At 70.9% G+C, this 54712-nt stretch carries 50 protein-coding genes and 1 pseudogene; 19 read left to right on the top strand and 32 right to left on the bottom strand.

The genetic code is table 11. The features are described 5' to 3' along the window. Positions 1–180: 180 nt before the first annotated feature. The 7 genes from ACXJMZ_RS17745 to ACXJMZ_RS17715 form a co-directional block, all read right to left on the bottom strand. Positions 181–1155, bottom strand: coding sequence for a Gfo/Idh/MocA family oxidoreductase (locus ACXJMZ_RS17745; RefSeq protein WP_457031011.1), 975 nt, complete (start codon positions 1153–1155; stop codon positions 181–183). Between the two features lies 1 nt (position 1156). Next, entirely contained in the window at positions 1157–2464 is a 1308-nt protein-coding gene (ligA, locus tag ACXJMZ_RS17740) for a protocatechuate 4,5-dioxygenase subunit alpha (protein ID WP_457031010.1), read from the bottom strand. A gap of 24 nt (positions 2465–2488) precedes the next feature. Continuing rightward, the gene (locus ACXJMZ_RS17735) at positions 2489–3403 is read right to left on the bottom strand and encodes an amidohydrolase family protein (protein ID WP_457031009.1); all 915 of its coding nucleotides are present in this window, start codon (positions 3401–3403) and stop codon (positions 2489–2491) included. Next, entirely contained in the window at positions 3400–4095 is a 696-nt protein-coding gene (ligK, locus tag ACXJMZ_RS17730) for a 4-carboxy-4-hydroxy-2-oxoadipate aldolase/oxaloacetate decarboxylase (protein WP_457031008.1), read from the bottom strand. Before ligK ends, ACXJMZ_RS17735 begins: the two co-directional genes overlap by 4 nt. A gap of 17 nt (positions 4096–4112) precedes the next feature. Continuing rightward, positions 4113–5138: an amidohydrolase family protein gene (locus tag ACXJMZ_RS17725; protein WP_457031007.1), complete on the bottom strand. Its 1026-nt coding sequence runs from the start codon at positions 5136–5138 to the stop codon at positions 4113–4115. Between the two features lie 28 nt (positions 5139–5166). Then, positions 5167–6378 carry a 4-hydroxybenzoate 3-monooxygenase gene (locus ACXJMZ_RS17720; protein ID WP_457031006.1) on the bottom strand — a complete coding sequence of 404 codons (1212 nt, stop codon included), beginning with the start codon at positions 6376–6378 and terminating at the stop codon, positions 5167–5169. Between the two features lie 101 nt (positions 6379–6479). Further along, positions 6480–7247, bottom strand: coding sequence for an IclR family transcriptional regulator (locus ACXJMZ_RS17715; protein WP_457031005.1), 768 nt, complete (start codon positions 7245–7247; stop codon positions 6480–6482). A 74-nt stretch (positions 7248–7321) separates the two neighbouring features. Between ACXJMZ_RS17715 and ACXJMZ_RS17710 the strand changes: the two are divergent. Further along, positions 7322–7942 (top strand): annotated as a pseudogene (locus tag ACXJMZ_RS17710) (substrate-binding domain-containing protein); the annotation flags it as partial. 104 nt (positions 7943–8046) lie between these two features. Here ACXJMZ_RS17710 and ACXJMZ_RS17705 read toward each other — a convergent pair. Then, positions 8047–8787, bottom strand: coding sequence for a class I SAM-dependent methyltransferase (locus ACXJMZ_RS17705; protein ID WP_457031004.1), 741 nt, complete (start codon positions 8785–8787; stop codon positions 8047–8049). 237 nt (positions 8788–9024) lie between these two features. Between ACXJMZ_RS17705 and ACXJMZ_RS17700 the strand changes: the two genes are divergently transcribed. After that, the gene (locus tag ACXJMZ_RS17700) at positions 9025–9744 is read left to right on the top strand and encodes a leucine-rich repeat domain-containing protein (RefSeq protein ID WP_457031003.1); all 720 of its coding nucleotides are present in this window, start codon (positions 9025–9027) and stop codon (positions 9742–9744) included. A gap of 91 nt (positions 9745–9835) precedes the next feature. Here ACXJMZ_RS17700 and ACXJMZ_RS17695 read toward each other — a convergent pair whose 3' ends face one another. Then, the gene (locus tag ACXJMZ_RS17695; protein ID WP_457031002.1) at positions 9836–11254 is read right to left on the bottom strand and encodes a lamin tail domain-containing protein; all 1419 of its coding nucleotides are present in this window, start codon (positions 11252–11254) and stop codon (positions 9836–9838) included. A 287-nt stretch (positions 11255–11541) separates the two neighbouring features. Between ACXJMZ_RS17695 and ACXJMZ_RS17690 the strand changes: the two genes are divergently transcribed. Further along, a complete protein-coding gene (locus ACXJMZ_RS17690; protein WP_457031001.1) occupies positions 11542–13023 on the top strand; it encodes an FAD-binding oxidoreductase in 1482 nt (493 codons plus the stop codon). Here the strand turns inward: ACXJMZ_RS17690 and ACXJMZ_RS17685 are convergent. Further along, positions 13020–13799, bottom strand: coding sequence for an NAD(P)H-dependent oxidoreductase (locus ACXJMZ_RS17685; protein WP_457031000.1), 780 nt, complete (start codon positions 13797–13799; stop codon positions 13020–13022). The genes ACXJMZ_RS17690 and ACXJMZ_RS17685 overlap by 4 nt on opposite strands. Before the next feature lie 152 nt (positions 13800–13951). On the opposite strand from ACXJMZ_RS17685, the gene ACXJMZ_RS17680 reads away from it, so the two are divergent. Beyond that, positions 13952–14800, top strand: a complete 849-nt coding sequence (locus tag ACXJMZ_RS17680) for a helix-turn-helix transcriptional regulator (RefSeq protein WP_457030999.1) — start codon at positions 13952–13954, stop codon at positions 14798–14800. Positions 14801–14859: 59 nt separating this feature from the next. On the opposite strand, the gene ACXJMZ_RS17675 is transcribed toward ACXJMZ_RS17680, so the two are convergent. Both ACXJMZ_RS17675 and ACXJMZ_RS17670 read right to left on the bottom strand, forming a co-directional pair. Then, a complete protein-coding gene (locus ACXJMZ_RS17675; protein WP_457031014.1) occupies positions 14860–15561 on the bottom strand; it encodes a FadR/GntR family transcriptional regulator in 702 nt (233 codons plus the stop codon). A gap of 79 nt (positions 15562–15640) precedes the next feature. Continuing rightward, a complete protein-coding gene (locus ACXJMZ_RS17670; protein WP_457030998.1) occupies positions 15641–18496 on the bottom strand; it encodes a glycosyl hydrolase family 95 catalytic domain-containing protein in 2856 nt (951 codons plus the stop codon). Positions 18497–18853: 357 nt separating this feature from the next. Here ACXJMZ_RS17670 and ACXJMZ_RS17665 point away from each other — a divergent pair, with 357 nt between their 5' ends. Continuing rightward, positions 18854–21238: a ricin-type beta-trefoil lectin domain protein gene (locus ACXJMZ_RS17665; protein ID WP_457030997.1), complete on the top strand. Its 2385-nt coding sequence runs from the start codon at positions 18854–18856 to the stop codon at positions 21236–21238. A 24-nt stretch (positions 21239–21262) separates the two neighbouring features. Here the strand turns inward: ACXJMZ_RS17665 and ACXJMZ_RS17660 are convergent, their stop codons facing one another. Then, on the bottom strand, positions 21263–22159 hold the full coding sequence (locus tag ACXJMZ_RS17660) for a LysR family transcriptional regulator (protein WP_457030996.1): 897 nt from the start codon (positions 22157–22159) through the stop codon (positions 21263–21265). A gap of 132 nt (positions 22160–22291) precedes the next feature. On the opposite strand from ACXJMZ_RS17660, the gene ACXJMZ_RS17655 reads away from it, so the two are divergent. Continuing rightward, the gene (locus ACXJMZ_RS17655; protein ID WP_457030995.1) at positions 22292–22777 is read left to right on the top strand and encodes a cupin domain-containing protein; all 486 of its coding nucleotides are present in this window, start codon (positions 22292–22294) and stop codon (positions 22775–22777) included. A 16-nt stretch (positions 22778–22793) separates the two neighbouring features. Here the strand turns inward: ACXJMZ_RS17655 and ACXJMZ_RS17650 are convergent, their stop codons facing one another. The 3 genes from ACXJMZ_RS17650 to ACXJMZ_RS17640 form a co-directional block, all read right to left on the bottom strand. Beyond that, positions 22794–23552, bottom strand: coding sequence for a hypothetical protein (locus ACXJMZ_RS17650; protein WP_457030994.1), 759 nt, complete (start codon positions 23550–23552; stop codon positions 22794–22796). Positions 23553–23751: 199 nt separating this feature from the next. Then, positions 23752–27846 (bottom strand): molybdopterin-dependent oxidoreductase, encoded by a 4095-nt coding sequence (locus tag ACXJMZ_RS17645; RefSeq protein WP_457031013.1) that lies wholly within the window; start codon positions 27844–27846, stop codon positions 23752–23754. A 207-nt stretch (positions 27847–28053) separates the two neighbouring features. After that, entirely contained in the window at positions 28054–28869 is an 816-nt protein-coding gene (locus ACXJMZ_RS17640; protein WP_457030993.1) for a hypothetical protein, read from the bottom strand. A gap of 239 nt (positions 28870–29108) precedes the next feature. Here ACXJMZ_RS17640 and ACXJMZ_RS17635 point away from each other — a divergent pair, with 239 nt between their 5' ends. Further along, on the top strand, positions 29109–29627 hold the full coding sequence (locus ACXJMZ_RS17635) for a hypothetical protein (protein WP_457030992.1): 519 nt from the start codon (positions 29109–29111) through the stop codon (positions 29625–29627). Between the two features lie 30 nt (positions 29628–29657). Here the strand turns inward: ACXJMZ_RS17635 and ACXJMZ_RS17630 are convergent, their stop codons facing one another. Both ACXJMZ_RS17630 and ACXJMZ_RS17625 read right to left on the bottom strand, forming a co-directional pair. Then, a complete protein-coding gene (locus ACXJMZ_RS17630) occupies positions 29658–30536 on the bottom strand; it encodes a GNAT family N-acetyltransferase (protein ID WP_457030991.1) in 879 nt (292 codons plus the stop codon). Between the two features lie 56 nt (positions 30537–30592). After that, positions 30593–31177, bottom strand: a complete 585-nt coding sequence (locus tag ACXJMZ_RS17625) for a dihydrofolate reductase family protein (protein WP_457030990.1) — start codon at positions 31175–31177, stop codon at positions 30593–30595. Between the two features lie 100 nt (positions 31178–31277). Here ACXJMZ_RS17625 and ACXJMZ_RS17620 point away from each other — a divergent pair, with 100 nt between their 5' ends. After that, positions 31278–31922, top strand: coding sequence for a TetR/AcrR family transcriptional regulator (locus ACXJMZ_RS17620; protein ID WP_457030989.1), 645 nt, complete (start codon positions 31278–31280; stop codon positions 31920–31922). 40 nt (positions 31923–31962) lie between these two features. On the opposite strand, the gene ACXJMZ_RS17615 is transcribed toward ACXJMZ_RS17620, so the two are convergent. Then, positions 31963–32538, bottom strand: coding sequence for an ArsR/SmtB family transcription factor (locus tag ACXJMZ_RS17615; protein ID WP_457030988.1), 576 nt, complete (start codon positions 32536–32538; stop codon positions 31963–31965). Positions 32539–32610: 72 nt separating this feature from the next. Here ACXJMZ_RS17615 and ACXJMZ_RS17610 point away from each other — a divergent pair, with 72 nt between their 5' ends. Then, on the top strand, positions 32611–33201 hold the full coding sequence (locus tag ACXJMZ_RS17610; RefSeq protein ID WP_457030987.1) for a dienelactone hydrolase family protein: 591 nt from the start codon (positions 32611–32613) through the stop codon (positions 33199–33201). Between the two features lie 38 nt (positions 33202–33239). On the opposite strand, the gene ACXJMZ_RS17605 is transcribed toward ACXJMZ_RS17610, so the two are convergent. Beyond that, positions 33240–33809 (bottom strand): DinB family protein, encoded by a 570-nt coding sequence (locus tag ACXJMZ_RS17605; protein ID WP_457030986.1) that lies wholly within the window; start codon positions 33807–33809, stop codon positions 33240–33242. Positions 33810–33884: 75 nt separating this feature from the next. On the opposite strand from ACXJMZ_RS17605, the gene ACXJMZ_RS17600 reads away from it, so the two are divergent. The 3 genes from ACXJMZ_RS17600 to ACXJMZ_RS17590 all read left to right on the top strand — a co-directional run bounded on the left by ACXJMZ_RS17600 (position 33885) and on the right by ACXJMZ_RS17590 (position 35486). Continuing rightward, entirely contained in the window at positions 33885–34337 is a 453-nt protein-coding gene (locus ACXJMZ_RS17600; RefSeq protein ID WP_457030985.1) for a class I SAM-dependent methyltransferase, read from the top strand. After that, positions 34334–34843 (top strand): hypothetical protein, encoded by a 510-nt coding sequence (locus tag ACXJMZ_RS17595; protein ID WP_457030984.1) that lies wholly within the window; start codon positions 34334–34336, stop codon positions 34841–34843. The genes ACXJMZ_RS17600 and ACXJMZ_RS17595 overlap by 4 nt, the downstream gene beginning before the upstream one ends. 112 nt (positions 34844–34955) lie before the next feature. After that, the gene (locus tag ACXJMZ_RS17590; protein ID WP_457030983.1) at positions 34956–35486 is read left to right on the top strand and encodes a MepB family protein; all 531 of its coding nucleotides are present in this window, start codon (positions 34956–34958) and stop codon (positions 35484–35486) included. Between the two features lie 44 nt (positions 35487–35530). Here the strand turns inward: ACXJMZ_RS17590 and ACXJMZ_RS17585 are convergent, their stop codons facing one another. Then, entirely contained in the window at positions 35531–36052 is a 522-nt protein-coding gene (locus tag ACXJMZ_RS17585; protein ID WP_457030982.1) for a carboxymuconolactone decarboxylase family protein, read from the bottom strand. A gap of 196 nt (positions 36053–36248) precedes the next feature. Between ACXJMZ_RS17585 and ACXJMZ_RS17580 the strand changes: the two genes are divergently transcribed. Further along, complete coding sequence (locus ACXJMZ_RS17580) at positions 36249–37643, top strand: glutamate decarboxylase (protein WP_457030981.1); 1395 nt, start codon at positions 36249–36251, stop codon at positions 37641–37643. Between the two features lie 32 nt (positions 37644–37675). Here the strand turns inward: ACXJMZ_RS17580 and ACXJMZ_RS17575 are convergent, their stop codons facing one another. Next, the gene (locus ACXJMZ_RS17575; RefSeq protein ID WP_457030980.1) at positions 37676–38125 is read right to left on the bottom strand and encodes a MarR family winged helix-turn-helix transcriptional regulator; all 450 of its coding nucleotides are present in this window, start codon (positions 38123–38125) and stop codon (positions 37676–37678) included. 117 nt (positions 38126–38242) lie between these two features. Between ACXJMZ_RS17575 and ACXJMZ_RS17570 the strand changes: the two genes are divergently transcribed. Beyond that, on the top strand, positions 38243–39190 hold the full coding sequence (locus ACXJMZ_RS17570) for a quinone oxidoreductase family protein (protein WP_457030979.1): 948 nt from the start codon (positions 38243–38245) through the stop codon (positions 39188–39190). 41 nt (positions 39191–39231) lie between these two features. Here the strand turns inward: ACXJMZ_RS17570 and ACXJMZ_RS17565 are convergent, their stop codons facing one another. The 5 genes from ACXJMZ_RS17565 to ACXJMZ_RS17545 all read right to left on the bottom strand — a co-directional run bounded on the left by ACXJMZ_RS17565 (position 39232) and on the right by ACXJMZ_RS17545 (position 44549). Then, positions 39232–39516, bottom strand: coding sequence for a hypothetical protein (locus ACXJMZ_RS17565; protein WP_457030978.1), 285 nt, complete (start codon positions 39514–39516; stop codon positions 39232–39234). A 129-nt stretch (positions 39517–39645) separates the two neighbouring features. Beyond that, a complete protein-coding gene (locus tag ACXJMZ_RS17560; protein ID WP_457030977.1) occupies positions 39646–40809 on the bottom strand; it encodes a L,D-transpeptidase in 1164 nt (387 codons plus the stop codon). Positions 40810–41031: 222 nt separating this feature from the next. Further along, the gene (locus ACXJMZ_RS17555; protein WP_457030976.1) at positions 41032–41949 is read right to left on the bottom strand and encodes a DUF6891 domain-containing protein; all 918 of its coding nucleotides are present in this window, start codon (positions 41947–41949) and stop codon (positions 41032–41034) included. 89 nt (positions 41950–42038) lie between these two features. Beyond that, on the bottom strand, positions 42039–43298 hold the full coding sequence (locus ACXJMZ_RS17550) for a hypothetical protein (RefSeq protein ID WP_457030975.1): 1260 nt from the start codon (positions 43296–43298) through the stop codon (positions 42039–42041). 78 nt (positions 43299–43376) lie between these two features. Beyond that, entirely contained in the window at positions 43377–44549 is a 1173-nt protein-coding gene (locus ACXJMZ_RS17545; protein WP_457030974.1) for an FAD-dependent monooxygenase, read from the bottom strand. A 69-nt stretch (positions 44550–44618) separates the two neighbouring features. Here ACXJMZ_RS17545 and ACXJMZ_RS17540 point away from each other — a divergent pair, with 69 nt between their 5' ends. Further along, a complete protein-coding gene (locus ACXJMZ_RS17540; protein ID WP_457030973.1) occupies positions 44619–45191 on the top strand; it encodes a TetR/AcrR family transcriptional regulator in 573 nt (190 codons plus the stop codon). 92 nt (positions 45192–45283) lie between these two features. Here ACXJMZ_RS17540 and ACXJMZ_RS17535 read toward each other — a convergent pair whose 3' ends face one another. Beyond that, positions 45284–46090 carry a class I SAM-dependent methyltransferase gene (locus tag ACXJMZ_RS17535; RefSeq protein ID WP_457031012.1) on the bottom strand — a complete coding sequence of 269 codons (807 nt, stop codon included), beginning with the start codon at positions 46088–46090 and terminating at the stop codon, positions 45284–45286. 192 nt (positions 46091–46282) lie between these two features. Here ACXJMZ_RS17535 and ACXJMZ_RS17530 point away from each other — a divergent pair, with 192 nt between their 5' ends. From ACXJMZ_RS17530 to ACXJMZ_RS17520, 3 genes are all read left to right on the top strand, one after another. Then, entirely contained in the window at positions 46283–46924 is a 642-nt protein-coding gene (locus ACXJMZ_RS17530; RefSeq protein ID WP_457030972.1) for a TetR/AcrR family transcriptional regulator, read from the top strand. Between the two features lie 130 nt (positions 46925–47054). Continuing rightward, positions 47055–47810, top strand: coding sequence for a serine/threonine protein kinase (locus tag ACXJMZ_RS17525; protein ID WP_457030971.1), 756 nt, complete (start codon positions 47055–47057; stop codon positions 47808–47810). After that, on the top strand, positions 47807–49258 hold the full coding sequence (locus ACXJMZ_RS17520; RefSeq protein WP_457030970.1) for a serine/threonine-protein kinase: 1452 nt from the start codon (positions 47807–47809) through the stop codon (positions 49256–49258). Before ACXJMZ_RS17525 ends, ACXJMZ_RS17520 begins: the two co-directional genes overlap by 4 nt. 167 nt (positions 49259–49425) lie before the next feature. Here the strand turns inward: ACXJMZ_RS17520 and ACXJMZ_RS17515 are convergent, their stop codons facing one another. Continuing rightward, on the bottom strand, positions 49426–50460 hold the full coding sequence (locus ACXJMZ_RS17515) for a helix-turn-helix domain-containing protein (RefSeq protein ID WP_457030969.1): 1035 nt from the start codon (positions 50458–50460) through the stop codon (positions 49426–49428). 95 nt (positions 50461–50555) lie between these two features. Here ACXJMZ_RS17515 and ACXJMZ_RS17510 point away from each other — a divergent pair, with 95 nt between their 5' ends. Next, positions 50556–51452, top strand: a complete 897-nt coding sequence (locus ACXJMZ_RS17510; protein ID WP_457030968.1) for an alpha/beta hydrolase — start codon at positions 50556–50558, stop codon at positions 51450–51452. Between the two features lie 34 nt (positions 51453–51486). Here ACXJMZ_RS17510 and ACXJMZ_RS17505 read toward each other — a convergent pair whose 3' ends face one another. The 3 genes from ACXJMZ_RS17505 to ACXJMZ_RS17495 form a co-directional block, all read right to left on the bottom strand. Next, positions 51487–53163: a penicillin-binding transpeptidase domain-containing protein gene (locus ACXJMZ_RS17505; protein WP_457030967.1), complete on the bottom strand. Its 1677-nt coding sequence runs from the start codon at positions 53161–53163 to the stop codon at positions 51487–51489. 139 nt (positions 53164–53302) lie between these two features. Beyond that, complete coding sequence (locus tag ACXJMZ_RS17500) at positions 53303–54121, bottom strand: hypothetical protein (RefSeq protein WP_457030966.1); 819 nt, start codon at positions 54119–54121, stop codon at positions 53303–53305. Further along, positions 54118–54618, bottom strand: coding sequence for a SigE family RNA polymerase sigma factor (locus ACXJMZ_RS17495; protein WP_457030965.1), 501 nt, complete (start codon positions 54616–54618; stop codon positions 54118–54120). Before ACXJMZ_RS17495 ends, ACXJMZ_RS17500 begins: the two co-directional genes overlap by 4 nt. Between the last annotated feature and the right edge of the window lie 94 nt (positions 54619–54712).

The following is a 54712-nucleotide window of genomic DNA, read 5'->3' as shown; positions in this document are numbered from 1 at the left end:
GGCGGGCGTGGACAGACCGGACATGAGTCCCCCTCGGTGGTCGACAGGCGTGCGGAAGCCACCCTGCGGGCAGTCCGCCGAAGGCGCAGATCAGCGCCTCGACGGGCTCGACTCTAGAGCATTCTGAACAGGTTCAAATACACCTGGGCCCGGTTGTTCGCAGATTTGTGACCTGCACCGTCACGCGCCCGATGCGGCGGCGAGCTGCTCCTCGAGGGACGCCAGCACCCGGTAGCAGGGCAGCACCTGCGCGAGGGAGGCGTTCGGCTCGCGGCCCTCGCGGATCGCGGCGACGAACTCGCGGTCCTGCAGTTCGATGCCGTCCATCGAGACGTCGACCCCGCTCACGTCGATCGGCTCGTCCCGGCCGGTGGCCAGGTCGTCGTAGCGCGCGACGTAGGTGCCGGTGTCGCCGATGTAGCGGAAGAACGTGCCGAGCGGCCCGTCGTTGTTGAACGACAGCGACAGGGTGCAGATGGCGCCGTTCGCCGCACGCAGCTGGATCGACATGTCCATCGCGATGCCGAGCCCGGGGTGGATCGGGCCCTGGAGCGCGTTGGCCTGCACGATCGGCGACCCGGTCTGGTAGGCGAACAGGTCGGCGGTGTGCGCGGCGTGGTGCCACAGCAGGTGATCGGTCCAGGTGCGCGGCCGGCCGAGGGCGTTGACGTTCGTGCGACGGAGGAAGTACGTCTGCACGTCCAGCTGCTGGATGCCGTACTCCCCCGCCTGGATCCGCTGCCGCACCCACTGGTGGCTGGGGTTGAACCGCCGGGTGTGTCCCACCATCGCGACGAGTCCGGTGCGCTGCTGTGCCGCCAGGCACGCCTCGGCGTCGGCGAGCGAGGTGGCCAGCGGGATCTCGACCTGGACGTGCTTGCCCGCCTCCAGGCAGGCCAGCGTCTGGGCGGCGTGCATCGGCGTGGGCGTGGCGAGGATGACGGCGTCGACGTCGTCCATCGCCAGCACCTCCTCCAGGCTCGCGACGGCGCGGCCCACGCCCTGCTCCTCGGCGAACTCCCGGGCGCTCTCCAGGGTGCCGCTCACGACGGCGGTCACCTCGACGCCCTCGATCCGCCGGAGCGCGGCCGCGTGCTTGGCACCGAAGGCACCGCCCCCGGCCAGGGCGATCCGGACGGTCTGCTGGTCGGTCATGTCACTCCTTCACGGCGGGCGCCTCGGCCCGCGGGTGGTTGTCCAGGATCAGGTGGCCGACGGCGGTGTTGGAGGCCGGCACGTGGTGGAAGCGGTGCCTGACCTCGATCTCCCCGGCCCCGTCGATGTCGCTCATCGCCCCACGGGCGATCAGCCACATGACCAGCTCGATGCCCTCCGAGCCGGCCTCCTCGACGTACTCCAGGTGCGGCACCCGGGACAGGCCGGCCGGGTCGTCGACCAGCATGTCCAGGAAGGCGTTGTCCCACTCCTGGTTGATCAGGCCGGCCCGGGGGCCGTGCAGTTGGTGGCTCATGCCGCCGGTGCCCCACACCTGGACCTTCAACGGCCGGTCGTAGGACTCGATCGCCCTGCGCAGCGACCGGCCGAGAGCGAAGCACCTGGCGCCCGAGGGCACGGGGTACTGCACCACGTTGACGTGGAACGGGATCACCTTGCACGGCCACTTCTCGACGTCCCCGAACATCAGCGACAGCGGGACGGTCAGACCGTGGTCGACGGTCATCTCGTTGACGAGGGTGAGGTCGAAGTCGTCCGTGATGAGCGAGTGCGCGATGTGCGCGGCCAGGTCGGGGTCGCCCTCGATGCCCGGGACCGGCCGGGGCCCGTAGCCCTCGTCGGCGGTGGGGTACGCCGCGCCGGTGCCGAGCGCGAAGGTCGGGATCAGCGACAGGTCGAACGCGGTGGCGTGGTCGTTGTAGACCAGGAAGACCACGTCGGGGAGGTTCTCCCGCTCCCACCGTCTGGAGAACTCGTAGCCCTCGAAGACCGGCTGCCAGTAGGGCTCGTCGGTCCGGTGGTGATCCATCGCCGCGCCGATCGCCGGCACGTGCGAGGTGAAGACCGCGCCGGTGATCGTGGCGTGCCCGGCCGGCGGCGTCGGGTCGGGGTACGCCGCCTCGAGGACCGCGTGGTCGATCCGGTTGCCCTCGACGGAGCGACCACCCTTGACCATCATGGCGCGGTACTCCTGCTCGGTCATACCGGTCATCGAGCCCGCCATCTGCTGGAACGAGAGTCCCAGCGCCGCGCCCCACTTGGCGAGGAAGTAGATGTTGCCGCCCGCACCGACCGCGGCGTTCAGGTCGCGGTCCAGCAGCGCCCGCCGCTGCTCCTCCCGCAGCGGCCACCCGTCCAGGTAGGCGTGTTCGTCGGCGAGGAAGCGCTCGCGGTTCGCCGCCGTCATCAGCGACATGCAGAACTGGTTGAGGTGGTATCCCTTGGCGGACTGCTCGGCGTCGAAGACGGTCGTCCCCGGCACCAGCTTGTAGGTCTTGTCCAGCGGCATGGTGGTGCTCCGATCGTGCGGGGGTCAGCCCGCGTCCGGCCAGTACAGGCGCATCGGGTTGTCGACCAGGAGCTTGTGCTGCAGCTCCGGCGTCGGCGCGATCTGCGGGACGAAGTCGACGAGCAGGCCGTCGTCGGGCATGTGGTCGGTGAGGTTCGGGTGCGGCCAGTCGGTGCCCCACAGCACGCGGTCGGGGAACTCCTCGACCACCCGCCGGGCGAACGGGACGACGTCGCGGTAGGTCTCGGGCCGTCCGTCGAGGGCGGGCGGGCCGCTCACCGACAGCCGCTCCGGGCAGGTGACCTTGCACCAGATGTCGGACCTCGCCCGTAGGAAGTCCAGGAACGCCTCGAACTCCGGGCCGTACGGGTCCTTCGCGACGTCGGGCCGGCCCATGTGGTCGATGACCAGCGGCGCCGGGATCGACAGCAGGAAGTCGCGCAGGCCGGCCAGGTCGGCGGCCTCGAAGTAGAGGACGACGTGCCAGCCGTACGGCGTGATCCGCTCGACGACGTCCAGCAGGTCCTGCTGCGGCGCCGCGTCGGCGAGCCGCTTGACGAAGGTGAACCGCACCCCGCGGACACCTGCCTCGTGCAGCTCGCGCAACTCCGCGTCCGAGGTCCCGGGCCGCACCGTCGCCACGCCCCTGGCCAGGCCGCCGGAGGCCCGCAGGGCGTCGACCATGGCACTGTTGTCGGCGCCGTGGCAGGTCGCCTGCACCACGACGTTGCGGGTGAAGCCCAAGTGGTCGCGCAGTTCGAGGAGTTGGTCCTTGGACGCGTCGCAGGGGGTGTACCTGCGCTCGGCGGCGTACGGGAACTCCGCCCCGGGGCCGAAGACGTGGCAGTGCGCGTCGACGGCACCCTCGGGCAGCCGGAACTGCGGCCGGCTGGGACCGGTGTACCAGTCCAGCCAGCCAGGGGTCTTCTCGAAGCTCATCCCCGCTCCTCGTAGCGCAGCCCGAGCTCGGCCAGCGGGCCGCGCATGCCGTACATGTCCAGGCCGAGCTCGCCCGCGCGCAACCGCGCGCGCTTGCTCTCCTCGTTCGCCTCGCGCTCGGCCGAGGCCGCGGCGACCTCGGCGGCCCGCTCGCGCGGCACCACGACGACACCGTCGCCGTCCGCCACGACGACGTCCCCGGGCCGGACCAGGGCGTTGGCGCAGACCACCGGCACGTTGACCGAGCCGAGCGTGGCCTTGACCGTGCCCTTGGCGTTGACCGCCCGTGCGAAGACGGGGAAGTCCATCTCCGCCAGGTCGGCCACGTCGCGCACGCCGCCGTCGATGACCAGGCCCTGGCAGCCCTGGGCGCGGAACGAGGTGGCGAGCAGCTCGCCGAAGAAGCCGTCCTCGCTCTCGGTCGTGCAGGCTGCGACCACGACGTCGCCGGGCCGGATCTGTTCGGCGGCGACGTGCAGCATCCAGTTGTCGCCGGGCTGCAGCAGGACGGTCACCGCAGTTCCGCACAGCCGGGCCTTCGGGTAGACCGGGCGCAGGTACGGCCGCATCAGCCCCACCCGGCCCATCGCCTCGTGGATCGTCGCAACGCCGAACTCCGACAGCGCGGCGACGGCCTTCGGATCGGCCCGGGTGATGGAGGGTCGGACGATGCCGATCCCGCTGTGCTCCATGCGTTCTGCTCCTGGGGTCAGTGGCCGGCTGCGGCGAGCCGGGCGGCGAGTCGGGGGTAAACGCGCAGGGCGTTGCCGGAGTGGACGGCGGCCCGCTCCTGGTCGGTGAGGTCCGGGGCGGCCTCGACGTACCGCTTCGTGTCGTCGAAGTGGTGACCGGTGCGCGGGTCGATGTCGCGGACCGCGCCGATCATTTCGCTGGCGAAGAGCACGGCCCGGCTGGGGATCACCCGGGTGAGCAGGTCGATGCCGGGCTGGTGATAGACGCAGGTGTCGAAGAGGACGTTGTCCAGCAGCGTCTCGGGGTCCGGCCTGCCCAGCGCCATCGCCAGGCCGCGGAACCGGCCCCAGTGGTAGGGCACCGCACCGCCGCCGTGCGGGATCACGAACCGCAGCGTCGGGAAGTCGGCGAACAGGTCGCCCTGGAGCAGCTGCATGAACGCCGTGGTGTCGGCGTTCAGGTAGTGGGCGCCGGTGGTGTGGAAGGCCGGGTTGCACGAGGTGCTGACGTGGATCATGGCGGGGATGTCGTACTCGGCCATCGCCTCGTAGACCGGGTACCAGCTGCGGTCGGTCAGCGGTGGCGCGGTCCAACTGCCGCCCGACGGATCGGGGTTGAGGTTGATCGTCACCGCGCCGAGCTCCTCGACCGCGCGGCGCAGTTCGGGCAGGCAGGTCGCGGGGTCGACGCCCGGCGACTGCGGCAGCATCGCGCCCATCGCGAAGCGGTCGGGGTAGAGCGTGCTGACCCGGTGCACCAGGTCGTTGCAGATCCGTGCCCACACCGAGGAGACCGCGAAGTCGCCGACGTGGTGGGCCATGAAGCTGGCCCGCGGCGAGAAGATCGTCAGGTCGATGCCGCGCTCGTCCATCAACCGCAGTTGGTGGCCCTCGACCGCCCGGCGCAGGTCGTCGTCGGTGATGACCATGTCGTCGGGGTCGGGTGCGCGGTCGGGGGTGCCGAACGCCGCCGTCTGCCGGTCCCGCCACTGCGCCAACTGCGGTGGTGCGGTGGTGAAGTGGCCGTGACAGTCGATGATCATGTGTTCTCCCTCTGGTGGCTCACCGGGGTCAGTCCTGGCTGCCGGTGGGCCAGCCGGTGTACTGCTCGGCGAGGTAGCTGCGGCCGGCCCGCGTGCCCACCACGTTGTCGAGCTCGCCGAGTTGGCGCCGCAGGTCGAACGGCGTGCCACCGGGCGCGGTGTGCAGCAGCCGGGTCATCCAGGAGGAGAAGTTCTGCGCCCGCCAGACCCGTTGGAGGGCGCGCGGCTGGTAGTCGTCCAACGCCCCCTCGTCTCCACTGCCGATGGCCCGCAGCAGGACCTCGGCGAGGATCTTCACGTCGTGCAGCGCGAGGTTCAGCCCGCGCGCGCCGGTCGGCGGCACGGTGTGCGCGGCGTCGCCCGCGAGTGCCATCGAGCCCCAGCGCATCGGCTCCTGCACGAAGGAGCGGAACCGCAGCACCGTCTTGTCGAGGATCGGCCCCTCCGCGAGGCGGAAGCCGTCCTGGCCGGCCACCCGGGCCTGGAGCGTCTCCCAGATGCGGTCGTCCGGCCAGGCGTCGACGGACTCGTCCGGGGCGCACTGGAAGTACATCCGCTGCACGCTCTCGGTCCGCTGGCTGATCAGCGCGAAGCCGAACTCGGAGTGGGCGTAGACCAGTTCGGGCGCGCTCGTCGGCGCCTGGGCCATGATGCCGAACCACGCGAAGGGGTACTCCTTGCCGTAGCGCACCCGCCGGTCCTCGGGCACCAGGTCGCGGCACCTGCCGCGTGACCCGTCCGCACCGACCACGTAGCGCGCCCGGATCTCGTGCCGGGACCCGTCGGGCGCGGTGTAGCGGACCCGGGGCGTGTCGGTCGCGAGGTCGAGGACCTCGGTGTCCCTGACGCCGAAGTGGACCGTGCCGCCGTCGCGGTCCCGGGCGTCGGCCAGGTCGATGAACACGTCGGTCTGCGGGTAGAGCCAGACCGCCTCGCCCACCAGCTCCTTGAAGTCGATGCGGTGCGGCCGGCCGCCGAACCGGAGCTCGATGCCCTCGTGCTCGTGGCCCTCGCGCAGGATCCGGTCGCTGACGCCGGTCTCGACCAGGTCCCGGGCCGCATCGGCCTCGAGGATGCCGGCCCGCTGGGTCGTCTCGATCTCGTGCCGGGTGCGGGTGTCGACCACGATCGTCTCGACCCCCGCCCGCCCGAGCAGGTGAGCCAGCATCAGGCCGGCCGGACCGGCACCGACGATGGCGACTGGAAGCGGGGCAACGGTATCGACGGTGGCCTCGGCCATGGCATCTCCTGAGCGACTGCGAACGTCCCGAACACCCCGAACGTTGGCAGTCGGAACACCGACCGGTCGCTAGCGTTTCCGTCAGGCGGAAGCCTCGGCTGTCAGGCCGTCGTGCGGGCGCGACGCCCGAGCTCGTCGGAAATCCCGTACGCAGCCCGCAGGAGCGGCTCGCGCAGTCCGCTCGCACGGTTGGCGCCACGCGCCGCGATGACGATCCCCAGCGCAGCGCTCACCGTCCCGGTCCGGCCGATCCGCACGGGTGCGGCCACCGCGACCGTGCTCTCCGAGAGCTGCCGGTCACTGACGAAGACCTGCTCGCGGCGGATCCGGTCCAGCTGCGCTCGCAGGGTCTTCGGGTCGGTGACGGTGTGCGGGGTCCAAGCCCGCAGCGGGGATTCGAAGACCTCCTCCTGCACCTCCCGGGGCGCGTACGCCAGCAGCACCCGGCCCATCCCGGTGGAGCCGACGGGGAACCGGGACCCGACCATCGTCAGCAGCTCCACCGACCGGTGCCCCGCGATCCGTTCGACGAACACGAGCTCGGTGCCCTCGCGCACCGCGAGCTGGATGTTCTCGTGCGTCGCCTCGTAGAGGTCCTGCATGAACGGCAGCGCCACATCGCGCAGGATCTGGGAGCGCGGGCATCCCGAGGCGATCTCCCAGAGCCTCAGCCCGACGTACCAGGACCCGTCCTCCCCGCGTTCGAGCGCTCCCCAGCCCGCCAGTTCGGTGACCACCCGGTGCGTGGTGCTCAGCGCCAGGCCCGCGCGCTGAGCGATCTCCGACAGCGTCTGTGACCTGCGCTCGCGGTCGAAGGTCGAGAGGACTTCGAGGACTTTTCCAGCCGCCGTGCTCCGGGTTGTGCTCACCCGGCCAGTCTCGCAGACCGCCGTCGGGCCACCCGGACGCGCGTCGTACCATCGCCCGGACACAAGGAGGCGACATGTACCGAGGGATCTCCGGCTTCTCCTCGATGGCGACCCGGCCGGTCCTGGCCGAGCTGTCCGCACACATCGGACGCGACCACGGGATCACGGTGCGTTTCGAGTCCGCCGGCGGGGTCGAGATCGCACGGCGGGTGCGCGAGGGCGCCGGGGCCGATCTGCTCGTGCTCGCCGACGGAGCACTCGCCGAGCTGGCGGACCAAGGACACCTCCGCGGGGGTACGGTCCGCCCGCTCTGGGTCTCCCAGGTCGTCGCCGCCGTGCCGGCCGGAACACCGGTTCCGGCGTTCGGCGAGGAGTGCGACCTGCGGGCCGCCCTCCTGGCGGCGGAGCGGATCGCCTACTCCACCGGCCCCAGCGGTACGGCCCTCGTCGACCTGATCGCCCGGCTCGAACTCACCGACCTACTCCGGGACCGGCTGGTCCRGGCACCACCGGGGGTGCCGGTCGGCAGCCTGCTCGCGTCCGGCGCAGCCGACCTGGCGTTCCAGCAGCACAGCGAGCTGATGAACCTGCCGGGAATCGTCGTCGTCGGCCCGCTGCCGGGCGACTCCGCGATCAGCTCGACGTTCAGCGGCGGCGTCCTGGCCGCATCGACCCAGCCGGACCGGGCCGCCGAAGTCCTCGACCTGCTCGGCTCCGAGGCGGCGTCGAAGACCGCCCGCGCCAGGGGCATGCGGGCCGACCGGTGCCCAATGGGCACCGGTCAGCGGACCGCCCTGGGTCAGGCGCGGCAGCGCAGCATCGTCAGCGGAGGGTTTCCGGCGAAGTCGTCCCAGAACTCCTGGCCGTGCTCACGCACACCGGCGGCGGAGATCTCCAGGGGAACCCAGGTGACGTCGCTGAATCCGGCCGCCTGCAGGGACTTCTCGAGAACCTCCCGGCTGGGCGGGTTCGCGACGAACGAGATCGGCGGGTCGAGCAGCGCGGTGATCCTCACCCGCGGCCCGATCTCGGTCTCCTCACCGAGCGACTCGCACAGGAAGCCGTACTTGGCCAGCGACGGCCCGTCGAAACGGTAGTCCGGGTGCTGTGTGAAGACGAAGAACTCGGCGCCCGCCGCGAGGCTGCGGTGGATGACGCGACACATCCGCTCGATGGTGGCGACGTCCTCGGCGTAGTTGAACAGCTGGACCGCGACCGCGATGTCGAAGGGCTGCTCGAAGGTGCGCAGCTCGGCGACGTCGCCGACCTCGTAGTGCACGCCCAGCGGTGCGCTGTCCTCCAGGCCCTGGGCCGCGTCCACCATCGCGGAGGAGATGTCGACACCGAGCACGTGGGATGCACCGCGGCGCTTGAACTCCCGGCTGTAGAAGCCGGTTCCGGAGGCCAGGTCGAGGATCGACCTGCCCGTCACGTCACCGACGAGCTCGAGGAAGCCGGGCACCTCCCCGAAGCGCGTGAGCGGAAGGGTCTTGAAGCCCTCGAACGCCTCACCGATCTCGTCGTACACCTGACCACTCATCGTGCTGTTCCCCCTCGGTCCTTGGCGTCGGCCCTCGGAACAGGTCGCCGCCTCTGGCCGGAAGTCTCCCTCTCCCCGACCGGGGCGTCGTACTGGCGGAAGCCACAAAAATGCCTGGCCAACCGGCCGTACGGTCTGGAGGCGTCGAGAATCTGAGGGTCTGTCAAGAAGCTCACGACAGACCCCGGTTGTCTCATACGCAGCCGGCCGGGAACCACCAACAAGAGGGCAGAGACCGTGCAGCACGTACTGAACCTGTGGCGTCAGGAGCTCGGAGAGGTCCCCGAATCCGTCTGGCAGCAGACCGAACTCCAGGTACTGATCCTCGCGGACAACGGACTCACGGCCCTCCCACCGGGGATCGCCCGGTTGCAGCTGCTGAACACCCTGGACCTCGGCCACAACGCCCTCACCTCGGTACCCGACGAACTGGGCGAGCTGACCGGGCTCGGCGGCTGCCTCTACCTGCACGACAACCAGCTCGCACGGCTGCCGGATTCACTGGGAGACCTGACCCGGTTGCGCTACCTCAACGTCGGTGAGAACTCCCTCACTTCCCTGCCCGAGGCCATCGGAAGGATGACCGGCCTCATCGAGTTCAGGGCACAGCACAACCGGCTCACCACGTTGCCGGACACGATGGGCCGGCTCCACAACCTGCGTGAGCTCTGGCTCCGGGGCAACGCCGTCGAGCACCTGCCGCCGTCGACCGCCGAGCTGCACGAACTGCGCCACCTGGACCTGCGCGAGAACGTCTTGGCCGAGGTGCCGCCGTCGCTGGCCGGCCTCCCTCGACTGCGGCAGATCGACCTGCGGAGCAACCGCCTCGGCCAGCTGCCGGACTGGCTCGCCCGGATGCCGTCGCTGGAGAAGCTGGATCTGCGCTGGAACGGGATCGACCCTTCCCTGCCGCTCCTGACCGAACTGGAGCGACGGGGTTGCGTCGTCCTGACATGAACGATCCGGCGCGTGCTTGCGGTCCCAGGTCCCAGGCAGCACTGCGGCCCCGCCCTCTGTGGAGGGCGGGGCCGCAGCGGTGCCGGACGGGTCAGCAGCTGACGGTGCCCTTGCGCAGGGCGTGGCCGCTGGTGTTGCTGTCGTCGGACCAGTACACGGGCTTGGAGCCGCTCACGCACTCGCCGGAGCCGGCCAGGCTGAAGCCCTCGTTGTTGAGGTTGGCCATGCCGGTGGGGCGGTTGTAGACGGCGGTGGTGGCGAAGGCGCCGGCGGTGTTGACCTGCATGGTGCGGTGCTGGCCGCTGCAGGTGTCGTCGCAGACCACCCACAGGCGGGCGGCCTGCGGCTCCCACTGCAGCTCCATGACGCCGCTCATCCCGCTGCTGACGGACGCGACCCGGGTGAAGCCGCCACCGTCCAGCAGGACGTAGCCGTGGATCATGCCGGTGCCCTCGACGCCGACGAAGAAGACCCCGCCGCTGTGCGCGCCGTAGCCGGCCGGGTTGTAGGCGGCGCCGGTGGTGGCGTCCTTGAAGCCCGCGCCGGTCAGGTAGCTGTCGGGCACCCAGGTGACGGCCTCCAGGCCGCTGTTGGAGCCCACCGACGGCAGGTCGGAGGTGAGGTTCCACTCCCTGGTCGCGGTCAGCGAGGAACCGCTGCCGCTGACGTCGTAGCGCAGGACCGACAGCCGGCTGGTGCCGGACACGTCGCCGTTGCGCTCGCTGGAGACGAACACCCCGCCCGCCGCACCGGCGTCGGTGACGGTGACGCCCTCACTGTCCACGGTGCCCGAACCACCCGGGAATCGGAGCGTCTTGCCGGTCGACCAGCCGTTCGCGGTGTCCGGCTGCCACCCGCCGGACCCGTTGCTGACGAGGCGCCAGAGCTTCCCGGAGTTCTGGGCACCCCACATCACGGTCCCCTCCTGGTAGAGGCCGCTGAGGTCCTGCCCGAAGACGTTCGCGGCGTCGGCGGTCGCCACCGAGCTGCTGCCGGGCCAGGCCACGGGCGTGCCCCCGCCGCCGGTACCACCGCAGGCGTTCGCCGCGCCGAGCGTCAGCGCCGCCGCCTTGAACGCGCCGGTGCCGTCGGCGCAGCGCGACCACGACGGGTTGGAGTGGCTGCTCCAGCTGAAGCTGTCGGCCAGCGTGCTGCCGTCCGCCAGGTAGAGGCGCGCCTTGTCGGCGGAGCCCAGGCCGAAGGAGCTGTGCACGTCGAACGCCCGGAACGCGCCCGGGGCCAGGCTGGTACCGGCGGCGACCTGGTACTTCGAGCTGTTGTTGTCGTCCTTCAGGATCCAGCCGGAGATGTCGACGGTCGCCGTGCCCTTGTTGTAGAGCTCGATCGAGTCGTTGACGTCTCCGGTGGTCACCACCTCGTTGATCCGGATGTCGTCCACCGGGGCCGCGTGGGCAGGGCCGACGGTCAGCGTGCCCGCAGCCAGCGCCAGGCCGGCGACAAGAAGGAGGGGGAGGCTGCGGTGCCACCGTTGTGCGGGCGATTCGGTCACGAGGTCCGTCCCAGGGTCGTTGCGTCAGGGCGGCACGAGAGTCGCGGCCCCGGCCGAATGGACCACCGCCGACAGGGGGTGGTCCTGTGAACGGTGGCGGAACTGTGCGTGGGCCCACTCTTGGACCCACCTCCCAGGGGAGACCGTCGCTGACCCGTCGTCAACCCTCTGATGGCGCAGCCTCGCGCGCCGTCTGCCGGTTCCCGGACGAGCCGGACGAGGATGGCCGCGAAGCGGGGCTGCGTGGTCGGCACGCGGTACGCACCGTCATCGGGAGATGCGAGCACATGACGATGGATCGACGAGGGTTCCTGGCCACTCTGGGGCTGGGCGGCACGATGGCGCTGGCGGGGCCGGCGGTGGGCGGGGCGCGGGCGGCGACCCGCGGGCGGGCGGTGCCGGACTGGTCGGCGTTGAAGGCGTGCCTGGACGGCCGGCTGCTGCTGCCGGAGGACCAGGGGTACGGGGTGGCCAGGCTCGGGTACAACGAGCTGAACGACGGTCAGTTCCCGGCGGCGGTGGCCCGGTGCACCTCGGCGGCGGACGTGCGCAACTGCCTGGACGCGGCCCGCGGGCACGGGGTGCCGATCGCCGCGCGCAGCGGCGGGCACAGCTATCTCGGGTACAGCGTGCCGAACGGCGGGCTGGTGATGGACCTTCGGCAGATGGCCCAGGTCCAGGTGCAGCCCGACGGGACGGTGCAGGTCGGCGCGGGCGCCCGGCTTATCGAGGTGTACGCGGCACTGGCCCGGGCCGGGCGGCTGCTGCCGGCCGGCTCCTGCCCGACGGTGGGCGTCAGCGGGCTGGCGCTGGGCGGCGGGATCGGCGTGCTGACCCGCAAGTACGGGCTGACCTGCGACCGGCTGGTCTCGGCGGAGGTGGTCACCGCCGACTCCCGGGTGCTGACCGCCTCCGAGTCCTGCGAGCCGGACCTCTACTGGGCGCTGCGCGGCGGAGGCGGCGGCAACTTCGGCGTGGTCACCCGGTTCACCTTCAGCACCGAACCGGCGCCCGAACTCACCGTCTTCTCGCTGCGCTTCCCGGCCGGCTCGGCCGCTTCGGTGATCGGCGCCTGGCAGCAGTGGGTGGCGGACGCCCCGTCGGAACTGTGGTCCAACTGCGTGGTCTCCGGCGCCTCGTCACCGACCTGCCGGGTCGGCGGGTGCTACGTCGGGCCGCAGAGCGGGCTGGAGCCGCTGCTGGACCAGTTGGTCTCCGCCGCCGCCACCCAGCCGACCTCCCGCACCGCCCAGACCAAGAGCTACCTCGACGCGATGAAGTACATGGCAGGCTGCGCGAACGACACCATCGCCCAGTGCCACCCCGTCTCCGAGGGCGGGCTGCTCCCCCGGGAGGCGTTCGTCGCCGCCTCCCGCATCCTCGACACCGCGCTGGACCCGCAGCAGATCACCCAGCTGATGACCGGTCACACCGGGGTCGACCTGCTGCTCGACTCCCTCGGCGGCGAGGTCTCCCGGCTCGCCCCCGACGCGACCGCCTTCCCGCACCGCTCCGCGCTCGCCTCCGCCCAGATCTACGCGAGCACCACACTCGCGGGCAAGGCCGCGGCCACCGCCACCGTGGACGCCATCCGCGACGGACTCGGGGCACTCGGCGCGACGGGAGCGTACGTCAACTACATCGACGCGACCCTGCCCGACTGGGGCACCGCCTACTACGGCGACAACCTGCCCCGCCTGAAGGCGGTGGCCCGGCGCTACGACCCGGACCAGGTCTTCGCGTTCCCCCAGTCGGTGGCCCGAAGCTAGCCGCGCACGTGCAGCCCGAAGCCCGTCCGGCCCGTGGGCTCCACGCCCTCCTTGAGCTGCAGCGAGGGGATCTCGTAGTCGCCGAAGTTCTGCCGCCGGTACGCGATCGGCTCGGTCGACTCCAGGGTGAGCAGGCGCTGCTCCCAGGCCTTGGCGACGTCCGGATAGTCCTCGGCGGTCAGCCGGTCGGCGCCGTACAGCACGAACGGCGGCAGCACCTCGATGCCCGGGTGGTAGAGGATGCCGTGCTGGATCGGGAACAGCAGGTCGTCGATGGGGCCGTTGATCCCACGGGCGGAGTAGTGCGACTCCGGGCCGCCGGTGGTCACCGACAGCAGCGCCCTCCGGCCCGCGAGGGTGCCTTCGCCGAAGCGCTCGCCGTACTTGGTGTCGCTGTGCTCGCCGACGCCGTACGCGAAGCGGTGGGTGAACACCCGGTCCACCCAGCCCTTSAGGATSGCSGGCATSGTGTACCACCACAGCGGGAACTGGAGGATGACCGTGTCGGCCCAGAGCAGCTTCTCCTGCTCGGCGCGGACGTCCGGGGTGAGCGTCCCGGCGGCGAAGGCCCGGCCCGAGTCCAGGGCGACCCTCAGCGGGTTCGAGGCGTCGGGGCCGTAGTCCGCGGCGTCCACGACCGCCTTCCAGTTCATCGCGTACAGGTCGCTCACCCGCACCTCGTGCCCGGCGGTCTCCAACGTGGTCACCGCGAGGTCCTTGAGCGAGCTGTTGAGCGACTTCGGCTCCGGGTGGGCATGGACGATCAGCGTCTTCATGGGAGGTCCTTCGGATCGGGGCCTTCGGATCGGATGCCTCGATTCTGGGCACTCCGGCGCCCGCCGTTCAGGGGCGCCGCTTCCGTCGGACCGGACTTCCTGGTACTGGCAGGACCACCCTCAAGAGCACCACCCGCGGCCATACTTGGCTCATGGACGATCTTGCGGGCTTCCTGCGGACCCGGCGTTCCCGGGTCGACCCGGCGGCCGCCGGCATCCCCACCGACAGCCGTCGGCGGGTCGAAGGGCTGCGCCGCGAGGAGGTCGCGCACCTCTCCGGGGTCAGCGTCGACTACTACGTACGCCTGGAGCAGGGCCGCGCGACCCAGCCCTCCGGCCAGGTCCTCGACGCGCTCGCCCGCGTGCTCGGCCTCGACGAGACCGAACGCGACCACCTCTGCCGGCTCGCCGGGAAGCGTCGCCGCCGGGCGAAGGCGCCGAGCTCCCGGATCCGCCCGGAGCTGCTGCGCGTCCTCGACCTGGTCACCGGCGCACCCGCGGTGATCATGGACCACCGCCTGGACGTGCTCGCCGGGAACCGCCTCGCCGGGCTCCTCTACGGCCGCCCGCTACCGGGCCTGAACATCGCCCGGAACATCTTCCTCGAGGAGACCGGGCGCGGCCTGTACGCGGACTGGGAGAACTGCACCCTCGACGTGGTCGGACACCTCCGCCTGGCCACCGGCAAGTACCCCGACGACCCCCGACTGGCCTCGCTCATCGGCGAGTTGGCGATCGGCAGCGAGCGCTTCCGCCGCCTCTGGGCCCGCGCGGACGTGCGCGCCCGCACCCACGGACGCAAGGCGTACCGGCACCCGCTGGTCGGACTGCTGGAACTGCACCACGAGAACTTCGCGCTACCGGACGAATCCGGCATGGAGCTGCTGGTGATGTCCGCAGCCCCCGGCAGCCCCGCCGAGGACGGGCTCCGCCTGCTCGCGGGCCTGGGCGCGGACGGCGGTGACGCGCGTCCCACAGTGAACGCCCAGACCCGCGAGTAACGCCCCGGCGTCGAGGACCGCGTCAGTTCCCCGTACACCCGCCGACGGCGGGCGTCTCGCTAGAGCGGCGGCAGCGCGGACACGGGTGATCCGAGCGTCTTGCGCAGCCACTGTTCCACCCCGGCGACGTGCACCGTGGCCCAGGCGTGGGCGAGGTCCGGCCGACGGGACTCGATGGCGGACAGGATCGCCTCGTGCTGCTCCCTGGTGCGCGAGACGGCCCCCTCCTCGGTGACGCCGCGCCAGATCCGGGCCCGGGTGGTCGGCCCGGAGAGCCCCTCGACCAGCGAGCAGAGCACCGCGTTGCCGGAACCGGCGGCGATCTGCTGGTGGAACTCCAGATCGTTGGTGATCAGCTCCTCCAGCGTGGGCTCGTCGCCCAGACTGTCGAGCACGGTCCGCAGACGGGCGATGTCCTCGTCCGACATCAGGCTCGCGGCCATCGCCGTCGCGGCCGGCTCCAGGATTCGTCGTACCTCCAGGAAGTCCAGCACCGTGTTGTCCTGGTGGAAGTCGACCACGAAGCCCAGCGCGTCCAGCAGCAGTTCGGGCTCCAGGCTGGTCACGTAGGTGCCGTCGCCCTGGCGGACATCGAGCACCCTGATCAGGGAGAGGGCCTTCACGGCCTCCCGCAGCGAACTGCGGGAGAGGCCGAGCCGTTCGGCAAGGTCGGCTTCCTTGGGCAGCCTCGCCCCGGGGCGCAACTCGCCACTGACGATCATCGCCTTGATCTTGTCGATCGCCTCGTCGGTGACCGGCACGCGCATCCGCCTCCCTCGTTCCTCAAACGTCTGATCTTTACAGCATAGACTCCGCTCCCTGTCAGAGACGCGCTCGGTGTCAGGCCGGGATTCGCCGCCACTGCTGGCCGGTACCGCCGTTGGCGGTCTGTTGTTCGACGGCCGCGAGGTCGGCGGTGGAGTCGCCGGTGACACCGAGCAGTTTGTCGCTGCGGACCGAGGTGATGGTCACGTAGCCGTCGCCGGTGTCGGTGACCCGCCACTGCTGGTTGGTGCCGTGGGTGGGCGTCCACTGGATGAGCTTGGCGCCGTCGGCGGTGGAGCCGCCGTTGATGTCCCAGGCCAGGGCGGTGTGCGTGCAGTTGATCTCGTACACGCCACCGCTGACGGGCACGAACGCGAAGCGCTGGTTGGCGGCGCTGCTCGGGGTGTACTGGATCAGGATGGTGCCGGTGGTGAAGGAGGCGCCGGGGACGTCGATGGCCTTGCCGCTCTTGCGGTTGACGAGCTGAAACACGGTGATCACGGTCTGCGGCGGGGGCGTCACGGTCACCGAGCCGCCGGACGGGATCGTGACGGCCTGGCTCCAGGTGCCGAAGACGACGGTGGTGCTCGCCCCGGCCGGCCCGCGCAGTTTCGCGCTGGTGACCTGGCCGGAGGTCCAGCTCAGGTCGACGGTCAGGCCGCCGCGTACGCCGACACCGGTCACGCTGCCGGACGCGGCCCAGGCCGACGGCAGTGCGGGCAGCAACTCGACCCGCCCCGGCCGGGACTGCACCAGCATCTCGATCATCGCCGACGGGGTACCGAAGTTGGCGTCGATCTGGAAGGTCGAGCGGTTGCCGAAGCTGTACATGTCGAACATGTTGATGCCGGTGCCGTTGCTGAAGTTCACGGACGGCTTCAGGACGGCGAGCACCAGTTGGTACGCCTTGTCGGCGTTCCGCAGCCGGGCCCAGCACAGCGCGCGCCAGGCACTGGCCCAGCCGAAACTCGCCATGCCGCGGGCGGTCAGCAGTGCGGTGGCACCGGCGATGACGGCGGGCGGGGAGTCCTGGAGATTGATCCGGTCACCGGGGAACAGACCGGCCAGCGGGGAGAGGTGACGGTGCGTGGTCTCGCCGAGGTTGGCGTCGGTCATCCACTCCTCCAACCAGCCCGAGGTGGCGCTCACTTCGGGGAGGTACAGCTTGCTCTGGAGGGTGGTGACGATGGAGACGTAGGCGTTGTCCCTGCCGAGCCGGGCGGCGGCTTCGCGGTAGTTCTGGAACAGCTGCCAGACCAGTTCCTGGGCGTAGGTGATGCCGATCGCGTCGGTGGGGCCGTGCTCGGGTGACCAGTCGTGGTCGTCGACGAGCACCTGGCGGGTGCCGCCGGTCGCCGGGTCGGGCACGGTCCTGGTGAGGAGGCGGGCCTCCCAGAACTCGCAGGCGCCCTTCAGGAGCGGGTAGATCCGGTCCAGATGAGCGGCGTCCTGGGTGTACTGGTAGTGCTCGTACAGCGAGTTGCACATCCAGGCGTTGCCGGCCGGATGCCACCACCAGCCGTTGCCGCCCCAGATGTTGGTGGAGATGGCGAGAGTCCAGCCGGCCACCCTGCCGGAGGTGTTGCGGAAACCGTTGCGCGGGTCCTGGAACAGATCGCGGGTGGTGGCCTGCCAGCCCGGCAGTTGGGCGACGCAGTAGTCCGTGAACGCGTCGAAGCACTCGGCCAGGCCCGCCCGGTCGGGCAGCCAGTAGTTCATCTGGACGTTGATGTCGGTGTGGTAGTCGCCCATCCAGTCCGGGTTGTTGCGGTCGACCCACAGGCCCTGCAGGTTGAGCGGAAGGCTCCCGCGCGAGCCGCAGATCGCCAGATAGCGGCCGAACTGCAGGTAGGAGGACTCGAGTTCGGGATCGGGCGCGGAGCCGGCGGCGGCCCGGGCGGAAAGCCGGGAGGCGGTGTCCATGGCGCGCTGCGCCGTGCTGGAGGCACCCAGGTTCAGCGTCATCGTCTGCTGGAGACGCTGGTAGTCGGCAACGTGCGTGGCCAGCAAGGACGTTGCGGAGACAGCGGCCGCATCCGCTGCCTTGGCGCGGGCGACCGTGAGCGGCAGGACGGTGGTGTCCTTGTAGGCGACCGAGGCGTCCGCCTTGTAGTTGGTGCCACCGGAGATGACCAGCAGCACCTCAGTGCAGCCGGTGAACGTCACCCGCGTGCCGGTGGCCGACACCGAACCGCCGGTGCCCACGGCCTTCACCACGGTCGCGTACCTGAGGGTGTTCGCCAGCGCGGCGGCGAAGGAGACGCTCACGCTCGCGGCGTCGGCCGTGACGGACTCGCCCCGGGTGCCGGTGAGCGTCATCGAGCCGGTGTAGGAGCCCCCACCGCTCTGGCTGAGCCGTACCACGATGACGTCATCGGGCTGGCTTGAGTACACCTCGCGCCGGTACGTCACACCACCCAACTGGTACGACGCGGTCACCAGGCCGTTGGAGAGGTCGAGCGTGCGGCGGTAGCCGCTGATCGCCTTGGTGGTGTGGGTGGGGACATCCAGGTACGCCTTGGCGAGCATGCCGAAGGTACCGAAGTCAGTGTCCCCGTACGGGAACTGGCCGTCCGAACCGAGCGAGGCGTTCGCGTCGCCGGTCCACAGGGTGGCGTCCGTCAGGTACAGCGCGTCGTGGGACGGGCCGCCGGTGACCAGCGCGCCGAGCCGTCCGTTGCCGATCGGCAGGCCCTGCTCCAGGATCACGGACTCGTTGCCGGGCGCGGTGTACCAGAGGGTGACGGCCTCACTGTCCGGGACCAGCGACAGGGAGCCGGGACGGGTCACGGCGGCGGCGCTGGTGGTGAACTCCGGCAGGGAGCCGAGCGCGAACAGCGCGCCGAGGGAGACGGCCGTGCGCAGGATGCCGCGCCGCGACACCCCGTTCACTGCGGCGGGATCCGGGTGGGGAGCGGGGGATGCGGACATGGGTGGTGTCCTTCCTGACGGGTTCAGGTCTGGAGCGCGACCAGAACAGATACATCAAATGAATGTCGGTCAGGCTAGCCTGGTCGGCACCATCAAGGAAGGCATTGTGCCGACTTCGCGTCCGAAGCGAGGCCGGAACATCGGATGTCTTGGCCGCTCGGATCGAGGGTCGGCAGCGCGAATCAACGAGCGATTCTGTGCAGACGTGTTGACATGTGTGCGCCATCGGCCCGGATAGTAGCCCCATCGCGTCGCGGGCCGTCTGCTCGACGTCTCCCCCACGCCCGGCCCTCATCAGCAGTGGTGCACCCTCCCGCAAGCCGCCCTATCGCCGTCCCCCGCTCCCAAGGAGTAGCCATGCACCGGCAGTTCAGACTGCGCCCACCCCTGTTCGTCGCAGTCCTGCTTCTCTTCGCCACCGCCCTGGCGCTGGTTCCCCGCACGGCCCAGGCGGCAAGGCCCGTCACGATCACCGTCGACGGCACGAAGCCGGGACGGGTCTTCGACGGCGTCGGCGCCATCAGTGGGGGCGGCGGCAACTCCCGGTTGCTCGCCGACTATCCGGAGCCGCAGCGCAGCCAGCTCCTGGACTACCTGTTCAAGCCCGGGTCCGGCGCGGCACTGCAGATTCTCAAGCTCGAGGTCGGCGGTGACACCAACTCGACGGACGGCGCCGAGGCCAGCCACATGCACACGGCCGACACGGTGGACTGCAACCAGGGCTACGAGTGGTGGCTGGCCGGCCAGGCCAAGAAGCGAAACCCCGACATCAAGCTCGTCGGACTGTCCTGGGGCGCGCCCGGCTGGATCAACCCGAGCAGCAACTCCTTCTTCACCGACAACGCGGTCAACTACCTGATGCAGTGGATGGGTTGCGCCACCCAGCACGGCCTGACCATCGACTACCTGGGCGGCTGGAACGAGCGGGGCTACGACGCCGCCTGGTACAAGAAACTCAAGAGCACCCTTGTCGCGGGCGGCTACACCACCAAGGTCGTAGCAGCAGAGGACAGTTGGGCCGTTGCGGACGCCCTGGCCGCCGACCCGGCGTTCAAGAGCGCAGTCGACGTCGTCGGCGTCCACTACCCCTGCGGCTACCTGTCCAGCGCCACCAACTGCTCCAGCCCCGCCACCGCACAGGCCCTCGGTACCGCACTGTGGGCCAGCGAGAACGGCTCGCTGGACACCAACTCCGGTGCGGCGGCGGTCGCGCGCGGGATCAACCGCGGCTACATCGACGGCCGGATGACCGCCTACATCAACTGGCCGGCCATCTCCGCGCTCTACCCGAACCTGTACTTCAGCACCGACGGCATGTCGGTGGCCAACCAGCCCTGGTCCGGCCACTACGACATCGGCAGGACCACCTGGGTGACCGCCCAGACCACCCAGTTCACCCGGCCCGGCTGGCGCTACATCGACTCGGGCAGCGGCTACCTCAGTGGCAACCGCAACAACGGCAGCTTCGTGTCACTGAAGTCGGGCAACAACGCCGACTACACCACCGTGATCGAGACGCTGGACGCCGGTGCCGCACAGACCGTGAACTTCCAGATCGCCGGCGGACTCCCGACCGGCCAGGTCCACGTCTGGGCGACGAACGTCAACTCCGCCGACAGCGCGTACCACTTCGTCCACCTGCAGAACCTGACACCCTCCGCCGGCGGCTACCAGCTCACCCTCCAGCCCGGGTTCGTCTACACGGTGTCGACCACGACCGGCCAGGGCAAGACCGTCGCCCCCCCGCCCGCCGGTGCACCGATGTCCCTGCCGTACTCCGACTCCTTCGACACCCCCGCCACCACCACCTCCCCGAAGTACTTCGCCGACATGAACGGCGCCTTCCAGAGCACGGCCTGCGGCGGCGGACGCAGCGGCACCTGCCTGCGCCAGATGGCGCCGGCCACACCGGTGCGCTGGACGGACGAGAAGAACAACGCACCGTACACGATCATGGGTGACGGCTCCTGGTCCAACTACACCGTCTCCGCCGACGCCTTGCTCGAACAGGCCGGCGGCGTCGAACTGCTGGGCCGCGTCAACCAGCAGGCGAGGAACAACAACGGCCTGAACGCCTACCACTTCCGCGTGAACGCCACCGGAGCCTGGTCCCTGGTGCGGACCGACCTCACCTGGAACGAGGTCACCCTGGCCAGTGGCACGACAGGCGCGGTGGGCACCGGAAGCTGGCACAACCTCACCCTGGCCATGCAGGGAACCCAGCTCACGGCGGGGATCGACGGCACGCAACTCACCACCGTCACCGACGGCACGATCGCCAACGGCCAGGCAGGCCTCGGTACCGCCGGGTACCAGACCCAGCAGTTCGACAACTTCGCGCTCCGGCCCGGCACTTCCACCCCGCCCCGGGTCGGCCCTGTCCTGTCCGGCATACCCGGCAAGTGCCTCGACGCCGGATCCGCCACCTCCGGTGCCAAGGTGCAACTCTGGTCGTGCAACCAGTCACCGGCGCAGACCTGGACCTGGGCCGCCCAGACGCTCACCCACARCGGACTCTGCCTCGACGTGGTGGGCCAGGGCACGGTGAACGGCACCGGCGTCGACCTCTGGTCCTGCAACAACCAGCCGAACCAGCAGTGGCTCGCGCAGGCCGACGGCACACTGAAGGGCGCCCAGTCCGGGCTCTGCCTCGACGACCCCGACTTCAGCACCACCGACGGGACACAGCTCGTCCTCTGGACGTGCAACGGCGGCGCCAACCAGCGGTGGACCCTGCCGTAGTCCGCCCGGAGGCGGAAGGCCGGCTCAACAGGTCCCAGCCGAGTCGGCCAAGGCCCGGAGCAGTGCGGGCAGCTCGGCGGGGGCCTGGCCGGTGCGGTACACCAGGTACGTCCTGGACGCGGGGCCGTCCCACGGGCGCAGCGCCACCCTGCGGGTCTGCGGAAGCGGCTGCACGGCGTCGAACACCGTCCAGGACGGCGACCCGGCGGCCGCGTCCGCGGCCAGCGAGGCCAGGGTCTCCTGCAGAGTGGTGAACGGCGGGCCGGCCACCGGACCGGCCCCGTGCCGTCGCAACGCGTCGGTGACGAGGTCGTGGAACGGTGCGTTGCGCTCCCGGGGAGCGAGGCGCACCGGCAGCTCGGCGAGGTCGGCGGGGCCGAGGCGCTCCCGCTGCGCCAGGGGGTGGCCCGCCGGCACCGCGACCATCGGCTGGTCCTCCCACAGCGGCTCGAACTCCAGTCCGACGCAGGCTTCCTGACCACGGATCAGAGCCGCGTCCAGGGCTGCCGAGCGGACCTTCTGCAGGCGTCCGCCCCGACTGTCCTGCCGCACTTCGACCCGCACCTGCGGTGCCCGGTCGGCCAACAGGTCGAGTGTCCGGTGCACCCGGTCGGCGAACGGCCGGCTGCTGCCCAGGCGCAGTGTCGCGGCCGCCCCGGCCGCCAGCGCCTCGGCGGTCTGCGCGATCCGTGCCACCGCGGCGAGTGCGGCCCTGGCCTCGGGCAGCAGCCGCTCGCCCGCCGGGGTCGGACGGGCCGCACGACCGGTGCGGTCGAACAGCACCACGCCGAGCTCGCGCTCCAGCCGCGCCACCTGCTGGCTGACGGCGGACTGGACGACGTGCAGCCGCTGCGCCGCCCGGCCGAAGCCACCCTCCTCCGCGATCACCACCAGGTACTCCAACTGCCTGAGCTCCACCACGCCCCCTTGGCCACCTTGCCGGGGCCCATCACTTCCGGTGATGGGCGTCATCGACAACCGGTGCTTGGCCGCCGGCTGTTCCCGGGGTCGACTGGTGGCACCGGATTCGACCCGACTACAAGGGAGTTGCGCATGTCCGACGAGGTGACCACGATGCCCCGGCCGCTGGTCGTACACGAGCGGGACGTCGAGGCGGTGGCCCTGCCCGGCGGTGGCCGGTTCGTCCTGCTGGAGGACGGCCCGGGCACCGGCGGGCTGCTCGGCGCCAACCGCCTGGCCCTGCCGGCGGGCGCGGACGGGACCCGGCCGCACTGCCACCACCTGTCGACCGAGGTGTTCCATGTCCTGCACGGGACCATGGAGTTCCTGCTCGACGGCGAGCTCACCCGGGTCGGCCCGGGCGGCCTGGTGGTGGTCCCGCCCGGCTCCGTCCACGCCTTCGGCGCCGCACCGGACGGCCCCGCCGAGTTCTTCGCCCTGCTCACCCCGGGAGTCGCCCGCTTCGACTACTTCCGCCAGTTGGGCCGGATCGCGCGCGGCCAGGCGGACTGGAGCAGCATGGACGCCCTGCACGAGTCGTGCGACGTCCACTTCGACGGAGCCCCCAGCTGGCGCTGAGCCGCATCCAGACCGCTCAGGCGCACTTCATGGTGCGGTTGGCCAGCGCGACGGTGACGACCTTCTCGTCCTTCACCGTGAACTCGTACTGCCAGCCCGGCCTGCCCTCGACCGGCAGTTGGAACGTGCCGCCCTTGCCCTGCACCAAGCCCTTGGCACCGTAGGCCTGCTTGAGGGCGTCCACCGTCGAACCGGCACCGACACCCTCGGCGGTCCGCGCGGCCGCCGGAGCGACCAGCTCGCGCAGCCCGTCCACGCCGAACGACACCCGCCCTGCGGTCACGAACGCCGCGTCCCGGGCCTCCCGAGCCGCCATCAGCTGGGCGAGGGCCAACGTCGCGTCCGCAATCAGCTTGGCGCTCGCCGCAGAGTTGCTAGCCGAGTTCGCCGAGGCGTTCGGCGGGAGGGTCTCGGCAGCCGAGGACTTCTCGAGCGCGTCCGCCTTGGCGTTCAACTCCTTGGACGCGGCCTCGGCGGCCGTCTCGGCGGTCATCCGCGCGGCATCCGGCGCCGGACCGCCCTTGTAGGCGAAGTCGGTACAGCCGTCCAGCAAAGACACCGCCGCCGACTCCAGCGCACCGCTGGTCAGCGCCGCGTCCTTGGCCATCCCCGGCACCAGCCCGCGGTAGCCGGCCGCACCGAACACCACCGGCGCCGCGCTCGCCGAACCACCAGCCGCTCCAGCGGCCTTCGAGCCACTGCCTTCACCACTGCACGCCGACACACCGGCGACCACCAGCGCCACCGTCAGCCCAGCGCCCGTGAGGCGCCGCAATGCGGGATTCTTTCCCAAGTTGATCTCCCCCTTCGTTCCGCGGGACACGGTAGCGAAGCCACGTGCACGATCCACACCAGGTTTTCCGGGCCCTCACACCCGCCCCACCGTCAATTCGGCGCCCACCAGTGCCAGTTGATCTCCACCCCCACCTCGCTCCCCCACCCACAGTGGGAGAGATCACACGCACCCTGTCTGCTCAGTAGACGTCCCGCACGTACCGCTGATCGCTCGTCAGCTGCCGGACGTACGCCGCGGCCGACGCCCCGTCCATCCCCCCGTGAGTGGCGACGATCTCGTGCAGGGCCCGGTCGACGTCCTTGGCCATCCGGCCCGCGTCGCCGCAGACGTAGAGGTGGGCGCCGTCCTGGAGCCACCGCCACAGGCGCGGGCCGTGCTCGCGCATCCGGTCCTGGACGTAGATCTTGTTGCGCTGGTCGCGGGAGAAGGCGAGGTCGAGGCGGTCCAGGTGGCCGGAGCTGCGGAAGGCTTCCAGCTCCTGGCGGTAGTAGAAGTCGGTGGCCTCGCGCTGCTCGCCGAAGAACAGCCAGTTGAGGCCGGTGTGGCCACGGGCCTGACGGTCTTCCAGGAAGCCGATGAACGGGGCGACGCCGGTGCCGGGGCCCACCATGACCATCGGGGTGGCGGAGTCGGCGGGCGGTCGGAAGTGCGGCGAGCGCTGGACGAACACCTGCACCGGGCCGTCGTCCGCGCAGTCCGCCAGGTACGTGGAGCAGACACCCTTGCGTTCGCGGCCGAGGTCGTTGGTGTAGCGCACGACCGAAGCGGTGAGGCGTATCTCGCCGGGGTGCGCCAGCGGACTGGACGAGATCGAGTACAGCCGCGGCTGGAGCCGCTTCAGCACACCGACCCACTCGGCAGCCGATGCCCGGACGATGGCCGAACCGATCACGTCGGCGGCCTGCCGGCCCCAGCTCCACTTCGCCAACTCGCCCTTGTTGTCCGGCCGCAGCAGCCGCCTGAGGTCACGATCGCCGGTGCGCTCGGCGACGAACCTGAGCAGGTCCGGGGTGATCCGGGCGATGTCGAGACGGGTCCGCAGGGCTTCACCGAGGGGGATCTCGCCACTGTCGGGCAGGGTGACGCGCTCGTCCGGGTCGAGGCCGGTCAGGGCGAGCCATTCGGCGACCAGCTCACTGCCGTTGGCCGGCCACACCCCGAGCGCATCACCTGCCTGGTAGGCGAGTTCACCACCACGGGTGTCGAAGGCGAACTGTCGTACCTCCTTCTGCGAACCAGGCAGGCTGAGCAGCCGGTTCCCGACCAACAACGTCGCGAAGGGCGACGTCTTCGAGTAGACCGCGGGCCCGACGGCAGGACCGGGCTCCGACGACGTACCCGGCATCCGGGTGGCCGCCACAGCAGCGCTCAGGGCCTCGGCGACCTGCTCGAGCCACCGCCCGGCGGCCTCGTCGTAGTCGGCGTCGCAGTCGGTGCGCGGCAGCAGTCGGGTGGCGCCCAGCTCCGCGAGGCGCTCGTCCAGACGGCGGCCGTGGCCGCAGAAGTCCTGGTAGCCGGAGTCGCCGAAGGCGAGCACCGAGTACCGCACACCCTCCATCCGTGCGGCGTCCGAGGCGCTGAGGCCCTGCCAGAAGCCGGTGCCGTTGTCGGGGGCGTCGCCGTCACCGAAGGTGCTGGAGATGACCAGCAGGTCGGCGTCGGCCGGGAGGCTGCCGGACGGACAGTCGGCCATACTGCGGACCGACGGCGTCCGGCCCGTCTCCGCCAGGCGGGCCGCGACGGTGGCGGCGAAGTCCTCGGCGTTACCGGTCTGCGAGGCCCACAGGACGATCAACTCCCGTGCTGGCAGCGGCCCGTGGGAACCGCCGGGCAGCACCGGAGCAGCGGGATCGGCGCTCCGCGAGAACGTACCGGCCAGCAGGCCGTCCACCCACAGTGCCGTCTCCGGGCTGAACGGCGCGTCGGCGGGCAGCACCGGTACCCCGCCGGGCGCCGCCAGCGCGACACCGGAGAGGTACCCGGACAGGTAGCGGCGCTCCGCTTCGGTGAGCGTCGGAGGAGTGAGGTCCGTGATGCCGAACAGCCCGGCCAGCGCAGGAACTCCGGCCGTCTCCCCCACCGCAGCAACCACCGGAGCCACCAGCCGGAGCGCCACCGCGCACGCCTTCAACTCGGGCTGGTACGAGATCGGGTCGACGGCGTCGCTGGTGACGGCGTTGATGCTCAGGTACTCGCCGAACAGGTCGTTCCAGTGGAAGGGCGCGAAGCAGTTTCCGGGCCGGACCCGGTCGGTGACGACCGCGGGCAGGACAGCGCGGCCCCGGCGCGAGGTGACCTCGATCCGGTCACCGTCCCTGGCGCCCATCGCAGCGGCGTCGTCGGGGTGCAGTTCGACGAACGGGCCGGGGTCGAGCCGGTTCAGTCTGGCGACCTTGCCGGTCTTGCTGAGGGTGTGCCACTGGTGCTGGAGGCGGCCGGTGTTCAGCACAAACGGGTAGTCGTCGTCGGGGAGTTCGGCGGCCGGCAGGTGCGGGCGGCCGAAGAACTGGGCGCGGCCGGTCGGGGTGGGGAAGGCCAGTCGGGGTCTGGTCCCGTCCGAGCGCTCCAGCAGGGCCTGGCTGACGCCGTCGTTGAGGTAGCGGATCGGGCTGCGGTTCGGACCGCCGGGGGCGGCGGGCCACTGCACCGAACTCTCCCGCAGCCGTTGGTAGGTGACGCCCCGCAGGTCCCAGCCGGTCTTCGGGTTCCAGGCCTGCTTGAGCTCCTCGAAGACCTCCTCGGCGCAGCTGTGCCCGAAGGCGTCGGCGAAGCCCATCTCGCAGGCCACCCGGGCGATCAACTGCCAGTCGGGCAGTGCCTGTCCGGGCGGGTCGACGACACCCTGGATCAGGGCGAGGTTCCGCTCCGAGTTGATCATGACGCCGTCGGACTCGGCCCACAGCGTGGCGGGCAGCACCACGTCGGCGTACGCGTTGGTCTCGGTTTCGGCGAACACGTCCTGGGTGATGACCAGTTCGGCCGCCTCGAGACCGGCGATGACGGTCCTGCGGTTGGCGACGGAGGCCACCGGGTTGGTGCAGATGATCCAGCAGGCCTTGATCGCACCGGCCGCCAGCTGCTCGAACATCTCCACCGTGCCCCGGCCGACCTCCGTCCGCAGCGTGCCCGCCTCGATGCCCCAGAGCTCCTCGACGAAGTCCCGCTCCGCGTCCACCAGGACGGACCGCTGGCCGGGCAGGCCGGGGCCCATGTAGCCCATCTCGCGTCCGCCCATCGCGTTCGGCTGGCCGGTCAGCGAGAACGGGCCGGAGCCGGGGCGGCAGATCGCCCCGGTGGCGAGGTGCAGGTTGACCAGGGCGTTGGTGTTCCAGGTGCCGTGCGTGGACTGGTTGAGCCCCATCGTCCAGCAGCTCATCCACTCACCCGCCTCGCCGATCCACCGCGCCGCCAGCCGGATGTCCGCCTCCGGTATCCCGGTGATCTCGGCGACCCTCTCGGGCGGGTAGTCCGCCAGGAAGGCGGGCAACTCCGCCCAGCCGTCGGTGAACTCCGCGATGAACGCCTCGTCGGTGTGACCGTTCGCCACCAGCAGGTGCAGCAGGCCGTTCAGCAGCGCCAGGTCGGTGCCCGGCCTGATCTGCAGGAACAGGTYGGCCTTGGCGGCGGTGGCGTTCCGCCGAGGGTCTACGACGATCAGCTTCGCCCCGGCCGACCTGATCCGGTCCATCATCCGCAGGAAGAGAATCGGGTGACAGTCGGCCATGTTCGCGCCGATCACGAAGAAGGCGTCCGCGCGGTCGAAGTCCTGGTACGAGCCGGGCGGGCCGTCCGCGCCCAGCGACAGCTTGTAGCCGGTGCCTGCGGAGGCCATGCACAGCCGGGAGTTGGACTCGATCTGGTTGGTCCGGACGAACCCCTTCGCCAGCTTGTTGGCCAGGTACTGCGCCTCCAGCGACATCTGACCGGAGACGTAGAAGGACAGCGCGTCGGGGCCGTGCTCGTCCAGGATCGCCCGCAGCCGCCCGGCCACGGCGGTGATCGCGGCGTCCACCTCCACCTCGGCCGACTCGGCGCCGCGCTCGGTACGGATCAGTGCCTTGGCGGCACGACCGCCGGCGGCCATCATGTCGGCGCTGGTCGATCCCTTGGTGCAGAGCCGCCCGGAGTTCGCCGGGTGGCTCTTGTCCCCGGAGGTCTTCCTGACGGTCCGTCGGCCGGTGGTTGCGTCCCGGCCGATGTCGAGCACGATGCCGCAGCCGACACCGCAGTACGAGCAGACCGTCCGCACGCTGTCCGCCTCCGGACCTGGCATCGTCACCGGGACTCCCTCCGAGGGATCGCAGTCCCCACCGGACTCACGCGGGGCGTGGCGCGGCAGGCGGTGGGAAGCTCCCACGGTCGCCACCCTAGGAAGACCGCATTAACGGATCATCACAGTCGGCGGGCACCGAGGGTTAACCGGATCGCACAGCACGTTCCCCGCAGGTGTGAGCGGCCCGCCCCCACGCCGGCGGTGCGCTCACAGGCCGCCGAGGCCGGGACCCTCACCGACAGCCGTCCCTTCCCCGCCCGCCTGGACGCGGGCACCGGAGAAGCCGTCGAACGACAGACCGGCCACCGGCGTGTACTGCAGGGCCAGCCGGGCGAGCCCCGTGTGCGAGGCGTCGTCCAGCACCAGCCCCGGCGGCAGCACCGGCCGCCGATCGCCCTCGGTCCCCACGGCGGCCAGCAGCCCACGCCCACGCCGCGAGGCCCGGTCGTACCGCTCCGGGGTGACCAGCGCGACCACGCCGCCCACGGCCAGCAGCCCGGCGAGGACCCCGCCCGCCGGCAGCGAACGGGTCGCCATCACGACGACGGCACCCAGCGCCCCGACGACCACCATGACGCCGATCGACAGGTTCACCGGGGCTTCGCTCTCGCTCCGGGTGACCAGACCCGCTGCCACCAACTCCCGCTCCACCGCCCGCACCGCGTCGAGCCCGTCCACCCGGACGCACAGCTCCACGGGCAGGTATCCGACGGTGGGATCGAGACCGGTCAGCACGGCCGCCTGGAGTACGTCCACGCTCTCCGTACCGGGACCGGCCCACAGTCGGCCCGACCCGTCCGACCGCAGCGCGCCGCTGAGGACCATGCCCGACAGCACGGTCCTGGCCAGGTGATCGGGGTGCAGCTCCACGGCGCGCAGCGCAGCGGCCTCGTAGACCGTCAGCGGAGCGCCCACCCGCCTCGGAACGACGACCCGGGGATGCTCGGCCCAGTACCGGAACACCAACCGGTACACCGAGACGGCGCACACCAACGCCGCACACCCCGCCAAGAAGGCCCCCACCTCACCCCTCCTCACACACCCGCCGACCCTCATGGTGACGCGCGCCCGGCCCGGTCGGCAACGGTCCTGCACGGGCAGTGGGCGCGGGCGCCATCCGAGCCCCGTTCGCTCGGAGTTGAGATGCCGGGAGCAACGCCCTACAGTGAGCCCCGCCATAGATTTGAACGCGTTCGAAATGGAGGGGCTTCGATGAACTGCCCAGCCAGCGGCCACATCTGCGCAACCGTCGGCGGACGACGATGACGCCGAGCGCGGACCACCCGACACCCACCGACGAACGCGAGGACGAGCGCCTGCCCCTGCGTCCAGGCTGTGGCGGCGCCCTGCTCGGCGTGTTCGCCGCAGCCGGGATCCTGGTGTGGGCACTCGTCGCGCCGGCCTACATCCTGCCGACCGGTACGCCGCGCTTCCCGCAGCAACTCGGCTGGGACTACTACGTCCTGGCATCCGCGTTGTGGGGCGTCGGCATCGGCGCCACCGGCATCTTCCTGATCCTCCGTCGGCAACGGCCGCACTTCGCCGACCCTGTCATCCTGCTGCTCTTCTGCGACATCGGCGTGGTGCTCGCCCCGGTCTGGCCCGTCTTCACCATCGACAAGGCCGACCCCGTCGTCACCCTGACGATCGCACCGGACGCCTCGACCCCCGGGCTGAGCGCCGTCGCACGCCTCGACGTCGAGGCCTACGGCTCGTCCCTCGTCCTGTGCCGTTGGCAGAACGATGCCGACGAGGCGTGCAACTCCGGCTTCCACCGGTGACTCCCGGAGCACCGGCCCCGCGCGCATCGTCTACAGGTCGAGTTGGTACTCGTGGGACGTGTGCGTCGGCAGGTAGCCGAGCTCCTCGTTGATGCGCTGCATGTACGGGTTGTTGTCGGCGGTGTCGGTCAGCAGACCGTCGAGCTGGGGGTGGCGTTCGCGGGCCTGGACGATCGAGGCGCCCTTCATCCAGCGGGCCAGGCCCCGGCCTCGGTGCTCGGGCAGCACCGCCGTGCCGTAGTGCTGGGCGTCGCCGGTGCCACTGCCGGGGACCACCAACTCGGTGAATCCGGCGATGGAACCATCCGACTCGTCGATGGCCGCCACCGTGTGGAGGAGCTCCCCACGCCCGGCGACGGCCGCCACCGCAGTCCGTACCCGGTCCAGGTCCCAGACCACCGTGCCGTAGTCGACGGTGCCCATGGGCATGTCGTCCATCGCCCGGCGCGAGGCCACGAAGGTGTCGGCGAGCCCGTCGGGCACCATCCCCTCCCATGCCGTCAACCGGTAGCCGGCATGCGGCTTCTGCACAGCTTCGGCGAGCGCGCCGAGGTCCGCTTCGGCCAGCGGCAGTCGGGCATAGATCAGGGCCATCGCGGCATGGAAGCCGCCGGCGACCAGGAACCCGGCTCCGGACGAGCCCGCCTCCGCCTGGCATATGACGGCACGTCGGCCGTCCTCGCGGGCAGCGGCCACGGCCGCGTCGAGCAGCAGGGCACCGGTCCCCTGGCGCCGCTCGGCGGGGTGGACCTGTACGTCCAGTTCAGCCAGGTGGCGCACGCCCTCCTTGCCGAACAGTCGCAGGAAGGCGGTCCCGAGCGGACGGCCGTCCGGTCCGGAGGCCAGCCAGGCCAGGCGGCGGCCGGACTTCTCGTCGGGGTCGGTCAGAGCGGTGATGCGCGCGGACAAGCTGTCTCCGTTGTCAGAAGGGACGTGCGAGGAGTGGGAAACGTGCGGGTACTGCGCTACTCGCCGGTCTTCACATAAGTCAGGACGACGTTGCCGCGCTCGAAGATGCGGCTGTCGGTCAGCTGGAAGGAGCGCGGCGAGAAGTCGGCGTGGAAGAGCGGGATGCCGCTGCCGGCCACCACCGGATACTGCTTGACGATCAGTTCGTCGATCTCGGGGAGCAGTTGACCCGCCAGGTCGGCCCCGCCGCAGAGCCAGATCCCGAGCCCGTCCTCCTCCTTGAGCTTGCGCACCAGGGCGACCGGGTCCTCGGCGGTGACCTCGACGGCCGGATCCGGACTGACGGTCAGCGAGCGGGAGAACACGATCTGCCGCAGGTGGGCGTACGGGTTGGCGAGGCCGTCGGCCAGGCCCGGAGCGTACGTACCGCGGCCCATCAGCACGGTGTCGAAGCGGGAGTTGGGCACGTCCGCGACGCCGAGGGCCGCCCGGGCCGGGGTGGGGAGGGTGTCCGGGTACTCGCCGACCAGGTGCGGAAGGTAGTCCTCGGTGACGTACGGGAAGAGGAAGCCGGGGTCACCGTCGGGGGCGGCGATGAAGCCGTCGATGGTGGTGCCGACGAAGTAGGTGAGCTTGCGCATCCAGGTCCATTCACTCGGGCGAACTTTACAACGGACGCAACTTTAGCCTCAGCCCTCCGATCGAACAAGACTATTTTTACGACGGATGTAAGATTCCCGCATGACTACCGAGCTGGGACTCCGCGAGTCCAAGAAGCAGGAGACCAGACAGCTGATCTCCGACTGCGCGACCAGGCTCTTCATCGAACAGGGCTTCGAGCAGACCACCATCGCCGAGATCGCCACCGCGGCCCGGGTGGCCAAGAAGACGGTGACCAACTACTTCCCCCGCAAGGAGGACCTGGCCCTCGACCACCACGAGGCCTTCACCCAGGGCCTGGCCCGGGCAGTGTCGGAGCGCGGCCCCGAGGAGGAGCCGTTCGCCGCCCTGGCACGCACGTTCCGAGCGGCCCTGCTCGAACACAGCCCCGTCGTCGGCTTCACCGGCCCGGCGTTCGCCCGCATGGTCACCGACAGCCCCACCCTCACCGCCCGCGTACGCGAACTGCACGACCAGCGGGAACAGGCACTCGCCGCCGCGCTCACCACCGCCGCCCCCGACCCCGCCCCGGTCATCGTGCCCCGGGCCGCCGCCGCCCTCATCGCGGCAGCAGACCGCCTGCTGTTCCGGCGCATTCAGGAACTCACCCTGACCGGCTACACCGACGATCAGATCGAGACCATCCTGATCCCCGAGGCCGACCACCTCCGCGTCCTCCTCGCCGCCGCCTTCGGCAACCACCCCACCACCGCGGCCCGCGCCTGACCCGCAGTCAACTCCCCGCCGCCGCCACGGCTCGGCCCCGTCAGTCCTCCCGGTCGGGCAGTGTCGGGTAGTCGAGCATGGGGTACAGGCCGACGGCGAACCCGTAGACCTCGTCACCGGAGCGCGGAAGCCGGTCGAACTCCTGCACCACCTGGTCAATACGTTCCCAGAACTCCGCAGCCCGCTCCTCCGGAATCCGGGCGTGCCGCAGAAAGCCCCGCAGCCGGCCGGTCTCGTACGCCGCAACCGACTCCTTGGCCGCGACCTCGAAGTCGTTGAAGTCGAGCGGGAGCGCGACGCCGTCCACCTGCCGACCGAGGCCGACGTAGAACATCCGGGCGGTCCGGCCGTAGTAACGCTCCTCTATCGCCCGGACCCGCCGGGTCCGCACGACCCGCAGCAGGCCGGCCCGGACCAACACGCCGACATGGTGCGCCACGGTGCTCTTCGGGCGCTTGACCGCACCGGCGAGCTCCGTCACCGTCGCGGCCCGCTCGTGCAGCAGGCCGAGGATCGTCGTGCGCAGGGGGTCACCGATCGCCCGCACCTGATCGGCGGTGGTGAGCTCGATCGTGTCATCGAGGTCGYAGTCCGGAGTTGGATGATTGCTCGACATGGTTGGACTAGTTTAACATCACCGAACGTTCGAGATTTTCGGATCATTAGACTTTTCGAAGGGGCACAGACCATGACCGAGATCGTCCTCTACCACCACGCCCAGGGGCTGACCAAGGGAGTGGAGGCCTTCGCGGCCGAGCTGCGCCGGGCGGGCCACATCGTCCACCTGCCCGACCTCTACGAAGGACACACCTTCACCACCCTGGAGGACGGCATCGCCTACGCGAGGCAGACCGGATTCGACACCCTCATGGACCGTGGCATCGCCGCAGTCGAGGGACTCGGCGACGCCCTGGTCTACGTGGGCTTCTCACTCGGCGTCATGCCGGCGCAGCAGCTGGCCCAGACCCGGGCCGGAGCCGAGGGAGCACTGCTCATCCACTCGTGCTTCCCCGTGTCGGAGTTCGGCGCAGCCTGGCCGGCGTCCGTTCCCGTCCAGGTGCACGGGATGGAGGCCGACCCATTCTTCGCCGACGACGGCGACCTCGACGCGGCGCGCGACCTGGTCGACTCCACCGACGGTGCCGAACTGTTCCTCTACCCCGGCCACCAGCACCTGTTCGCCGACTCCTCCCTGCCGTCGTACGACGAGGCCGCGACCGACCTGCTCACCCGCCGGGTCCTCGACTTCCTCGACCTCCGCGGCGGAACCGACAGCTGACACCGACAGGGAGGGCCTGGATCAGCGACTCGGCGCCGTCACTGGCCCACCCTTCCGTCGACACACTCGCGCAGCAGGTCCGCGTGCCCGCTGTGCCGGGCGTACTCGTCGATCCGGTGCACCATCAGCTCCCGCACGGCGATGCCGTCCTTCCCCACCCGCTTGCCCAGGTCCGAGTGCACGGCCAGCGCGGCGTCGGTCGCGGCCTGCTCGCGCTCCAGGTCGACGTACGCGGCGTCGACCACGGCCTTCTCGGCGACCGCTCCGTCGAAGTCCGCGTCACGCTTGCCGTACAGCTTCGGCAGCGGGTCACCGTCAGTGATCCAGTTGCGCCAGTCCCGCTCCACCTCCGCGAGGTGCCGAACCAGGCCGAGCAGCGACATCGTCGACGGCGGAACCGACCGACGGGCCAGCTGCTCCGCATCCAGGCCCTCGCACTTCATCCGCAGGGTCAGGCGGTAGTTCGCCAGGAAGTCCAGCAGCGTCGCCAACTCGCCGTCCGGACTGGGTCCTTCACTGTTGCGAGGATCGTCGTCCGGATTGGCCCACATATCGGGGTAGACGGTTGCCTGGGTCCATCGCGCGGGTTGGTCACTCATGCGAGCCATGATCGGCCGAGGCCCCCGGGCCCGCCACCGAATTTCGCCTGCCGCGGCGTCACAAATCGCCGGTCGGCCTACCTCGTGGCCGGCTGGGTAGACCGCCCCGTATGGTCGTTCACCAGGTCGACGGAGACCTGTCGGCTCAGCGGAAGGACCCTGACCTGGAGGCAGGTCGACTTCAGCCCGATCGGGCTCGAGCAGCTGCGAACGGCGGCCGCCTCGCAAGGCGTGGCCGATCGGGTCCGCACCGAGGCGCACGACGTACGGACCCGACTGCCGCTGGCGGACGCCTCCGTGGACGCCGTCTTCGCGCACATGCTGCTCTGCATGGCCCTGTCCACCGGAGAGATCCACACCCTCGTCACCGAGGTCCACCGGGTGCTGCGCCCCGGCGGCGTCTTCGTCTACACCGTGCGGCACACCGACGACGCCCACTACGGCGCCGGCACCGCCCACGGCGACGACATCTGGGAGCACAGCGGCTTCGCCGTCCACCAGGCATGTCGGCCCCCGGTGCGAGGATCGGCACCATGAACCAGCACGCCCCCCTCACCTCCGCCTGGCTGACCCAGTGGCGTACCGAGATCACGCAGGTCCTCGACACCATCCTGCCCACCTTCGAGGAGACGTATGGTTACTGGCCCGGCGCCAACGAGATCCGTGACCCGGACGAGCAGGAGCGCCTCGCCGCCCGGGCCTTCGCCGAAGATCCCGCTTTCGCGGACCTCGCCACCTTCTACGGTTCGATCGGCGAGGTCAGCCTGTCGGGCATCGGCAACGGTTACTGGATCCAGTCCGCGACCGAGGCGCTGCGCGCCCGGACCATTCCGGAGCCCGCCGTGCTCGAGGGTGTCGCCCTCGCCTCCGACGGCGGCGGCATCCAGTTCGTCCTGGGTACCGACGGTGCCGTCCACCGCTCCCGGACTGCCGGTGTGGAGACCGAGTTCGACCAGGTCGCTGCTTCCCTCAAAGAGTTCCTCGACCTGCTCCGCCAATCCGTCCTCCGTTTTCAGATGACCGCTGAGCCGGGGTACCTCTGACCAAAGAGGTACCCCGGCTCAAAAGCCTGCACGGCAGCCCACACCGGACCAGCCCGACGCCCCGTCAGCTCTCGAATGTCCGGGCCGCACCTACAAATGACAGAGTGGGCCGGTGCCGACGAACCGTGACCACGCACCCGACCCCCTCCACGACGACCTCCTCGCGGCGAAAGCGCTGGTCTACGACCCGTGCGGGTTCAGCTGCTCGCGGCCGGTCCCCGAAGCCGAGAGTGCCGCGTACGCCGCGCACGAGTTCACGGTCGACGGCCGCTCGGTCCGRTTCCGGGCTGCCAAAACGACCCCGACCAAGATCGGCCAGTTCGTCACGGTGTGGAAGAGGTCGCCGGGCGGTCCGATCCAGCCCTTCGACGCCGCTGACCCCGTCGACCTCTTCGTCATCAGCACGCGCGACGGGCGCCATCTCGGCCAGTTCGTGCTGCCGTTGGAGACGCTCCGCCGGCGCGGCATCGTGTCGACGGACGGGTTGGGCGGCAAGCGGGCGTTCCGCGTCTACCCGCCCTGGGTGACCACCACCAACCGCCAGGCCGAACGCGCCCAGCTGTGGCAGCTGGAGCACTTCCTGCCGCTGCACCAGGACGAGCCGGTCGACCTGTGCCGCGCCCAGGAGCTCTACCACCAGTAGGTCACCCGGCACCTGGACGCGGCGGCAACCGGCCGCACGAAGCGTCAGGTCCACTGCTCCGTCGTGAAGTTGTCGACCGGCAGCGGCTTGCCGATCACCGCGAGCGGGATGAAGAAGTTGACCTGCCCGATCGCGATGGTGAGCGTGGCCAGGGCCTTCGGCTCGTAGTGGCGGGCCGCCTCGGCGTACAGGTCGTCGGGCACCCGCTCACCGTGCGGGGAGGGCTGCAGGACGGCCTCGACCAGGGCGAGTGCCACCCGCTCGGCGGCGGTGAAGTACGGCGCGTCCTGCCAGGACGCCACCGCGGCGAGCCGCTCCTCGCTCTCACCGGCCTTGCGCAGCAGACCGGTGTGCAGGACGGTCAGGTAGGTGTTGCCGACGATCTGCCCGGCGCGCAGCTGGACGAGTCCGATGGTGGTGCGCGGCACCGACCGGTTGCCGGTCGCCTTGAACAGCGCCGCGGACACCTCCTTCAGCTCCGGGACCAGCTCCATCGGGTCGGACATCCGCGAGGACGGCTTCGGAGCGGAGTCGGTGGTCGTGGACGTGGTCGAAACAGTGGTCATGGCCGGACTGCCTTTCGGAGAGTTCGTCAGGATCGAGCTGCCAACACTCCATCGACGGATCCCGGCCGAGGAATGTGACGGGCCGTCCGCCCCGGATCGGCGCCACGCCCAGGCGCGAGTGCGAGCGCGCCGAATGTCCGGTATATCTGCATTCGGCAGCCCAGCAGCCCCTTCTTTCTGCCCAAGGAGACACCCAGTGGCCCTGCACGTAGCCAAGGATCCTCGCGCAGTCGATACGGCCACGGACCTGTTCGCGTCACCGCTGAGCGAGGACGTCCTACCGAAGCACCGAATGCCGGCGGACCACTCCCGGCCCGAGGTGGTCTACGCGCTGATCCACAACGAGCTGCTGCTGGACGGCAACGCGGCACAGAACCTGGCGACGTTCTGCACCACCTGGTCGGACGACGAGGTGCACCGCCTGATGAACGAGTGCCTCGACAAGAACATGGTCGACAAGGACGAGTACCCGCAGACCGCCGAGATCGAGTCACGGTGCGTCAACATCCTTGCCGACCTGTGGAACGCGCCGGCCACCGGCGAGAACGCGCCCAACGCGATGGGCTGCTCCACCACCGGCTCCAGCGAGGCCGCGATGCTCGGCGGCCTGGCTCTGAAGTGGCGCTGGCGTGAACGGCGGCGCAGGGAGGGCAAGTCCACCGAACGGCCCAACCTGGTCTGCGGACCGGTGCAGATCTGCTGGGACAAGTTCGCCCGCTACTTCGACGTCGAGCTGCGCCAGGTCCCGTTGGAGCCCGGCGCCACCGGACTGCGGGCGCACCAGCTGAAGGACTACGTCGACGAGAACACCATCGGCGTGGTGGCGATCCTCGGCGTCACCTTCACCTGCGACTACGAGCCGGTCGCCGAGTTCGCCGCCGAACTCGACCGGATCCAGGCCGAGACGGGCTGGGACGTGCCGATCCACGTCGACGCCGCGAGCGGCGGGTTCATCGCGCCCTTCCTCCACCCCGACCTGGTCTGGGACTTCCGGCTGGAGCGGGTCGCCTCCATCAACGCCTCCGGCCACAAGTACGGCCTCGCGCCGCTCGGCGTCGGCTGGGCGATCTGGCGCACCGCCGACCTGCTCCCCGAGGACCTGGTGTTCCGGGTCAACTACCTCGGCGGCGACATCCCGACCTTCGCCCTGAACTTCTCCCGCCCGGGCGGCGAGATCGTCGCCCAGTACTACACCTTCCTGCGCCTCGGCCGCGGCGGATACCGCCGGGTCCAGCAGGCCTGCGCCGACACCGCCCAGTTCCTGGCGGGGCAGGTCGCCGACATGGGCCCCTTCACTCTGCTGTACGACGGGAACGGGGCACTTCCCGCCGTCTCCTACAAGCTCACCGACCCGGCCGGCGCCGGGTTCAGCCTGTACGACCTCTCGGACCAGCTCCGGATGCGCGGCTGGCAGGTCCCGGCCTACCCCCTGCCCGCCGACCAGCAGGACACCGTCATCCAACGCGTCCTGATCCGGCACGGCATCGGCCGCGACGAGATCGCCCTGCTCGCCGCCGACATGCGCCGCGCCATCCAACGCCTGACCCAGGGCGTGCCCCCGGAGGCCGACCGCGCCGGGTTCCACCACTGAGCCCTCGCCCCGGCCGCCTTGATTGAACCGGCTCAGCCGACCGGCGGGACCGTCGCGCGGCGCGTCTGCTGGATCAGGACGGTGGTGGCGCGCTCCAGGAGTGCGCAGAGAGTGGCGTGTTCGGCGGGCGTGAACGCGTCGGTGAGGGCGCGCTCGAGGATGATCACTTCCTGGTAGGCGCGGTCCAGCAGTGCCTGGCCCTCCTCGGTCAGGGTGGCGATCTGCACCTTGGCGTGCACCGGGGAGGTCTCGCGGCGGATGAGCTCCTTGGTCTCCATGTTGACCAGCACGCTGCTCATGCTCTGCTGCGTCACCCCGCAGGAGCGGGCCAGTTGGGCACCGGACAGACCGCCTTCGCGCGCGAGGGCCAACAGCACGGTGTACTGCGTCATGGTCAGTCCGTAGGCGCGCAGCACGGCTTCGTGATGCGCCATCAGGGCCTGCTCGGACCGCCGGATCCGCGGGCAGAGGTCGTCATCCATCGGGGCTTCCACCATGCGCTCCAGGAGCTCTGACAAATTCATGTGTTGACTCAGGGATCTTACATCCATAGAGTCCTCGACTATAAGGATCCTGAGTCAGCACAAGGAGCTGTGACCATGAAGGCTGCCCTTCTCGACACCGACGACCGCTACCGGCTCACCGAAGTCGACGAGCCAACTCCCGGCCCCGGTCAGGTGGCGATCCGCGTCGCCTACGCCGGAGTCCAGTGGGGCGACACCATGGTCCGGGACGGGCACTTCCCGGTGCCGCGTCCGTTCGTCCCCGGCTTCGAGGCCTCCGGAATCATCACGGCGGTCGGCGAGGGCGTCGACGCGGGCCGCATCGGCGAACCGGTCGCCGCGCTGACCCAGGCGGGCGCGTACGCCGAGGTGGTCCTGGCGGACGCCGTGCTCGCCCTGGGCATCGGCGGCCTCCCCCAGCGAACCGCCGCCGGTCTCGGGTGGGGCGCACCGACCGCCTACGACCTGATCAACACGGCCGCGCACGTGCGGCCCGGCGACCGCGTCCTGATGCACGCGGCCGCCGGCTCGGTCGGCACGCTTGCCGTCCAGTTCGCCCGCTCGGCCGGGGCCGGCCGGATCGTCGGCGTGGTCGGCAACGCGGCCCGCGCCGCCTACGCCGCCCAGTTCGGCTACGACGAGCTCCTGCTGCGCGAGGAGTTCCCGGGCCGGCTCGGCGACGAGAAGTTCGACGTGATCCTCGACCCGGTCGGCGGCCCGACCCGCCGCGCCGGCCTCGGGCAACTCGCCCCGCACGGCCGCCTGGTGGCGTACGGCAACCTCAGCACATTCGAACCCGTCCTGGCCGACACCAACGACCTGCTCATGCAGGGCCAGTCGCTCGTGACCTACAACAGCAACCTGCTCAGCCGGACCCACCCCGAGCGGCTCGCCGACAGTGCCCGCCGCGCACTCGCCCTCGTCGCCGACGGCCGGGTGCGCGTGGACATCACCGCCGAGTACGAGCTGGCGGACCTGGCCGTCGCCGTGCAGCGGCTCGCCGAGGGCGCGACCCACGGCAAGAGCATCCTCCGTATCGCCTGAGGCCGCCGGGGCGGCTCCCCCGACGGCCCGTCAGAACGCCGCTACGCCCCCGGAGTCCAGTAGTTGTGCACCGGAAGGATGTCGGGCTGACCAGGCGTGGCGGGCCAGCCCAGCTCCACCGCGATGGGCATCATCTTGTCCGCGAACTCCATCATCTGCTGTTCGCTCGCCCAGACGTCGAAGATGTCCAGCCCTTGGTCGGTGGCGACGCAGACGTGGGACAGACACCCGGCGAAGATCTCGGGCGTGTCCTGGAGCCGTGCGTTGAGGGCGTCGTACTGATCGCTGGTGATTCCCGGAACAACCGCGTGAATGAGGACAGCCATGGCCGGACACTCCTTGTCCACCGGGGCACCGCCGTCCTGGCGGCGCGCTTGACCCTCTGCCCAGCACACCACTTCAGGATCTCGACGGCATCTGCACCGGTTCGCACACCTGCCGGGTCGGGGCGTCGGCTACCAGGAGCCCCAGGGGAGGTTCCAGCCGCTGAGGCCGTTCTCCGGGGAGACCACGTCGCCCTTGGAGTTGACCACCTTGACGACGTCGCCGACGATCGTCGACTTGTAGAACTTGCCCGCCCTCGAGCTGTCACTGCCGCCCTTGACGTCCTGGACGCCTATGCAGCCGTGGCTGCCGTTGGCCGAACCTATCGAGCTGCTCCAGTAGTTGCCGTGCACGTAGGTGCCCGAGTCGGTGAGCCGGATCGCGTGCGGGACCACCAGGTCGTACTCGTCGCCGGAGCCCGCGGAGGTGACGCCGTTCGAGGTCATCCGGGTGGTGCCCTCCATCGCCTCGACCACCATCTCGCCGCCCCAGGTGTCGAAGCCCGACTTGCCGCCGGTGATCGGGATGGTGTCGGCCGGCTGGCCGTCCCGCTCCACGGTCATCCGGTGCGCGGCCAGGTCCACCGTGGATATCTGGGAGCGCCCGATGGTGAACGGCTCGTCCTTGTCCGACCCGCCGTACACGCCGGGAGCGGTCTCGACACTCTTCAGGCGGCGGTGGACGGTCACCTTGGTGCCCGGGGTCCAGTACTTCTCCGGACGGAAGTCCAGCCGGCTGTCGCCGAACCAGTGGCCCTTGACCACCGTGCCGTCCGAGGACTCGACGGTGATGCCCTTGAGGACGGCGTCCTTGTCCTTGACCGCCGTGTCGAAGCCGACCGAGACGATCATGCCGACACCGTAGGCCTGGTCGTCCTCGATGTTGTCGTGCGTGCCCGCGGACTTCGTCGGGGTGAGCGTACTGAAGCTGCTCTCCGCCGTGGCGGCCACGCCCGAGGCGTCGGTGGCCCGGGCGCTGACCTTGTAGGTCGAGGAGATCTCGAGGTGGCCGGCCGTCGGGGCCCAACCGAGGCCGTCCGCGGTGACCCCACCGGGCACCTCCTTGCCGTCCTGGCCGGTCACCGTCACCGTGGTCAGCTTGCCGCCCGCCACCGACACCTTCAGCGCACCGGCCGGCTTGACGTCCTTTGCGCCGTTGCCCGGCTCGATGGAGACCACGGCCGCCGACACGGTCGGCTTGGTCGGCGTGGCACTCTGCGGGGCCGCCGCGGTATTGCCCGCACCGGACGCGGCCGGGCTCTTCCCCTCGCCGCTGCACCCCGTGGCCACCAGCACCAGAGCACCTCCGAGTGCCCCCMCCGCGAGACCCCTGCGCATCGACTTCACTGTCGCACTCCCCCAACACTGCACCTGGCAGACCGATCCACTCATGATCGGCCACTCAACTCCTTACACGCTCCACCCCACCGAAAAGACGCACAGCCGGAGGTCACAGTTTGGCCCCGGCCTCAACGGCCTCTACTCCGGGCCCTGGATTCCCTCAGCGCAAGACGATCTTTACCCGACCAGGCGGCGGCGCCAGTCCAGGGGTGCGACGGTGATGGCCCGCCCCGGATCGCGGTCCCACTCGACGGGGAGGCCGACGACTTCGAGGGCGGCCGCGACCTCGTGGCCGATGGCTGCGGTGGTCTCGGACGAGCCGTCGAAGCCACCGAACAGCAGCATCACCCCGTGGCCGGCTGCGGCGGAGTCCGTGCACTGGGTGTGGAAGTAGACGAAGCCACGAGCGTCGGGCCCGCCCTCACCGCCGATCTCGGACTCGCCGCAACTGCGGCAGCAGGTGAAGTTCTCACGGGCGGTGATACCGGCCTCCGCCAAGGCAGTGAACGCACGGGTGAGCCGCTCCGGCTCGGTCTCCCCCTGCCAGTCGGCCTGCTCGGCGACACGCTCCAGCCACATCCGGTCGGCCAGCACCTCGGCCTGCTCCCGTGACACAGGCCGACGGTCCGCGGTGACCAGGTACTCCTCAGCGAGCTCCGCCAGTTCGGCGCGGGTGGTGTAGCCGCCGAGCAGCACCTCGCGAACGCGCTTCTCCAACTCCTCGCGCTCGCCTTCGTCCAGGGCCGGCGGCGGCACCTCGCGGGTGGGGCCCATGTCCACCAGCGACCACGCCAGACCCGCGTCCCAACCGGATTCCTGACGGGCCCAACCGGTCATCACCGCAATCACCGCTTCGGGACTGTCGACCATCACCTCGAAGTGCCGGTCGGCAGTGCCGTCGCGGTACTCCAGCGTGTAGTCCCCGCCGGCCTTGTGCCAGACCTGAGCGAAGACGTCCGGGAGGTCGGGTACCCGCTGGACAACCAGGAACCGATCGCCGTCACCGCCGATTCGCCGGACCAGCCCGGCCAAATCCTCGGCGGACACACGAACGTGCCGCTCCCAGTTCTCCGTCCTCACCACGATTTCGAGCATCCGCAGACTCTGACACACCGCCCTGACAGCAGACCTCCCCGGGCCCGTACCGATGTGCCTGGACCTCGTGGTTGGCCGGGCGGAACAGGCTAGTCGGCAGGCGGCGACGCGCTGAGATCCGTGGCGCTCGACTGCGAATGTCGTCGTTCTCGGCGCAGAGCGAACGCTGCCAATCGTGCTCCGGCGGCGGCCCGTACCTCTGGTTCCTCCATCGGGTCGTCGCGCAGCGTCGCGATCCGTTCCATGGTTTTGGGGTGGCCCGGTGCGTGGGCGATGCCCAGCAGTCTGGCCTGCACCTCGCAGTCCCAGAGGGACTCGGCCAGGGCGTGATCGAGACCGCGTATGCCGATGGCGGCCAGTGCCTCCAGGTAAGCGGCCCGCTCGTACGAGTGGGGAGTGCGCAGCCAGAACCAGCGCAGGTCCGCCGCTGCGGCGGCAGCGGCCGGTCCGAAGCGGGCCAGTCGTCTGGCCGTGGTGTCGGGGCCGCACCAGGCACGGGCCGCACGCTGGTCGGCGAGTTCGGCCACGAGGACCGGTATGACCTCAGGGCCGAGGTGTTCGGCGAGGACATCCGCGCCGAGACGGGCCAAAGACTCACGCTCGTCGCCCACCCAGCGGCGCGCGGCCGGTACGGCCAGGACGCCGAGGCGGCCGACGGCCCGCCTGAGCCACAGAAGCGACCGGCGGCCGTCCGGGGTGCAGAGAAAGGGAACGAGCTCGATCAGCCCCTCCACCGGGTCCCGGCGGCACAACTCCCGCAGGGCGTTGACCTTGTCGGATACCTCGGTATCCGAAATGACCAGGAAGTCGAGAAGCTCACCGTCGGAGAGGCCGGCGAGATCGAGCGGGCGCGGGCCCGGCTCGGGCCGCTGCACCTCGATCCCGAACCGGGTCCACGGCTCGGTCAACCACGGCTGTTCCGCCTCGCCGCCGATCCGGGCCCGCGCGACTTTCCCGAGATCCTCCCACCACTCCAAGGGCCACCGACGGTAGAGCGACTCCAGGACGCAGACCCAGTGCTCACCCTCGCGGATGTAGGAGCGAAGGGCCTCCCTGGCCTCGTCGCAACCGTCGAGGGCGAGTAGTTCCAGGACGTCGGCGGCCCGCTCGCACTGCTCCTGGTCCCCGGTCAGCAGTTCCACGACCGGTGCCGACGACAGCTTCAAGTCCCGAACCAGCCGGGCGAGATAGAGGGAGCGGTCGTCGGTGGAGTCCCACCGCCAGTCCCGCCGGATCCCGTCGTAGACCAAGGGCGCAGCTGCCTGCGGACTTTGCAGCGCCGCCCTGGCACCGCGCCCGCGGCCCCGTTGCAGCAGGCCCTCCAACGTGTTCAAGCGGGCGTAGGACATCGTGTCTTCACTCATCACCCGGCACGATGCCCGACCAGGAGGCCCGGTCGCCACGGGATTTCGGCTTGCACGGCAAGCTCAGCGAGCTGGAGCGTACTCGGGCAGGGCGCGGCGGTTGCCGGCCCGGCCGAGGCGTTCCAAGGTGCCGAGGGGACGGGCCAGCGGCAGCCGGGCGAAGGCGTCGCGTACCCGACGGCCGCCTGCGGTCCTCGGCACCATGACGCGGAGGTTGAGGCCGATCTGCTGCCGCTGCCGGACCAGCGGGCGGAGCCCGGCCTGGTAGCGGGCGAACGCGAGACGGTGGTCGCCGCCGGCTGCCGCGAGCTCCCCGGCCAGCCGGTAGGCGCCGACCAGGGCCAGCTCGGCTCCCGCGCCCGAGGCCGGGGAGGCGCACCACGCCGCGTCCCCGACCAGCGCCACCCGGCCGGTCGACCACGAGTCCATCCGCACCTGGGCCAGGGCGTCGAAGTAGAAGTCGGGGTCGTCCAGCGCGGTGGCGAGCAGCTCTCCGGTCCGCCACGCACCGTCGGCGAACGCCTGGCGCACCAGCTGCTTCTGCTGGGCGGTGTCGCGGTGGTCGTAGGTCAGCGGGCCGGAGCGGAAGATGAAGTACGCCTTGGCCTGGGCGTGCTGGCCGGACCGGTAGATCCCGGCCATCCGGCCCGGCTGGTTGAACATCGTCACCCAGCGGTCCTCACCGAGCGCGGCCTCGGCGTCGGCGAACGCGAAGTAGTGGTCGTGGTGGTGCAGGAATCGCGCCTCGGGGCCGAAGGCGAGGCGGCGGGTGGTGGAGTGCAGGCCGTCGGCGCCGACGACCAGGTCGAAGCGGCGGGTGCCGCCCCGCTCGAAGGTGACGGTCACTCCGTTGTCGTCCTGCGCCGCCGCGCTGACGGAGTCTCCGAAGACGTACTCGACGCCGGACCTGGCCGTCTCGTGCAGCAGGGCCACCAGGTCGCCGCGCATGATCTCGACCCCGCTCGGGTCCTCGGTGCCGATCCGGGCGACGGCGCGGCCGTCGGCGTCGACGAACTTGACGCCGCGCACGTCGGTGGCCGCCGCCCGGACCGACGGCAGGATCCCCATCCGCTCGACCACCTCGACGGCCGGCCCTCGCACGTCGATGCCCTGGCCCCCCTCGCGCAGGCCCGGCGCGCGCTCGACCACGGTGGGGCGGAAGCCGTACCGGGCCAGCCAGTGCGCCAGGGTCAGCCCGGCCACGCTTGCGCCGGAGATCAGGATCCGCTCGTTCATGGGGTCTCCCGGTGCGATACGGTAACTGAAATGCATGTTCCAGTTGATTATGTGGAAGGGGCGTTCCAGTTGTCAACACCCGCCGAGGGCGGACGCCGGGCCGACGCCGTCCGCAACCGTCGACTCGCACTCGAAGCAGCGACGGCACTGCTGGCCGAACCGGGCAGCCCGCTGACCGTCGAGGCCATCGCCAGGAAGGCCGGGCTCGGCGCGGCCACCGTGGTACGCGCCTTCGGCGGCAAGGACGCGCTGCTGGACGCCGCGGTGTCGGGCCTGCTCGAGCCGGTGGTCCACCGCGCCGGGCGGCTCCTTGAGCAGGCCGACCAGGCACAGGCTCTACGGACCTTCCTGACCGAACTGATCACCTTTCAGTCGGCGCACCACGCCATCGGCGACCAGTTGGACGGACTGACCCTGCCCGCCACCACGGCCCTGCGGGACGAACTCGTCCGGGTCGTGCAGGAGATGATCGCCGGCGCGCAGCGGGACGGTACGGTCCGCACCGACCTCGACCCCGCCGTCACCACCGCACTGATCGGCCGGACCGCGTACGCCGTCGCCCGGTCACAGCCCGCCTCCCCGGAGCTCACGGACGCCTACCTCACAGTCCTGATGGACGGTCTCCGCTCCCCGAACGGTTAGCGGACCGGCTCGGTGAGCTGCTCGGTCGATCTGTGCCGTGAAAGCGTCAACGACAAGACCGAGCACCGGGCGGACGGCTGATGCCCTCTGACTCAGCGACAGGCGCCGGCCAGCAGGGCGGCGTGCGGCAGGACCAACAGGCCGTCCTCGCCGAGGAACTCCTGCGACAGCAGGTCGAAGTGCCGCTTGACGTCCGCACGAGTCCGCTCGGACTGGCTCAACAGCAGTTGCCCGATGAAGGCCACCCCGGCCGCCGGCCCGCTCCACCACTCCTCGGCGCCGGCCCGGTGATCCCAGCGCAGCGTTTCGCACCGCGCCTCGCGCAGTCCGGCCGACGCCATCAGCGCGGCCAGACCGGCAGGGTCGCGCGGGAAGTCGTCCTCCGCCGCGAGCGGAGGAAGATCCGACGGCCGGGTCACGCCCGCCGCCTCAACGGCCCGGCCCAGCAGAGCCTGGCCGGCGGGAGCCGGGACCGCCCAGATCGTCAGCGCGATTCGCCCGCCGGGGCGGACCACCCGACGCAGTTCCGCCAGAGCGTCCCTCGGCCGCCCCACGTGATTGAGCACGAAGTTGCCGACCACCGCATCGAACGCGCCTTCCTCGAATGGGAGTTCCGGCAGGACGGCCGTCAGCACCTCTGCGGACGGAGCGGCCTGCCCCGCCAACTCCACCATGCTGGGCTCGGCATCAACAGCAGTCACCTTCGCGCCACGCTCACACGCCGCCGCGGCCACCGTCCCGGTCCCGGTCCCGACATCGAGGACCCGGATCCCCTCCCCCACCGCCGCCGCATCGAGCAACTGCGAAGCCGGATACGCACACAGCCTTGCGAAGCTCCCCGCGAACGCCTCCGCACGACCGGCCCACGTCCGACGCTCGTACTCGTCGAAAGCCGTCACCTGCACCACTGCCCCTCCCCGGTTCCGCCGCAGAGCTCAAGAGCGCGGCTGACCAGGACCCTAGCGCGCGTGGCGCAGGCGACAGGCGGTCAGGCGTCCCCGGCCGGTTCGCGCAGATCCGGTACGGCAGCGGGGCATCGGTCTCCGGAGGGCAGCGTTCCGTACGGCGACGCGTACTCGTACGATTGGCCGATGACTGGTGGGCGCAGGCGCGGACCGAGCAAGGGTGACCTGCGGGAGCAGGCCATCCTCCGGGTGGCCGCGGCGATGGTCGCCGAGCAGCCGATCACCCAGATCACCATCGACAGCCTCGCGGCGGCGGCGGGGATCTCCCGGTCGTCCTTCTACTTCTACTTCGGGTCCAAGTCCGAGGTGCTCGCGCGGCTGCTGACGCCGGTGGCTGCCGAGCTGAGCCAGGCGATGGTGTCCTGGAGCGAGGGCGGTGGCCCTGACCCCGAACCGCTCCGGGCCGCGCTGCGCCGGAGCGTCGGTGTCTGGCGCGAGCACCGCGACCTGCTCAGGCAGGTCCTGCTGAACGCCGCACCGGACCCGGTGATCGCGCCGCTCCGGGCCCGGATGATCGGCGACTGCATCGACCTGACCGCCGCCCGGATCCGCCGTGAACGGGCGGCCGGCCGGGCGCCGGAGGGGCCGCCGCCGGCCGAGACCCTGGCCCGGGCGCTCAACCAGCTGACCTTCGCGGTGCTGGCCACCTCACCGCTCGGCGTGCCGGGGGACGAGGCGGAGGCGGCGGTGGTCGAACTGCTGGAGACGGTCGTCCAACGCGTGGTCTACGCCGCCACTCCGGTCTGGCCTCCGACGACCCTGACCTGACACCGCCAAACCTGTGGTGCGCATCATGTTGATTAATTTCGACACAGCGTCGATTCTGATTGCGCCCTGACAGGTCTTCGCCCGGCGGATCGGCCAACGCGCGTACCCGAGGGGCGGGAGAGGTGGGGGGATGGGGAGCGTCCTGGTGCACGTGGCCTCGGCCGACGGCACCGCTGTCAGCCTTGAGCTCGGCCCGGGCGAGGTGGCCCGGTTCGGCCGGGGCAGCGCGGAGCAACCGGTCGAGATCGAGTTGGCCGACCCGGCCGTGCCGCGGCTGGCCGGTGAGCTCCGGGCCTCGGACGACCACTGGCAGTTGAGCAACTTCAGCACCTCGCTCAGCTATGTGGTGGAGAACCCGGAGGGCGCCGGCGAGTACATCCGGATCGCGCCCCGGCGGATCGGCGCGCCCGTGCCGTTCGAGTTCGCCCGGGTGGTGCTGCCCACTCAGGGCGCCTCCCAGAGCTTCCAGGTGTACGCCCCGGCGCACACGTACTACGACGCGCCGCCACTCTCGCAGTCCGCCGGTCCGGCCACCCTGATGGCCTTTCCGCTGGACGAGTCGGCGACCTACTTCCTGGTGCTGGTGGCCCTCTGCGAACCCCGGCTGCGCGACATGTCGGCCTCGGCGGTACCCACCACCCGGCAGGTGGTGGAGCGGCTGCGGACCCACCCCGTCTGCCCAGGGATCTCCGAACCCACCGTCAGTTTCCACATCGACTACCTGGCCCGCAACAAGCTGCGGGTCCGTCAGCCGGAGAGCGGCGGGCGGCGGATGGACGGCAAGCGCGAGGCCGTGGTCTCACTCGCGCTCAGGTTCGGGCTGGTCCGGGAGGACCATCTCGCGCTGCTGCCCGCCCGACCGGCGACCCGTCTGGAGAACTTGTGAACGACTGTCCCGTACCCGCCGTCGACCAACCGCTGCCCGACGGGGCGGTGGCCGTCCCGCCCGGCTACCGGGTCGGCGACTGGGAGGTCACCGGCTTCCTCGGCGCGGGCGGCTGGGGCAGCGTCCATCTGGCGCGGCGGAGCGGCCCCGCGCCCGAGGGCGAACCGGCCGTGGCCGCCGTCAAGTTCCTCACCACCACTGGGCTCGCCCCGCGCCAGGCCAGGGCGCTGGCCGAGACCGCCGACCGTGAGGTCGCGTTCAGCCGGGCCACCGACCATCCGCACCTGATCCGGGTGCTGGGCACCGAGGTGGTCTCCGACCCGGACACACCGTCACTGGACGGGGCGATCGCCCTGATCATGGAGCTCGCCGACCGGAGCCTGCTCGACGCCCTGGGCCGGGACAACGCACCCGGTCCGGACGGCCAGGACGGCCAGGAGCCGAGCCTGCCCGCGGCCGGTCCGCTGCTGATCCAGATCGCCGAGGCGCTGGCCCACCTGCACGCCTCCGGCTGGGTCCACGGCGATCTCAAACCCGCGAACATCCTGCTGATGGCCGACGGCACCGCCAGGCTCGCCGACTTCGGGCTCGCCGCCCGGATCGAGGGCACGCACGGCTACGCGCCGCCGCTCGGCTCCCCCGACTACCTCCCCCCGGAGCGCCGGACCGAGCAGCTCAGCGAACGGGGCGTCATGACCCGCCCCGGCACCGACATCTGGGCCTTCGGGATCACCGCCCACCAGATCCTCACCGGTGGCGCGCTGCCGTTCGACGGCGGCACCCCGGCCGCGCGGGCGGCCGCCGTGCACGAGTACGGCACCGGGCGCAGCAGGCTCCGGCTGGCCGCCGAACTCCCGGCCGCCTGGCAGGCCGTGCTGACCGACTGTCTCACCGCCGACCCGGCCGAGCGGGCCCGGCACACCATGGACAGCCTGCTGCCCCGGATCCGCGCGGCAGCGGCCGAGTGCGCTCCGGTCCCCCGCCGGACCCCGAGCCGGGGGACGTGGACGGTCCTCGGCGCCGTACTCCTCGCGGGCACCGTCACCGCCACCTGGCTCGCCTGGCCGTCCGCCGACGCCGGGACCAGCACCGGGACCGGGCCGGCCGCCACCAAGCCGATCCGGGTCTACAACATGGACGGCAACTGCAAGGACCTGACGGAGCGGGTGCCCGCCTGCAGTCTCGGCCTGGCCCGCGACCCGCACCGCAAGTACGCCGCCGACAACGTGGTCGCGCACCGGGTCTGGCACGACGACGTGCTGCTCACCGACTGCGTGGTCAACGACGGCGACCGGGTCGAGGACGAGAACGGCATCGGCACCCCCCGCTGGTACCGGGTCCGGATCGACGGCCTCCCCGAGCAGTACGCCTGGCTCCCGGCCGTCCGTACCCGGGACGACCCGCAGGCCCCGGTCTGCCCGGCGGCGGCCACCACTCCGGTCGGCTGACCCGGGCCGGGGCCCTCCGCMCCCCCGTGACGGAAGGACCCGGCCCGGGTCCGTACGGCCTTCCGCCGACTTCCCCCGGGCGAGAAAGTGTCCGCCCTCATGATCGACTGTCCCGGCGGTCCGGGGTACCTGCATTTCTGCAGGTTGTCACCGGCCCGCCGAGGTGCTCAGTCTTCGAGCAACCGCCACGCCCCGAGGGCCAGCGTGGCCCGCAGCTGCCCGCCGGGCTCGGTGAGTTCGATGCCCAGGGTCCGGCCGATCTGTTCGAGGCGGCGGGCCACACTGCTGTGGTGCAGGTGGAGGAGGTCGGCGGCGCGGCGCATCGAGCCGGTGACGCAGTAGGCGTCCAGCGTCTCCAGATCCTCCGGGTCGGCGGCCAGCCGGGCGATCGCGGCCACGTCGGTGTTCTCGCGCGCGGCCTCCTGGGGTATCTCGGCCAGCAGCGCCAGTGCGCCCAGGTCGGCGTGGCGGACGACGGGTTCGCGCGGGCCGGTGAAGCGCAGGGCGGTGCGGGCCTGTCGCCAGGACGTGTCGGGGCTTACGGCCGCACCGATGCCCGCGCGGACCTCCGCCGGGAAGCCGGCCTGGTCCACGGTGGTGGCCAGGATGACGCCCACGTCCGCGAGTTGGGCCGCCTTGACCGAGCGGGCCGGGCAGATCAGGGCGGCGATCCGGTCGAGCGGGAGTTCCGACCGGACGGCGACCGCGCGGATCGGCAGGTCGACGGCGAAGCCCAGCAGGCGCAGGGCCCTGGCCCGGTCCGCCTCGTCGCTGCCGGGGCTGATCACCAGCTCGACCAGGGCGGGGTCAGCCATCGTGGTGCGGGCCGGTCCGTACCGTTCGACGGCCGCTGCGGCGGCGATGGCCAACCGGTCCAGCAGCACCTCGTCGAGCGGATTCGGCGGGCCGGGGCGTTCCAGCCACACCGTGCCGATCTCCTCCTCGTCCAGGGTGATCGGCGCCCTACTGGAGGGAGTTGACGGCGGGTCGGACAGCTCCGCACCGTCGGCCGAGACCCGGATCACCCGCCCGGTACCGGACAGCCGGATCCCCGCCCCGCACTCGGCCAGGCCCGCCGACGACCGGGCCAGCGCCGGGAGATCCACCCGTCGGCGCATCAGCGTGTCGTAGAACGCGACCACGCGGATCGCACCCTCGACGTACGGATCCAGTCCCGACAGCCGAACGGCCAGTGCTTCCATCGCAGCAGGATAGCCACCGAACGGCGCGCAACTCGGTTGGAACGCGCGACAGATGGCGGCTGACCCCAAACCCGCCGACGGCGAGGATGGTCGTCATGGATCCCGAACTCGAAGCATTCGTCCCGCTGTTGCCGCCGATCGACCTGACCGACCCGGTCACCACCCGCAGGACCTTCGCCGCGCTCGCCGCCTCGCGGCCCGCACCGGACACCACGGGCCTGGAGATCGAGGACCGCACCGTGCCCGCCGCCTCGGACGTGCGGGTCCGGATCTACCGCCCGCACCAGGCCCAGGGCGCCGTCATCTGGCTGCACGGCGGCGGATTCGTCTTCGGCGACCTGGACACCGAACACCCGTGGGCCTCCCGGATCGCCGCCGGCTCCGGCGCGGTGGTGATCTCCGTCGACTACCGCCGCTCCCCCGAGAACCAGTACCCCGCCGCCCTGGACGACGCCTACGCCGTACTGACCTGGACGGCCGAGCACGCCGCCGAACTCGGCATCGACCCGGCCCGGATCGCCGTCGGCGGACACAGCGCCGGCGCCGGGCTCGCGGCCGCCGTGGCACTGCGCGCCCGTGACCGGCAGGGGCCGCCGATCCGCTTCCAACTGCTCAACGAGCCCGGGCTCGACGACCGCCAACAGACCTGGTCGCAGCGGAACTTCACCGACACGCCCTGGCACGACCGCGACACCCTGACCACGGTGTGGCGGCACTACCTGGGCGGCCGGACCGCCATCCCGTACGCCGCTCCCGCGCGGGCCTCCGACCTGTCCAGGCTGCCGCCGGCCTACCTCGCGACCGCCGAGTTCGACCCGCTCCGCGACGAAGCCGTCGAGTACGCGCTGCGCCTGTTGCAGGCTGGCGTGTCGGTCGAGCTGCACCAGTGGCCCGGCACCTTCCACGGCTCGCTGGCGATCCTGTCCGCCGAGATCTCCCAGCGGCAGCACACCACCCTGATCACCGCCCTGCGCCGCGCCCTGGCCGCCTGAGGTCACGGCGGGTGCCCTGCCGAGCCGGCGGCCGTCAGCCCTTGTTGCCGACCTCCAGCAGCTTGGCGGCGGCCGGCCCGGCAGCCGTCGCGCCGTGACCACCGGCCTGCACCTCGACCGCCACCGCCAGGTCGCCCGCATAGGCGGTGATCCAACTGTTCGGCAGGCTCTGGCCGTTGACCTCGGCGGTACCGGTCTTCGCGGCCGCCCCGGGGATACCGCCCAGGGCGCCRCTCGCGGTGCCGCTCTGGACCGTCCGCCTCATCATCGACTGCAGCTGGCCGAGGACCGTACGGTCGAGCGAACGGGCGGCCTTGGGCTGGGCCGTGCCCGGGACCAGGATCGGCTGCCGGAACGTACCGCTCTGGACGGTCGCCGCGACCGAGGCCATCGCGAGGGAGTTGGTCTGGATCCGGCCCTGCCCGATGTAGGCCATCGCGGTCTCTGCGGGGTTGCTCTCCAGCGGCACCTTGGTGTCGAAGGCGGGGAGGCCGGTCTGCCAGACCAGCCCGAGGCCGAACACGTCCTTGGACAGGGCCGGCAGGGTGCCGGCCTTGAGCTTGGCCTGACCGGCCTCCAGGAAGGCGGTGTTGCAGGACTGCGCGAAGTCGTCCTTGAGCGTGTTGCCGAGCCGCTCGTCCAGGAAGTCGTTCGGCACCGCGCGGCCGGACACGTTGGTGGTCTTCGGACAGCGCACCGGGCTGTCCGGGGTGAGGCCGGCCTCCAGCAGCGCGGCGGCAGTGATCACCTTCATCGTGGAGCCGGGCGCGATGGCGGCGCCGAACGCCCGGTTCGCCCCCTGCGCGGGGTTGTTGGCCAGCGCCAGGATCTGCCCGGTGCTCGGCTCGATCGCCACGACCGAGGCGGGACTGGACTGCCCCTTCGCCACCGCCTCCGCGACCCGTTGGAGGTCCGCGTCCAGAGTGAGCGGCTTCTTTGCGCCGTCCTTCGGCTCGGTGATGGTGAACAGCCGCTCGGGAGTGCCCGAACCGCCCGCCTGAGTGACCACCACACCGGTGCCGCCGCTCGCCGTCGTACCCTCGTTCTTGAACCGGATCTGATCCAACACGGCCTGCACCGAAGGGAATTCCGTCAGCGGACGGCCCTTGCGGTCCACCACCTGCGACGCCGAGGCCGAGATCGGCTGCACCGCCAGGACCTTCGTGCCGTCGAGCCTGGGGTGCACGACGCTCGGCTCCCAGTGCACCACCGCCCGGCCGTCGTTCAGCTTCACCATTGCCACCGCGCCGTCGTACTGCCAGGCACTGGCCGCGCCCTTGAGCTCCACCTTCGCGTGGAACGACAGCGGCACTCCGGCACCCGTCGGGGCACCGGACGCGGACGGCGAGGCGGACGGGTTCGCGGGCGTCGCGGCGGTCGGGCCCCCCGGCGTGAGGGCCAGCGACGTAGGCGTCAAGGTGTCCCGGAACTTCGTCAGGGCGACGATCGCCGCCGCCGGCTTGTCGGTGTGCCGCCCGGCCTCCTCGTAGTCCCCCTTGGCCCAGGCGGCCAGGAACGCCGAAGCACCCTGTGCCGCAACCTCGGCGGACGGCAGCTCGGCAACCACCGCGAGAACCTTCGGGGACTGCGCGGCCTTCGGAGCCGAGCTCCCGGCGTCGTCACCCACCACCAGTGAGTACGCCGCGTACCCGCCGCCCGCGAACATGGCTGCCGTCACTGCCGCGATCCCGATCTTGGCACCGTTGTGCATCTCTGAATCCCCCGATGGTCAGTACTTGAACAGAACAATGGTCGAGCCAGGCCACGTGTGCCAGCTTTCCGCAGGAACGAAGCCCGGTCATGAGTACCGGTACTCACAAAACCCACCGCGCGGCCGCGATGTCCGCAGGTCAAGGCGCAGGCAAACCTGCTGCCACCCGCTGCCAGGCCGGATCCACCGCGAGAGCGGACAGCTCCGCCGCACTCAGCAACGGCGCGTTGGGGTAGAGCCCGGTCCGGCCGGAGCCCGGCACCGGAACGTTGTCGGCAATGACCTTGACCTCCCCGTCCGGCCACTGCATCGTGGCGGACCGGACCTGGGGCACGTCGGCGGTACGAGCAGGCTCACTGATCGTCAGATAGCCGCCGTTGACCTCCGTCGCAGTGTCCGCCACCCGATTCGCCGCCGGGGACGTGCGAGTGATGGTGATCGCGACGGTGCCGGTACCGCTGCCGTTCCTGACGGTATAGGCGGCGACCAGTGCCGCGCCGCGCAGGCCCGGAGCACGGTCCTTAACCGAATCCGCCCGGAACGGCTCACTGAGCTCCAGACCGACCGGGAGCTTCGCCCCGAACAGCTCCAGCAACCGCGCGGAGTCGACCGGCATCGCAGTTGGGGTGTCGACGACGGCCAGGGTGGTCGGCGCAGCCGACGTGCTCTGCCCGGCCGGCGAGACCGGCGCCGATCCGAGCTGCGGACCGAACCGGTTCAGGCCGAACCCCGCCGTGCCGATCAGCAGGACGGCGGCGAGCGCCAGTTGGGACTGCCGGATCCGACGCAGCTGCCTCCCCCGCAGCGCGGCCCGTTGGACCAGGTCGTGGCTGTGCGGGGCGAAACCGCGGGTGGCGAGGCCGAGCGCGTCGTACAGCTCCTGGTCGAAGTCCTGCTCGTGGGGCACGGTGCTCTCCGGTCGGTCGAAGTGCGGGAGCTGCGGGCGCGGTGTCGTCATGCCCGGACCAGCGCGGCGAAGTCGTGGCCGAGGACCTGTCTCAGCCGCTCCCGGGCGCGAAGGCTGCGCACGCGTACGGAGCCGATGGTCATGCCGGTCAGCTGCGCGGTCTCCTCCACCGAGCGGTCCTCCCAGTAGCGCAGGACGAGCACCGTGCGGTCCTTCACCGAGAGCTGGGCCAGTGCCTCCAGCAGGGCCATCCGCAGCCCCGGGTCCTCCGACTGTCCGGCCTGCTCGGGCAGTTCACCCGTCGGCCGCTCGCCGGAACGACGGAGCCTGCGCAAGGAGATGAACGTCCGGGTCAGCACGGTGTGCGCATACGCCACCGGAGCCTGGGTGCGGTCGATCCGCGACCAGGAGCGGTACATCTTCGCGAGCGTCTCCTGGACCAGGTCCTCTGCCAGGTGCCAGTCTCCGGTGAGCAGGCACGCCGTGCGGAAGAGCTGCCCGCTGTGGGCGTGGGCGAACTCCATGAAGTCCGCGGGTGCTTCCCCCACCAGATGGTCCTTCCGGTCTCCGTTGTCACAGCACCCACGCCACGACACCGCCTGGACGTTACACACCCGGCCGAAAAGATTTTCGGCCCCCGCC

It is taken from the genome of Kitasatospora sp. P5_F3, from assembly GCF_054049135.1.
The sequence above is the reverse complement of the archived record's forward strand: the minus strand, read 5'-3'. Positions and strand labels throughout refer to the sequence as shown.

What these genes read in the sequence shown, in the direction of transcription:
- ACXJMZ_RS17525 (WP_457030971.1), top strand. Translation starts at nt 47,055, where the DNA reads ATGGGGAGCGTCCTGGTGCACGTGGCCTCGGCCGACGGCACCGCTGTC.
- ACXJMZ_RS17725 (WP_457031007.1), bottom strand. Translation starts at nt 5,138, where the DNA reads ATGATCATCGACTGTCACGGCCACTTCACCACCGCACCACCGCAGTTG.
- ACXJMZ_RS17605 (WP_457030986.1), bottom strand. Translation starts at nt 33,809, where the DNA reads ATGGCTCGCATGAGTGACCAACCCGCGCGATGGACCCAGGCAACCGTC.
- ACXJMZ_RS17530 (WP_457030972.1), top strand. Translation starts at nt 46,283, where the DNA reads ATGACTGGTGGGCGCAGGCGCGGACCGAGCAAGGGTGACCTGCGGGAG.
- ACXJMZ_RS17720 (WP_457031006.1), bottom strand. Translation starts at nt 6,378, where the DNA reads ATGGCCGAGGCCACCGTCGATACCGTTGCCCCGCTTCCAGTCGCCATC.
- ACXJMZ_RS17745 (WP_457031011.1), bottom strand. Translation starts at nt 1,155, where the DNA reads ATGACCGACCAGCAGACCGTCCGGATCGCCCTGGCCGGGGGCGGTGCC.
- ACXJMZ_RS17565 (WP_457030978.1), bottom strand. Translation starts at nt 39,516, where the DNA reads ATGGCTGTCCTCATTCACGCGGTTGTTCCGGGAATCACCAGCGATCAG.
- ACXJMZ_RS17655 (WP_457030995.1), top strand. Translation starts at nt 22,292, where the DNA reads ATGTCCGACGAGGTGACCACGATGCCCCGGCCGCTGGTCGTACACGAG.
- ACXJMZ_RS17550 (WP_457030975.1), bottom strand. Translation starts at nt 43,298, where the DNA reads ATGTCCTACGCCCGCTTGAACACGTTGGAGGGCCTGCTGCAACGGGGC.
- ACXJMZ_RS17515 (WP_457030969.1), bottom strand. Translation starts at nt 50,460, where the DNA reads ATGGAAGCACTGGCCGTTCGGCTGTCGGGACTGGATCCGTACGTCGAG.
- ACXJMZ_RS17575 (WP_457030980.1), bottom strand. Translation starts at nt 38,125, where the DNA reads ATGGATGACGACCTCTGCCCGCGGATCCGGCGGTCCGAGCAGGCCCTG.
- ACXJMZ_RS17705 (WP_457031004.1), bottom strand. Translation starts at nt 8,787, where the DNA reads ATGAGTGGTCAGGTGTACGACGAGATCGGTGAGGCGTTCGAGGGCTTC.
- ligK (WP_457031008.1), bottom strand. Translation starts at nt 4,095, where the DNA reads ATGGAGCACAGCGGGATCGGCATCGTCCGACCCTCCATCACCCGGGCC.
- ACXJMZ_RS17610 (WP_457030987.1), top strand. Translation starts at nt 32,611, where the DNA reads ATGACCGAGATCGTCCTCTACCACCACGCCCAGGGGCTGACCAAGGGA.
- ACXJMZ_RS17625 (WP_457030990.1), bottom strand. Translation starts at nt 31,177, where the DNA reads ATGCGCAAGCTCACCTACTTCGTCGGCACCACCATCGACGGCTTCATC.
- ACXJMZ_RS17670 (WP_457030998.1), bottom strand. Translation starts at nt 18,496, where the DNA reads ATGTCCGCATCCCCCGCTCCCCACCCGGATCCCGCCGCAGTGAACGGG.
- ACXJMZ_RS17620 (WP_457030989.1), top strand. Translation starts at nt 31,278, where the DNA reads ATGACTACCGAGCTGGGACTCCGCGAGTCCAAGAAGCAGGAGACCAGA.
- ACXJMZ_RS17500 (WP_457030966.1), bottom strand. Translation starts at nt 54,121, where the DNA reads ATGACGACACCGCGCCCGCAGCTCCCGCACTTCGACCGACCGGAGAGC.
- ACXJMZ_RS17585 (WP_457030982.1), bottom strand. Translation starts at nt 36,052, where the DNA reads ATGACCACTGTTTCGACCACGTCCACGACCACCGACTCCGCTCCGAAG.
- ACXJMZ_RS17735 (WP_457031009.1), bottom strand. Translation starts at nt 3,403, where the DNA reads ATGAGCTTCGAGAAGACCCCTGGCTGGCTGGACTGGTACACCGGTCCC.
- ACXJMZ_RS17570 (WP_457030979.1), top strand. Translation starts at nt 38,243, where the DNA reads ATGAAGGCTGCCCTTCTCGACACCGACGACCGCTACCGGCTCACCGAA.
- ACXJMZ_RS17690 (WP_457031001.1), top strand. Translation starts at nt 11,542, where the DNA reads ATGACGATGGATCGACGAGGGTTCCTGGCCACTCTGGGGCTGGGCGGC.
- ACXJMZ_RS17595 (WP_457030984.1), top strand. Translation starts at nt 34,334, where the DNA reads ATGAACCAGCACGCCCCCCTCACCTCCGCCTGGCTGACCCAGTGGCGT.
- ACXJMZ_RS17545 (WP_457030974.1), bottom strand. Translation starts at nt 44,549, where the DNA reads ATGAACGAGCGGATCCTGATCTCCGGCGCAAGCGTGGCCGGGCTGACC.
- ACXJMZ_RS17510 (WP_457030968.1), top strand. Translation starts at nt 50,556, where the DNA reads ATGGATCCCGAACTCGAAGCATTCGTCCCGCTGTTGCCGCCGATCGAC.
- ligA (WP_457031010.1), bottom strand. Translation starts at nt 2,464, where the DNA reads ATGCCGCTGGACAAGACCTACAAGCTGGTGCCGGGGACGACCGTCTTC.
- ACXJMZ_RS17635 (WP_457030992.1), top strand. Translation starts at nt 29,109, where the DNA reads ATGACGCCGAGCGCGGACCACCCGACACCCACCGACGAACGCGAGGAC.
- ACXJMZ_RS17555 (WP_457030976.1), bottom strand. Translation starts at nt 41,949, where the DNA reads ATGCTCGAAATCGTGGTGAGGACGGAGAACTGGGAGCGGCACGTTCGT.
- ACXJMZ_RS17680 (WP_457030999.1), top strand. Translation starts at nt 13,952, where the DNA reads ATGGACGATCTTGCGGGCTTCCTGCGGACCCGGCGTTCCCGGGTCGAC.